Raw genomic sequence first — 55,740 nt, forward strand, 5'->3', positions numbered from 1 at the left:
CAGGGCTGTCGCTGGCGGACCAGGCGGGCGCGCTGAAGGCCCTGCCGCCGGCCGACCAGGCCCGCGCCGGGCGCCTTGCCGCCGACGTGCTGCGCCACCAAGCGCGCGCCGATGCCGTGATCCGCGCCTATGTCAGCCGCAAGCCCAGCCCGCCCGTCGCGGACGTGCTGCGCCTGGCCGTGGTCGAGATGCTGGACGGCGGCGGCGCACCGCACGGCGTCGTGGACGCGGCCGTCAGCCTGACCCGCAGCCTGGGCAAGAAGGGCCAGGCTGCCTCGGGCATGGTCAATGCCGTGCTGCGCAAGGTGGCGGGCCACAAGGGCTGGGCCGACCTGCCGCCGCAGCCGATGCCGCACTGGCTGCGCGAACCTGTCGCTGCCGCTTATGGCGAGGACGCCGCGCGGGCCATCGAGGCCGCGCATGGGGCGGGCGCCCCGCTGGACCTGACACCCAAGCCGGGCGTGTCGGTCGAGGGCGCGGACGTGCTGCCGACCGGATCGTTGCGCATCCATGGCCCCGCGCAAGTGTCCGCCCTGCCCGGCTTCGCGACGGGCGACTGGTGGGTGCAGGACGCCGCCGCCGCCCTGCCCGTCCGCCTGCTGGACCCCCGACCGGACGAGCGAATCGCCGATCTTTGCGCGGCGCCCGGCGGCAAGACGCTGCAACTGGCGTCGGCGGGTGCGCAGGTGACGGCCGTGGACATCAGCCCCGCCCGCCTGCGGCGCGTGGCCGAGAACCTGCGCCGCTGCAAGCTGTCCGCCGAACTGGTCGCGGCGGATGCCCTGGACTGGCGCCCCACCGCGCCCCTGGACGCGATCCTGCTGGACGCGCCCTGCTCGGCCACGGGCACCATCCGCCGCCATCCCGACCTGCCCTTCCTGCGGGACGGGTCGGGCATCCCGGCCCTGATCGACGTGCAGGCGCGGCTGATCGACCATGCCCTGTCCCTGCTGCCGCCGGGCGGGCGGATGGTCTATGCCGTCTGCTCGCTGCTGCCCGACGAGGGCGAGGCCCAAGTCGCCGCCGCCCTGGCCCGCCATCCGGGCCTGGTGGTGGAAACGCCGGATCTGCCGGGGACCGAGCCTTCGTGGATCACGCCGGAAGGCGGGCTGCGCACGCGGCCCGACTGCTGGCCCGGCCGGGGCGGCATGGACGGGTTCTTCATGGCGCGGCTGCACAAGGCGGGCCGGGGCGGCTGAGGGGCGCTGCCCCTCTTGGCCTGCGGCCAATTCACCCTGGGGTATTTGCGCAACGGAGAAATGGCGGATTGCCACGCGGGGTTCTGGACCTTGCGCGGCAGGGCGGGTAGTTGGGCCGCAAACCAGATGCGAGGCCCCCATGTCCCATCCCGTGCCGATCCGACGCGCGCTCATCTCTGTTTCCGACAAGACCGGGCTGATCGACTTCGCCCGCAAGCTGGACGCGCGGGGGATCGAGATCCTGTCCACCGGCGGCAGCGCGAAGTCGCTGCGCGAGGCCGGGCTGACGGTGGTGGACGTGGCCGATGTGACGGGCTTTCCCGAAATGATGGACGGCCGCGTCAAGACGCTGCACCCCGTTGTCCATGGCGGCCTGCTGGCGCTGCGCGACAACGCCGAACACATTGCCGCGATGGAGGCCCACGGCATCGGGCCGATCGACCTGCTGGTGGTGAACCTGTATCCCTTCGAGGAAACGGTCGCCCAGGGCGCAGGCTATGACGACTGCATCGAGAACATCGACATCGGCGGCCCGGCGATGATCCGGGCAGCGGCCAAGAACCACGGCTTCGTCACCGTGATCGTGGACGTGCAGGACTATGACGCGCTGCTGGCCGAACTGGACGCCAACGACGACCGCACCACGCTGGCCTTCCGCCAGCGCCAGGCGCAGATCGCCTATGCGCGCACCGCCGCCTATGACGCCGCCGTCTCGACCTGGCTGGCGGGCGCCATCGGCGAGGAAACGCCCCGCCGCCGCGCCTTCGCGGGCACGCTGGCGCAACCCCTGCGCTATGGCGAGAACCCGCACCAGCAGGCGGCCTTCTATGTCACGGGCGACAACCGCCCCGGCGTCGCCACCGCGAAGCAGTGGCAGGGCAAAGAACTGTCCTACAACAACATCAACGACACCGACGCGGCCTTCGAACTGGTGGCCGAATTCGACCCGGCGCAAGGCCCGGCCTGCGCGATCATCAAGCACGCCAACCCCTGCGGCGTGGCGCGGGGCGAAACGGCGCTGGAGGCCTACAGGCGCGCCTTCGACTGCGACCGCACCTCGGCCTTCGGCGGCATCATCGCGCTGAACGGAACGCTGGACGGCGCCACCGCCGAGGAGATCGCCAAGATCTTCACCGAAGTGGTCATCGCGCCTGATGCCGACGAGGACGCCAAGCGCATCTTCGCCGCCAAGAAGAACCTGCGCTTGCTGACCACCGGCGGGTTGCCTGATCCGCAGGCGGCGGGGCTGGCCTTCCGCCAGGTCGCGGGCGGGTTCCTGGTCCAAGGCCGCGACAACGGCCATGTCATGCTGTCCGACCTGAGGGTGGTCAGCGACCGCCGGCCCTCGGATGCGGAACTGAACGACATGCTGTTCGCCTGGACCGTTGCCAAGCACGTCAAGTCGAACGCCATCGTCTATGCGAAGGACATGGCCACCGTGGGCATCGGCGCGGGCCAGATGAGCCGCGTAGACAGCACCCGCATCGGCCGCCGCAAGTCCGAGGACATGGCCGAGGCGCTGGGGCTGGCCCAGCCCCTGACCATCGGCGCGGTCGTGGCCTCGGACGCCTTCTTCCCCTTTGCCGACGGGATCGAGGCCCTGGCCGAGGCGGGCGCCCGCGCGGTGATCCAGCCCGGCGGGTCCATGCGCGACGACGAGGTGATCGCGGCGGCCAACCGCCTGGGCCTGGCGATGGTCTTCACCGGCCAGCGGCACTTCCGGCACTGATGCAGCACGAACTGCCCCTGGACCAGCCGCCCCCAGCACCGGCTCAACCGGCGGCGCCCAAGGCGCGGCGGCCGCGCGCGCCGAAAAAGCCCGTGCCGCCCCTGCGCACGAACATGCGTCCGGTGGCCTGGACGGCAGGGCTGGTCTTCCTGCTGGACCAGGCGCTGAAATACTGGGTGGTCCATGTGCTGCAACTGGACCGCGTTCGCGAAATCGACGTGCTGCCGCCCTGGCTGAACCTGCGCATGGCCTGGAACCAGGGCGTGAACTTCGGCCTGATGGCATCCGACACCGATGTCACGAAATGGCTTCTGATCGGGGTGGCGATCGTCATCGTGGCCTGGGTCTGGATCTGGATCTGGCGGTCCAATGCCGGGCGGTTTGCCCGCATCGCCGCGGGGCTGCTGATCGGCGGCGCGCTTGGCAACGTGATCGACCGGCTGCTCTACGGCGCGGTCGCGGATTTCCTGAACATGTCGCTGCCCGGATGGCAGAACCCCTACAGCTTCAACGTGGCCGACATCGCCATCTTCGCGGGTGCCATCGGGCTGGTCCTGGTGCCGCAGAAGAAGGAACCGGAAAAACCCGCCCGCAAGCCGCGCAGCAAGCCCGCCGACAACCACCACGACAAGACCCGTGACGGGGCCGGCAAATCCGGCTAGAACGGGCGCAACAAAGGCAAGGGGCAGTTCTATGCAGGCTTTCGTCAGGGGCATCGCGGCAGCGGCCGTCATGGGGCTTTCGGCCTGCGGCAGCAACCAGCTGATGAATATCGAGACCGGCCAGAACAGCCCGGACGAATTCGCCATTCTGCCGACCCGGCCCCTGTCCATGCCGCCCGACCTGGCGCTGCTGCCAGCGCCCACGCCGGGCGGGGCCAACATCACCGATCCGAACCCGAATGCCGATGCCGTGGCGGCCCTTGGCGGCAACCCCGCCCGGCTGAGCGACCAGGGCATCGCCGCAGCCGATGGCGCTCTGGTCGCCCATGCAGCCCGCCGCGGCACCGACCCCGCCATCCGCCAGACGCTGGCCGAGGCCGACGCGGAATGGCGCTCGCGCAACAAGCGTCGCCCGCTGGAGGCGCTGTTCGGCACCACCGTCTATCAGCGCGCCTATCGCCCCATGGCCCTTGATTCGCGGACCGAGCAGCAACGCTGGCAGCGCGCGGGCGCGATCACCCAGACCTCGCCCGCCCCGCCCGAGGAATGACCGGGGGCTTCGATCCCGCTGCACCCCATTTCGGCGAAAACCCTTGGCCCGCCTATGCGTGGCTGAGGACCGTGCCGGGCCTGCCCTTGTGGCAGGACTTCCGGCTTGCCTCGCGCTTTGCCGATGTGCAGGCCATCGCCTCGGACCGGCGGATGGTGCGGGGCACGGCGATCTTTTCCGACGGGCAGCGCCGGGACCTGCAGCGGGCCGAGAACTTCCACGACATGCCGTTCCACGAACGCTTCGTGCAGTGCTCGATGCTGGAGATCGACGGGCCGGACCACGACCGGCTGCGGCGCGCGGTGTTTCCGTTCTTCACGAAGTCCCGGCTGGACAGCCTGCGGCCCTTTGTCGCGGCCTGGGTCGATGCCGCGCTGGACCGGCTGGTCCCGCAGGGCCGTTTCGACTTCATCGCCGATCTGGCGGCGCATCTGCCGGGGCAGGTCATCGGCCACCTGATCGGCACCGATCCGGCGCTTGCCCCGCAGATGACCCAATGGTCCGAGGACACCGTCAGCTATTTCGACATCAGCCGCCGCGCCCCCGACCGCAAGGAACGGGCCGAACGGGCGGTGCGCCTGTTCCATGACGCGCTGCAGGACCTGTATGCCGAACGCAAGGCTCGTTCCCGCAATGACCTGATGTCGGCGATGATCGGGGCCGAAGGCGCAGGCCTGTTGTCCCGTGACGAGTTGATCGCGACGGTCATGCAGATCCTCCATGCGGGCCATGGATCGGCCATCGACGCGATGGGCAGCGGGCTTCACGCGCTGCTGGCGCATCCGGACCAGATGGCGCGGCTTCGCGCCGAACCCGGCCTGATGTCCCTGGCGGTGCAGGAAATGTTCCGCTTCGCCCCGCCGCTGATCTTCTTTCACCGCTTTGCCGGCGAAGACCTGTTCCTCTGTGGACAGGACTGGGCGCGGGGCACGAGGTTCGGGCTGCTTTATGCCAGCGCGAACCGTGACCCGGCCGCCTTTCCCGAACCGGACCGCTTCGACATCGCGCGCAAGCCGAACCTGCACCTGGCCTTCGGCGCGGGGCCGCATGTCTGCCTGGGCAACAACCTGGCGCGGCTGAACATGGAGGTCCTGTTCACCGCCCTTCTGGCCCGCACCCGCCGCATCGAACCGGCTGGTCCCGTGGCGTGGAAGACCGGCCTCCAGGCCCATGGTCCCCTGTCGCTGCCCATCACCGTGGCGACACATTAGCGTGTGACCCGTTGCGAAGGCCGCCGGCTTTGGTCAGATTTCACACCAAGCCCAAGGAGGTCCCGCCCCCATGCACCGCCCCGCCCTGCCTGCCCTGCTGGCCCTGACCCTCGGCGCCGCGCCCGCACTTGCCCAGACCGCGGCCGAGATGCCCGAGGGAATCACCCATTTCACCCTGCCGAACGGGCTGGAAACCGTGGTGATCGAGGATCACCGCGCCCCCGTGGTCGTGCAGATGGTCTGGTACAAGATCGGCTCCGCCGACGAACAGCCCGGCAAGTCGGGGATCGCCCACTATCTGGAACACCTGATGTTCAAGGGCACCGAGAAGCTGGAGCCGGGCGAACTGTCCAAGACCGTCACCGCCAACGGCGGCATGGACAACGCCTTCACCAGCTACGACTACACCGCCTATTTCCAGCGCATCGCCAGCGACCGCCTTCCCCTGGTCATGGAGATGGAGGCCGACCGCATGGCCAACCTGCGCATCGGCGAGGACGACTGGCAGGCCGAACGCCAGGTCGTGCTGGAGGAACGCGCGCAGCGGGTGGACAGCGACCCCGCCTCGCTGTTCGCCGAGGAGCGCAATGCCACGCTGTTCTACAACCACCCCTACGGCCGCCCGGTGATCGGCTGGCGCGCCGAAATGGAGGGGCTGACCCGTGACGACGCGCTGGCCTGGTATGACGATCATTACTCCCCGAACGAGGCGATCCTGATCCTCGCGGGCGACGTCACGCCCGAGAAGGCCCGCGAACTGGCCGAGCGGTATTACGGCCCGATCCCCGCCAAGGGCGAGGCCGAGCCGCGCCTCCGCCCGCAGGAACCGACCCAGCGGTCGCCGCGCCGGATGGAGATGACCGACCCCCGCGTGCCGCAACCGGTGATGACGCGCAGCTATGTCGCGCCCGAACGCGATCCGGGCGACCAGAAGGACGCCGCCGCGCTGACCGTGCTGGCGGAACTGCTGGGCGGGTCCATGCAGACCTCGGTCCTGGGGCGCGAACTGGCGATGAAGGGCAAGGCGCTGTGGGTGAACGCGGGCTATGACGGCTTTTCCGTCGACCCGACCAGCTTCGGCATCTCGCTGGTGCCCGCCGACGGCATGGCGCCCGAGGAGGCCGAGGCCGAACTGGATCGCGTTCTGGCGCGATTCCTGGAAACGGGGCCCGACCCCGCCGATCTGGACCGCGTGAAGACCCAGATCGAGGCCGCCCGGGTCTATACGCTCGATTCCGCGCATGGCCGGGCTTACGATTACGGGCAGGGGCTGGCGACCGGGCTGTCGGTGCAGGACGTGAACGACTGGCCCGACATCCTGGCCGCCGTCACGGCCGAGGACGTGATGGCCGTCGCCCGCGACGTGCTGGGCAGCAAGGCCACCGTGACCGGCTGGCTGCTGCCACCCCCCGCGGCGGAAACCGCCGACACGCCCCCCGCAGCCACCCCAACCCCCGAGGTGCAAGGATGATCCGCGCCGCCATCGCCGTCCTCTTCGCCGTCCTGGCCGTCCCGGCCCATGCCATCGACATCCAGGCCGTGACCTCGCCCGGCGGCGTCAAGGCCTGGCTGGTCCAGGACGACAGCATCCCCTTTGTCGCGGTGGAATTCGCCTTCAGGGGCGGCGCCAGCCTGGACGCGCCCGGCAAGCGCGGCGCCATCAACCTGATGACCGGCACGCTGGAAGAAGGCGCGGGCAGCCGCGATTCGGTGGCCTTTGCCCAGGCGGTCGAGGATCTGGGCGCGCAGTTTTCCTTTGACGTGGGCGACGATTCGCTGTCGGTCGGGATGCGTGCCCTGTCCGAGAACCGCGACGAGGCCGCCGCCCTTCTGGCCGAGGCGCTGACGCAGCCCCGCTTCGACGACGCGGCGGTGGAACGCGTCCGCGCCCAGGTGCAGTCGATCATCCGGTCCGAGGAAACCGACCCGCAGGCCATCGCCGCCAAGGAGATGTCGCGCCAGGCTTGGGGGGATCACCCCTATGCGACCTCGATCAACGGCACGCTGGACTCCGTGGCGGCGCTGACGCGGCAGGATCTGGTGGCCGCGAAGAACCGCGTGCTGGCCCGCGACCGGGTGGTGGTGGGGGCTGCGGGCGACATCTCGCCCGAGGAACTGGGGCTTCTGCTGGACAAGGTTCTGGGCGGGCTGCCGGAACAGGGCACCGCGCCGCTGCCCGAACCCGCGGACCTGCAACTGACCGGCGGCGTCACGGTGGTCGACTGGGACAGCCCGCAGACGGTCGTCAGCTTTGCCGGGCCGGGGCTGCCCATCGACGATCCCGATTACTTCGCCGCCTATGTCGCCAACCACATCCTGGGCGGCGGCGGTTTCAGTTCCCGCCTGATGGAGGAGATCCGCGAAAAGCGCGGTCTGACCTATGGCGTGGGCACCACGCTGGCGACGGGCGTCTATGGCCAGACCTGGCAAGGCGGCATGGCGGGATCGAACGCCACCACGGGGCAGGCGGTGGACCTGATCAAGGCGGAATGGGACCGCATGGCGGAAGGCGTGACCGACCGGGAACTGACCGACGCCAAGACCTACCTGACGGGCGAATACCCCCTGCGCTTCGACGGCAACGGCAAGATCGCGGGCATCCTGGCCGGGATGCAGCTGATCGGCTTTCCCATCGACTACATCAACACCCGCAACGCCAAGGTCGAGGCGGTCACGGCCGATGACGTGAAGCGCGTGGCAGGGCGCCTGCTGGACGCGGACGGGCTGCGCTTCGTGCTGGTGGGTCGTCCCGAGGGGATCGAGGCCACGGACACTCCGGAAGCGGCCGAGGTCGTGAACTGAGACAGCCGGGGGACTTCACGTCCCCCGGACCCCCTGTGGGATATTTGAACCAAGGCAAAGCCCGGCCCTTGGGATTGGCAGGAATCGCTGGCGACACGGCTTCGCTCTTGCTAGATTTGGGTGCATGAACACCCACGCCCCCAATATGCGGCCTGTCATCCGGCAACTGGACGAGGCCACCGCCAACCGCATCGCGGCGGGCGAGGTGGTGGAACGGCCTGCCTCGGCCGTCAAGGAACTGGTGGAAAACGCGCTGGATGCCGGGGCCACGCGGATCGACATCGCCATCGAGGACGGCGGCAAGCGGCTGATCCGGGTCTGCGACGACGGCTGCGGCATGGCGCCGGACGACCTGCCGCTGGCCTTGGCGCGTCATGCCACCAGCAAGATCGACGGCACGGACCTGCTGGCGATCCGGTCCTTCGGGTTTCGGGGCGAGGCGCTGCCGTCGCTGGGCGCGGTGGGACGGCTGACCATCACCTCGCGGATGCGGGGCGGCGACGGGGCGGTGATCGCGGTCGCGGGCGGCAAGGTGGCGCCGGTGCGTCCGGCGGCGGCGAATTGCGGCACGGTGGTCGAGTTGCGCGACCTGTTCTTTGCCACGCCTGCCCGGCTGAAGTTCCTGCGCGGCGACCGGGCCGAGACGATGGCCGTGGCCGAATGCGTCCGCCGCCTGGCCATGGCCGAGCCTTACGTGGGCTTCACCCTGACCGCCGACGGCAAGGAGATCTTCCGCGCCGACGCCGAACAGGGCGAGCTGTTCGACGCCCTGCAGATCCGCCTGTCCCGCGTCATGGGCCGCGACTTCATCGACAACGCCATCTCCCTCGACGCGGAACGCGACGGGCTGGCGCTGACCGGCTTTGCCGCCCTGCCCACCTATTCGCGCGGCGCGGCGGTGGCGCAACATCTTTACGTGAACGGCCGTCCGGTGCGGGACAGGCTGCTAACCGGGGCGCTGCGGGCGGGATACATGGACGTCCTGGCCGCGGGCCGACACCCGGCGGCGGTGCTGTACCTGTCCTGCGACCCGCAGCTTGTGGACGTGAACGTCCACCCCGCCAAGGCCGAGGTCCGCTTCCGCGACCCGCAGGGCGCGCGCGGGCTGCTGGTCAGCGCCCTGCGGCACGGGATGGCGGGCGCCGGACATCGTGCCTCGTCGACGGTGGGCGATGCGACGCTGGCGGCGTTCCGGGCGGAACCCGTGGCGCCGCGTGCCTATCAGATGGATTACCGACCCTCGGCGACGGCGATCCGCGCCAGCCTGGACCTGCAAGCCCCCGCTCCGGGCTTTTCCGAGGCGCCTTCGGCCCGCGTCGAGGAAGCGGCCGTGCCGGTGGACGCCCCCCTGGGCGCGGCGCGGGCGCAGGTCCACGAGAACTACATCATCGCCCAGACCGCCGACGGGCTGGTCATCGTCGATGGGCACGCCGCCCATGAACGGCTGGTCTATGAGCGGCTGAAGGCCCAGGCGGCAGCCACCGGCATCGCCCGTCAGGCGCTGCTGATCCCCGAGATCGTGGACCTGTCCCCTTCCGACGCCGGCCGCATCCTGGCGATCGCGGGCGATCTGGCCGAACTTGGCCTTGTGATCGAACCTTTCGGAGGCGGCGCCATTGCCGTCCGGGAAACCCCGGCGATGCTGGCGCGGCTGGACGCGCGCGCGCTGGTCCGCGACATCCTGGACGATCTGGCGGACCAGGGCGCGTCCGACCGGCTGCGCGGGCGGATCGACGCGGTGCTGTCCTCGATGGCCTGCCACGGCTCGGTCCGGTCGGGCCGACGCATGACGGCCGAGGAGATGAACGCCCTGCTGCGCGAGATGGAGCGCACGCCGAAATCCGGCCAGTGCAACCACGGCCGCCCGACCTGGGTCAAGCTGCGCCTGTCCGATATCGAGCGGCTGTTCGGCAGGCAGGATTGACGGCGGATTTCAACGGCGCGACAGTCGGCCCAGTCAAGGAGCCGTGCCATGCTGCAGATCAGCCCTGAAAAGATCGCCCATATCATCATCCGCGCGCGCGAATACGACAGCGGCGTCAACCCCTGGGCGCATTCGGGCGGCAGGCCGCAGCGCGGTGTCCAGAGCGAACTGCGCGACTTCATCGCCAACCTGAACGAGGACGAGCAGGCCAGCCTGGTCGCCGTCATGTGGATCGGCCGGGAAAGCTTCGAGCCCGAGGAACTGGAGGAAGCCATCGAGACCGCGCGGGTCGAACGCACCACCCCCACCGAGGACTACCTGATGGGAGAGCCGCGCCTGGCCGACCTGCTGGAAGCGGGGCTTGATGCCTTGGGCATCTCGCCCGAGGATGCCGAGGACGATCTGACGCGGCCGGTCTAGGACGCGTCCCCGGCCGGGGTGACGCGGATCAGCTTGCCGTTTCCGTCGTCGGTCAGCAGCATGATCGCGCCGTCCCGGGCGACCTCCACCTCGCGGACGCGGCCGATGCCTTGCAGGTGCCGCGCCTCGCCCGTCACCCGGCCGCCATCCAGTTCCAGGCGCACGAGGGCGCCCGCCTTCAGCCCGCCGATCAGCAGGTCGCCCTGCCAGTCGGGGAACATCGCGCCGTCATAGAAGGTCATCTGGCCCGGCGCGATGACCGGGTCCCAGTAATAGACCGGCTGTTCGGTTCCCTCCAGCCGGGTGAGGCCCTCGCCGATGGGCTTGCCGCTGTAGTCGATCCCGTAGGTCACGCGGGGCCAACCATAGTTGCGGCCCGCCTGCGGGCGGTTCAGCTCGTCCCCGCCTTTGGGGCCATGCTCGATGGTCCAAAGGCGGCCCTGGCCGTCCAGGGCCGCGCCCTGGATGTTGCGATGGCCCCAAGACCAGATTTCCGGCAGCGCCTCGGCCACGCCGGGGTCGCCCAGGGGCGCGCCGCTTTCAGGGTCGATGCGGACCACCTTGCCCAAGGTCGTGGTCACGTTCTGGGCATAAACCCGCGAGTCGGGGTTCGAGCGTTCGCCGGTCGTGACAACAAGCCCGCCCTGGCCATCGAACACCAGCACCGAGCCGTAATGCTTGGTCGAATCCCAGGCCGGCTGCTGCTGCCAGATCACCTGCGTTCCTTCCAGCGTGCCTCCATCCGCCGACAGCGTGCCCGTGGCGACCGCCGTGGCGGTCTTGCCGCCCTCGCGCGGCTGCGCGAAGCTGAACCAGACGCGGCGGGTCTGGGCGAAATCATCGCGCACCGCCACGTCCAGAAGCCCGCCCTGTCCGCGGGTGTCGATCTCGGGCAGGCCGCCGATCGGGTCGGACAGGGCACCGTCGGCGCCGACCATCCGCAGCTTGCCGGACCGTTCCGTTAGAAGCCAGCCGCCGTCGGGCAGTTCGGCAAGTCCCCAGGGATGATCCAGCCCGTCGGCCAGGACCGTCTGGTTCAGGGCCACGTCATCCGCGAGCGCTGGCGCGCGCGTCTGGTTTTCAAAGGCGGGCTGCTGGTCCGGGGCATTCGGGGGCGCGTCGTTGAAACCCTGCGCGGTGGCGTTTCCGGCCAGAAGGCCTGCGGCGGTGGTCAGGGCAAGAAGATGGCGGGGGATCATGCGAGCCTCGTCGGGTGATGCTGCCGGTTGCTGGCCGAACACCCCGGATCGGCCCGCGTTCCCCCGCAGGGCTTCACGTCTGTGTCAGCCGGTCCCGGTGGTCCCGAAACAGCGCCCCCGCCCGGCCCCAGGGACCGTCGTCCATCCGATCCAGACGCGCCAGCACCGGCAGCAGTTGCGCGGCGTAATCTTCCGAACTTTCGCGCGGCAGCATTGAGGGCAGGTTGTCGATGGCCATCACGTCCAGCGGCGGATGATCCGCCACGCGCAGCACCGGCTGGTCCCAGGTCGTCGTGCGGTCATAGACCTTGACGGGGGAAAAGTCGCTGGACGGGTCGCAGGCCACGTCGCCGATCACCGTCAGCGCGCGACCCGGCGCCGTGGCGCTTGCGGGAACGAAGACCGGCGCGCCCGGCTGGGCCAGGATCGCGTTGATGAACAGGTCATGGGCCAGAACCTCGGGGAAGGGGCCGCCGCCGGCGGTCTCGGCCATGTCCCAACGGGTGACGGGCACGCCCATCCCGACCAGCAGGTCGGCGGCACCGCTGCCCACGCGGCCCTTGGCGCCGATCACCAGCGCGCGCGGGCGGGGGCGGCCCGTGGCGTCCAACTGGGCGCGCAACTCCTCCAGCAGCAGGGCCTTGTCGGGATAGGCATGGATCGGCCCGCACAACTCGCCCCGTTGCTGCGCGACCCATGCCTTGAGCGACACGGCCGCCCCGGCATAGCCGGCCCAGTAGCCGAAGGCGGCAAGGCGGCGGCCGTTGTCGTCCGTCAGGTATTCCAGATCGTACAGCTGCCCCGCGCCTTCCGCGAAACGGCGCAGCAGCGCCTGGCCCGCGGGCTGCCCCTTGAAGGCGTGGCCGAACATGACGTGGCGGTGACGCAGGGGGGTGCCGTCGTCCGGCAGTTCCTTCAGGCCGAAGACGATGGCGTCGTCGGGCGCGGTGGTCCAGCTTCCCTCGGGGACGACGGTGGCGCCCGCGCGGGCATAGGCGTCGGTCGGCAGGACGCGGCGGGGGCTGTCCTCGACCGTGACGGCGAACCCCTGGGCCACCAGTGCCCCTACGCCGTCGGGGGTGATGCCGACCCGATCCTCGTTCGGGCGGCTTTCGGCCCGCACCCATAGATGTGTCATCGCCACTCCTGGTTTCGTCATTGCGCCGCCATCTAGTCCCCGCGACCGGGCAGCGGCAAGGGAACCCGTTGGTGCCGCAGGTGTTCCGCATCCGACCCATTCCCGTGCCCGGAGCCAACCGATGATCCTCAGCCGCCGCGCCAGCCTGATGCTGGGCCTTGCCACCGCCAGCGCCGCCGTCATGCCCCGCCTTGCCTTCGCCCAGACGGCGGTTCCGACCTCCTTTGCCTATCCGGTCGAAGGCGGCCAGGTGGTGTTCCACCCGGTCGATCATGCCTCCATGGTGGTCGAGACGCCGGGCGGGGTGATCTATGTCGACCCCGTGGGGGGCGCTGACCTGTATGCGGGGATGCCGCAGCCCGCGCTGATCCTGCTGACGCATGAACATGGCGATCATTTCGACCTGCCGACGCTGCAGGCCCTGCCCCCTGTCGCCATCATCGCCAACCCGGCGGTCCACGGCATGCTGCCCGCCGACATGCAGGCGCGGGCGACCGCGATGGCGAACGGGGATCAGGCCCAGGCGATGGGCATGGGGATCGAGGCCGTGCCCGCCTACAACACCAGCCCCGACAAGCAGCAGTTCCATCCCCAAGGCCGCGACAACGGCTATGTGCTGACCATCGGGGCCAAGCGCTTCTACATCGCCGGCGACACCGAGGACACGCCCGAGATGCGCGCGCTGGAGGATATCGAGGTCGCCTTCCTGCCCATGAACCTGCCCTACACCATGACGGTCCAGCAGGCCGCCGATGCGGTCGCGGACTTCAAGCCGGTCACGGTCTTTCCTTATCACCACCGGGGCAGCGACGTTCAGGACTTCGCCCGCCTGGTCGAGGCCACGGACGCGGGCAGCCTTGTCGTGATCGCCAACTGGTACCCGCGCGGCGAGGCGGGCTGACGGCGCCTTTACCGCCGGCCCCCGGCAGGCTAGCGTCCGGCCATGCTGCGTTACCTGTCGTCACGGATACTGTCCCTGGGGCTGAGCCTGCTGGTCGCCTCGGCGCTGGTCTTTTCCGTGGTGGAGTTGGTGCCGGGCGATCCGGCCAGCTTCATGCTGGGCACCGGCGCGCAGCCCGAGACGGTGGAGGCGCTGCGCCGGCAGATGGGCCTGGACCAGCCCCTGCCCCTTCGCTACGCGGCCTGGCTGGGGGCGATCCTTCAGGGCGATCTTGGCACCAGCTTCACCTATAAGACCCCCATCGCCGGAATGATCCTTGAACGTCTGCAGGTCTCGCTGCCGCTGGCGCTGATGGCGCTGGCGCTGGCGGTTGCCATTGCCCTTCCGGTCGGAACCTTTGCCGCGGCCCGGCGCGGAAAGGCGGGCGACGGGCTGGTCATGGGGGCCGCGCATGTGGGCATCGCGCTGCCGAACTTCTGGCTGGCGATGCTGCTGGTTCTGGTCTTCGCGGTCAGGCTGCGCTGGCTGCCTGCGGGCGGCTTTCCCGGCTGGTCCGCGCCCGCCGCCGCCCTGCGGTCCCTGATCCTGCCCGCCATCGCGCTGGCCCTGCCCCAGGCGGCGATCCTGGCCCGCGTGCTGCGCTCGGCCCTGGTCGAGACGATGGGCCAGGACTATGTCCGCACCGCCCGCGCCAAGGGGCTGAGCGCGGGCCAGGCGCTGCGCCGCCATGCCCTGCGCAATGCGCTGATCCCGGTCCTGACCATCCTGGGGATGCAGTTCAGCTTCCTTCTGGCGGGCGCGATCATCATCGAGAACGTCTTCTACCTGCCGGGTCTGGGCCGGATGATCTTCCAGGCGATCACGCAGCGCGACCTGATCGTGGTGCAATCGGCGGTCCTGGTGCTGGTTGCCGCCGTGATCGCCGTGACCTTCCTGGTCGATCTGGCATACGGCGCCGTGGACCCCCGGCTGCGCCGCCCATGAGGACCGGCCTGATCCTCGGGGCCGTCCTGGCCGGGCTGGCGCTGTGCGCTGCCGCCGTGTCGGCGTTCTGGACACCCCATGACATCACCCGGATGGCGATTGCCGACAAGCTTCTGCCGCCGTCGGGCGCGCATTGGCTGGGGACCGATCACTTCGGGCGCGACATGCTGTCGATGGCGATGCTGGGGGCGCAGACTTCGATGGCAGTGGCCCTGGTGGCGGTGGCGATCGGCATGGCCCTGGGCGTACCGCTGGGCCTGCTGGCCGCTGCCCGGCGCGGCACCTGGATGGACGAGGTCGTGATGCGCGGCAACGACCTGGTCTTCGCCTTCCCCTCGCTGGTCATCGCCATCCTGATCACGGCGGTCCGGGGACCGTCGGCGGTGAACGCGATGGTTGCCATCGGCATCTTCAACATCCCGGTCTTTGCCCGCGTCACGCGGGGCACCGCGCTGCCGATCTGGGTGCTGGATTATGTCCGCGCCGCCCGCGTGGCGGGCAAGGGCACGGCGCTCATCAGCCTGCAGCATGTCCTGCCCAACATCGCGGGCCTGCTGATCGTGCAGGCCACCATCCAGTTCAGCTTGGGCATCCTGGCCGAGGCCGGGTTGTCCTATGTGGGCCTTGGCGCGCAGCCCCCCACCCCAAGCTGGGGCCGCATGTTGGCCGAGGCGCAGACCATGATGGCGCTTGCCCCGCATGTGGCGATCATCCCCGGTCTTTGCATCGTGCTGACCGTCCTGGGGCTGAACCTGCTGGGCGACGGCCTGCGCGACGCGCTGGACCCGCGCCTGCGGGTGGTGCGATGATCCGGCTGGAAGACCTGTCCGTCGCTATCGATGGACGGCCTGTCCTGCAGGGCGTGTCGCTGGACCTGCCGCCGGGCCGCGTCACCGGGCTGGTGGGCGAATCCGGCAGCGGCAAGTCCATGACCGCCTTGGCGATCACCGGGCTGCTGCCGGACCGGGCGCGAGCATCCGGGCGGGTGCTGCTGGACAGCCGCAACCTGCTGGAGACGCCCGAGGCCGCCATGTGCCGCATCCGGGGCAGCCGCATCGGCATGATCTTCCAGGAACCGATGACGGCCCTGAACCCGTTGATGACCATCGGCGACCAGGTGGCCGAGGTGCTGCGCCTCCACCGGGGGCTTGACCGCCGCACCGCGCTGGCCCAGGCGCGCGAGCGGCTGGACCGCGTCGGCCTGCCCCAGCCCCGTTTTCCCCTGACCCTTTACCCCCACGAGCTTTCGGGCGGGCAGCGCCAGCGTGTCGCCATCGCCATGGCCATCGCCCTGCGTCCCGGCCTGCTGATCGCGGACGAACCCACCACGGCCCTGGACGTCACCACGCAGGCGCGCATCCTGGACCTGCTGTCCGGCCTGGCGCGCGACGAGGGCATGGCCCTGCTGCTGATCACCCATGACCTTGCGGTGGTCGCCGGCATGACCGACCACGTGGCCGTGATGCAATCCGGCCGCGTCGTGGAGCATGGCCCGACCGAGGCTGTCTTCCGCCAGCGCCGCCACCCTTACACGCGGCAACTGTTCGCCGCATCGCGCCATGTTCCCGCCCGCATCCCGCCCGGCCCCGCCACGCCGCTGGTGCAGGTGACGGATGCGGTGCGCGAATACCGCCTGCCGGGCGGCGGCCTGCGCGCGCTGGATGGGGTCAACCTGACCATCGCGCGCGGCGAAAGCGTCGGGCTGGTGGGCGAATCCGGCTGCGGGAAATCGACGCTGGCCCGCGCGATCCTGGGCCTGGACACTCTGCAGGGCGGGCATATCCGGCTGGACGGGCAGGACATTGCCGCCGTCCGGCCGATGCCGCGCAAGGCGCGCGCGCGGATGCAGGTGGTGTTCCAGGATCCCTTCGGCAGCTTCGATCCCCGCTGGCGCGTGGACCGCCTGCTGGCCGAACCCTTCCACCTGACGGGCCGCCCGCCTGACTGGCGCGACCGGGTTGCCACGACCCTGACCGAGGTCGGCCTTGACCCGGACGACGCCCGCAAGTTCATCCACCAGTTTTCCGGGGGCCAGCGCCAGCGCCTTGCCATTGCCCGCGCGCTGATCATCCGCCCGGCCCTGATCGTCCTGGACGAGGCCGTCAGCGCCCTGGATGTCCGTGTCCGCGCGCAGGTCCTGGACCTGCTGGCGCGGTTGCAGGCCGTCCACGGGCTGTCCTACCTGTTCATCAGCCACGACCTGTCGGTGGTGCGCGGCGTCACGGACCGTATCCTGGTCATGCAGGCGGGCCGCATCGTCGAGGAAGGCACGCCGGACCAGATCATCGACGCGCCCCGGCATGATTCCACCAAGGCCCTGGTCGCGGCCATGCCGAAGATCCCGGCAGGCTGGCTCTAGCTCAGGTAGCCGCCATCCGAATCGTCGCCCGATTCCTCGACCAGCCGGGCGAAGTCCGGCAGGATGATGGCGCGCTTTCCTTCCAGTTCGATCACGCCTTCGCGCTTCAACGTGCTGATCTGACGGCTGACGGTTTCCAGCGTGAGCCCCAGATAATCGGCCATCGCCTCGCGGGTCAAAGGCAGCTCGACGCGCATCCGTCCGCCTGGCGCGCGCTTTTGCAGGGCCGCTTCGCGCCGCGCGATGATGGTGATGAACGAGGCGATCTTTTCCCGCGCGGTCTTGCGGCCCAGAAGCAGCATCCATTCCCGCGCCGCGTCCAGTTCATCCAGCGTCATCTCCAGCAGGCGATGCGCGACATGAGGCGTGGTGCGCATCATCTGCTCGAACGGCTTGCGGCGGAAGCAGCACATGACCACCTTGGTGGCGGCGGTGGCGTTGTAGGGGGCGATCTCGCGGCTGGGGCGGCCCAGGAAGTCGCTGGGCAGCAGAAGGCCCACCATCTGCGTGCGCCCGTCCTCCAGCGTCTGCGTCAGCGAGGCCACGCCGCTGACGACCGAGCCGACGAATTCCATCCGGTCGCCTTCCCAGACAATCGGCTGACCGGGCTCGAAAGCCCGGTAGAATTTCATGTCTTCCAGCAGGGCAAGCTCGTCCGTTTCGCAATGCGCGCACACGGCACGATAGCGGATCGGACAGTCGCCACAGCGTTCCCCGCCATCCTGGCTGGGGGCTTTCTGGTTGATCTGGGTCAAGGCAATCTCGCGCGTTTCCATCTAAATCCTAGCGTCATGAGCAATGTTTCGCAACTGAAGCGGTTGGGGTTGTTCGATTCGCGCGTCCCGCGCTACACGAGCTATCCCCCCGCGACGCAATTCAAACCTGGCGTGAACGCCAATATGGTCTCGGGCTGGCTTGATTCCATACCCGAGGGCGCGGCGATCTCGCTGTACCTGCATGTGCCGTTTTGCCGCAGGCTGTGCTGGTTCTGCGCCTGCCGCACGCAGGGCACCAAGACGCTGGACCCGGTCATCGCCTATGTGGACACGGTTCTGGCCGAACTGGAACTGCTGCGCCGCCACCTGCCGCGCGGGCTGCGCCTGTCACGGCTGCATTGGGGCGGCGGCACGCCCACGCTGCTGCCGCCCGACCAGATGCGCCGGGTCGCCGATGCGATCTTCGACGTGGTGCCGATGGCCGAGGGGGCCGAGTTCTCGGTCGAGATCGACCCGTCGGAAATCGACGCCCCGCGCATGGCGGCGCTTGCGGCATCGGGGATGAACCGCGCATCCATCGGCGTGCAGGATTTCGACCCCAAGATCCAGGAAGCCATCGGCCGCCTGCAGGGCTTCGATCTGACGGCCCAGGCTGTCGACCTGATTCGCAGCCACGGCATCGCCAGCCTGAACGCGGACATCCTGTACGGCCTGCCCCACCAGGACCGCACCCGCATCTCGGAAACCGTGCAGAAGCTGCTGGCCCTGTCGCCCGACCGCGTGGCGCTTTACGGCTATGCCCATGTGCCCTGGATGTCCAAGCGCCAGGTGATGATCCCCGAGGAGGCCCTGCCCGGCAACGAGGACCGGCTGTCGCTGTTCAGCACGGCGCGCGACCTGTTCGTGGCCGACGGCTATGCCGAGATCGGCATCGACCATTTCGCCCGGCCCGGCGACGGCCTGGCGGTGGCGCAGAAGGCCGGCCAGCTGCGGCGCAACTTCCAGGGCTATACCGACGACCGGGCCGAAGTTCTGCTGGGACTGGGCGCATCGTCGATTTCCCGCTTCCCGCAGGGATATGCCCAGAACGCGCCCGCGACTGGCGCCTATACCGCCGCCGTGCGCGAGGGACGCCTGCCCCATAGCCGGGGCCACGCCTTCACCCCCGAGGATCACTGGCGCGGCCGGATGATCGAGGCGCTGATGTGCGATTTCAGGATCGACGCGGAGGAGATGGTGCGCGGCTACGGCCTGACGCCCACCCAGTTGCAGCAGGTCTTCGACCCGGTGATCGGGCAGTTCGGCAACATGGTCGAGGTCGGCCCCTGCGGCCTGCGCATCACCCCCGAAGGCCGCCCGCTGGCGCGCATGGTCGCCAACATGCTGGACAGCTACATGGCCGCGCCGACCAGCCATTCCTCGGCGGTGTGACATGGAGGGTGCGTGCAAGCACGCACCCTACGGGTGGTGATGCTCCCGGTGATCCGCACACCCCTCGGGCGGCTCGATCTCGATGGTGGCATGGGGGATGTCGAAGCGGTGGGCCAGCATCTCCTTGGCAGCGCGGGTGGTGGCGAAGGGATCGCCCACAGCCATGACCAGATGAACGGATGCCGCCGTGCGTTTCTCGTCGATCTGCCACAGGTGCAGGTGATGGGCATCGCTGACGCCCGGCAAGCAGCGCAGGGCCGACAGGACCGCGCCGGGGTCGCTGCCCGGGGGCGCGGCCAGCATCAGCATCCGGAAGACCGGGCCGATCTCCAGGCCGATATGCCACAGGATCACGGCGGAAATCGCCAGCGTCAGGACCGGATCGGCGAGGTTCCAGCCGAAAGCCCAGATCAGCAACCCGCCGACGATGACGGCGACCGAGACACCGGCATCGGCCAGGTTGTGCAGAAAGGCCGCGCGGATGTTGGCGCTGTCCTTCGATGCCCGCCAGACCAGCGCGGCGGTCGCCAGATCGACGACCAGGGCGAAGGCGGCCAATCCCATGACCAGACCGCCCGCGACCTGCGGGGGATCGGACAGGCGCCCCAAGGCCTCGGCCGCGAGCCAGATCGAGATGGCGATCAGCGCCAGGTAGTTCACGAAGGCCGCGACGATTTCCGCGCGGCCCCAGCCATAGGACCACTCGGGCGTGGCCGCCCGTCGCGCCAGCCTGCGCGCGCCGAAGGCCAGCACCAAGGCCAAGGCGTCGGACAGGTTGTGGATGCCGTCCGCGATCAGCGCAGTCGAATCGGCGGCGTATCCGCCGATGATCTGCGCCGCCGTCAGGGCCAGGTTGACGGCGACGGCCCAGCCGATCGCGCCGTCGCCGTGGTGGTGATGCCCGTGCGAATGGCCGTGGTCGTGGCCGTGGCCCATCAATGCGCCTCGGCCCAGTTCAGCCCGTGGCCGGCGTCCACCACCAGCGGCACCGACAGCTTCACGGCGGGCTCGGCCGCGTTTTCCATCACGTCGCGGGCGGCGGCGATCAGGGCCTCCACGGCGTCGTCCTGCACCTCGAAGACCAGTTCGTCATGAACCTGCAGCAGCATCCGCGCGGGCAGATGGGCGATGGCGGCGGGCATCCGGATCATCGCGCGGCGGATGATGTCGGCGGCAGCGCCCTGGATCGGGGCGTTGATGGCCGCGCGGCGCGCGCCGCCCGCCGCCGGGCCGGACTGGTTGATGCCGGGCGTGTTGATGCGCCGCCCGAACAGGGTGCGCACGCAGCCGTCGGATTTCGCGTCCGCGATGGTGCGGTCCATGTAGGCGCGGATTTCGGGGAAGCGCTGGAAATAGGTGTCGATGAACTCCTGCGCCTCGGCGCGCGGGATGCGCAGGTTGCGTGACAGCCCGAAACTGGAAATGCCGTAGATCACGCCGAAGTTGATCGCCTTGGCACGGCGGCGGATCATCGGGTCCATGCCCTCGACGGGCACGCCGAACATCTGGCTGGCGGTCATGGCATGGATGTCGATGCCTTCGCGGAAGGCCTGCTTCAGCGCCGGGATGTCGGCCACATGGGCAAGGATCCGCAATTCGATCTGGCTGTAGTCGAGGCTGACGAGGCGATGCCCCTCGGCGGCGATGAAGGCCTCGCGGATGCGGCGGCCTTCCTCGGTGCGGACGGGGATGTTCTGCAGGTTCGGGTCGGTCGAGGCCAGTCGCCCGGTCTGCGCGCCCGCGATGGAGTAGCTGGTATGGACGCGGCCCGTGTCGGGGTTCACGAAGGTCGGCAGGGCGTCGGTATAGGTCGATTTCAGCTTGGAAATCTGCCGCCAGTCGAGGATGCGGGACGGCAGGTCATGGCCTTCCGCCGCCAGATCCTCCAGCACGTCGGCGCTGGTGGAAAAGGCCCCGGTCTTGCCGGTCTTGCCGCCGGTCATGCCCATCTTGTCGAACAGGATTTCGCCAAGCTGCTTGGGGCTGCCGATGGTGAATTTCTGGCCGGCCAGGGCGTAGATCTCGTCCTCCAAGGCCGCCATCTTCTGCGCGAAGGCGCCCGACATGCGCTTCAGCACGTCGCCGTCGATGCGGATGCCCGCCATCTCCATGTCGGCCAGAACCGGGACCATCGGGCGTTCCGTCAGCTGATAGCTGGTGGTCACGCGTTCGACGGGCAGCAGGGGCGCGAAGTGGTTGTAAAGGCGCAACGTGACATCGGCGTCCTCGGCCGCATAAGGGGCGGCCTTGTCGATGGGCACCTGGCCGAAGTTGATCTGCGCCTTGCCCGTGCCGATCAGGTCCTTGATGGGGATGCACTTGTGGGCCAGGTAGCGCTCGGCCAGTTCGTCCATGCCGTGGTTGTGCGTGCCCGCGTTCAGGGCATAGGACATCAGCATGGTGTCGGCCAGGGGCGCCATGCGGATGCCGTGGCGGGCCAGCATCTTCCAGTCGTATTTCAGGTTCTGGCCGATCTTCAGGATCGCCGGGTCCTCCAGCAGCGGCTTCAGCGCGGCCAGGACATCGGCCAGCGGCAATTGCCCCGCGACCGGGGCCGATTGGCCGAACAGGTCGTCGCCGCCCGCCACATGGCCCACGGGGATGTAGCAGGCCTTCCCCGGTGCTGTGGCCAGGCAGATGCCCACCAGATCCGCCTGCATCTCGTCCAGGCCGGTGGTTTCGGTGTCGATGGCGACCTGGCCGGTGTCGCGGATCGCCTGGACCCAGCGGTCGAGACCCTCGCGGTCGGTGATCGTCTCGTACAGGCTGCGGTCGATGGGCGGCAGGTCCGGGGCGGCGGGCGCGTCGCGGACGGGGGCGGCGACGACGGCGGGCGCCTCGGCCCCCAGGCGTTCGGCCACGCGGGCGGTCAGCGTGCGGAACTCCATCTCGGACAGGAAGGTCAGCAGGGTGGGCGCGTCGGGGGCCTTCACCTCCAGGCTTTCCAGGGTGAAGTCCAGCGGCGTGTTGCAATCCAGTTCCACTAGCCGCTTCGAGATGCGGATCTGCTCGGCGTGATCGAGGAGGGTCTGGCGGCGCTTGGGCTGCTTGATTTCCTCGGCGCGCGCCAGCAGGGTTTCGAGGTCGCCGAACTCGGTTATGAGTTGGGCTGCGGTCTTGATGCCGATGCCCGGCGCGCCCGGCACGTTGTCCACGGAGTCGCCCGCAAGCGCCTGAACGTCGACCACGCGGTCAGGGTAGACGCCGAACTTGGCGAAGACCTCGTCCCGGTCGATGGGCTTGCCCTTGATCGGGTCCAGCATCTGCACGCCGTCGCCCACAAGCTGCATCAGGTCCTTGTCGCTGCTGATGATCGTGACCACGCCCCCGGCGTCGCGCGCCTTGCAGGAGAGTGCTGCGATGATGTCGTCGGCCTCGTAGCCCTCGGTCTCGATGCAGGCGATATTGAAGGCGCGGGTGGCGTCGCGGGTCAGCGGGAACTGCGGGCGCAGATCCTCGGGCGGTTCGGGGCGGTTGGCCTTGTAGGCGTTGTAGATCTCGTTTCGGAAGGTCTTCGAGGAATAGTCGAAGATCACCGCCGCATGGGTCGGCGCGTCGTGGCCGCGCTCGTCGCTGACGTATTTCCACAGCATGTTGCAGAACCCGGCGACGGCGCCCACCGGCAGTCCGTCGGACTTGCGCGTCAAGGGGGGCAGGGCGTGATAGGCCCGGAAGATGAAGGCCGATCCGTCGATCAGGTGCAGGTGGTGGCCCTTACCGAATGTTGCGCCGAAGCTGTCCATGGAACGGTCCTTGTCCTAAGTCTTGGGGACCGTTTTGGCAGAAAGCGGCGTAGGGCGCAAAGGGGCGCGGTCGGAACCGGGGCGCTGCCCCGGACCCCGAGATATTTGGACCAAGATGAAAGACGACAGGCGTTCGCGCGCCTAGTGGTCGCCCGAGGCATGGTCGCGGTCGATCACGAAGCGCTTGTCGCAATAGCCGCAATCGACGAAGCCCGTCTCGGGCGAGATCGCCAGCCAGACACGCGGATGGCCAAGCCCGCCCGCGTCGTCGCCGTCGCAGGCGACCTTCCACGTCGTGACGACCTGGGTTGCCGGCGCGGGCAGCTTCAGTTCGGACAGGTCGGTCTGCTCGGTCGAGAGCGAGTTTTCCGGAATCACGTATCGCGTCATGGCTGGCCTTCTTGTGGCGGCGGGCGGCATCTGGTCTAACGCCCCATACCGCAGCGCCGCCCGCCTTCGCAAGCCGTCCGGGAAGAACAGCCATGCCAAACGCCATCGAGATCGCAGGTCTGCGCAAGACCTATGCCGCCCAGGGAAACGCGCCCGCCAAGGACGCGCTGAAGGGCATCGACCTGACCATCCGGGCCGGCAGCATCTTCGGGCTGCTGGGTCCGAACGGGGCGGGCAAGTCCACGATGATCAACATCCTGGCGGGGCTGGTCAACAAGACGGCGGGCCGCGTCACGATCTGGGGCTTCGACCAGGACGTGAATCCCCGCCAGTCGCGCGCGGCCATCGGGGTGATGCCGCAGGAACTGAACATGGACCCGTTCTTCACCCCTCGCGCCAGCCTTGAGGTCCAGGCGGGCCTTTACGGCGTGCCCAAGGCGGAACGCTGGACGGACGAGCTGCTGGATCTGGTCGGGCTGCGCGACCAGGCCAATGCCTATGCGCGCAACCTGTCGGGCGGGATGCGGCGGCGGCTTCTGCTGGCCAAGGCCCTGGTCCACCGCCCGCAGATCCTGGTCCTGGACGAACCCACGGCGGGCGTGGACATCACCCTGCGCGAGATGCTGTGGCAGAACGTCCGCGCGCTGAACCGGCAGGGCATGACCATCATCCTGACCACGCATTACCTGGAGGAAGCCGAACAGATGTGCGACGAGATCGCCATCATCAACCACGGCGAACTGGTGGTGCGGCAGGACACGCGCAGCCTTCTGTCGCGCGCCGACGGCAAGACGCTGGTGCTGGACACGGGCGGACGCGTCGCCCTGCCCCCGCTGCCCGAAGGCGCCCATGCCGAATGGCGGGGCGACGGGCGGCTGGCGATCAGCTATCCTCCGTCGCGGGTCCGCGCCGACCAGCTGCTGGATGCGCTGCGCGGGGCGGGCATCCCTATCCTTGATGTCGCGACCGAGCAGCCGGATCTTGAGGACGTCTTCGTCGAGATGACGCGCGGCTAGTCGCGCAAGAAGACCATCGGCCCCATCACCCGGCCGCCCATGATGTGCAGGTGGTAATGCGGCACTTCCTGCACGCCATGCGGCCCGGCATTGGTGATGGCGCGGAAGCCCGCGTTGCCGCCGTCCAGGCCCAGCCCCTCGGCCCGGACGACCTGGGCGCAAAGGCGGTGGAAGCCCGCGATCTCGGCATCCGAGGCATTGGCGGCGAAATCGTCGAAGCTGACATACTTGCCCTTGGGGATCACCAGCACATGGACCGGTGCCTTGGGCGCGATGTCGCGGAAGGCCAGGGCGTGGTCATTCTCGGCCACGGTGTTGCAGGGGATCTCGCCGCGCAGGATGCGGGCGAAGATGTTGGTGTCGTCGTAGGCAAAGGCCATGGGGTGGTCCTGTGGTCAATCGGTGAACAGATGCGGCGTCCGGGCCAGATCATGCGCGAGGTCGTTCGAAACATCCAGAAAGCGCGCGATGGCATCGGCATTGGCTTCCTCCGGCGCACCGGCCGCGATGGTGGAGAAGCGCGCGAAGTCCATGTCGTGAAGACGTTCGGCCTCGTGCGACAGGTCGCTTTCGACGACCGGCAGCAAGTGGCGGATCACCGCGTCTGGCGTCCCCTCGCCCGCAAGGCCGGTGCGGCGCATGTGGCCGCGCAGGTAGCCCTCGTCGAAGGCGCTGTCCACGAACAGGATTCGCGTCTCGGCCTTGTCGCTTGCGAAGTCGGCGATCAGCGCCAGCGCCGAGGGATCCAGGCACAGGACCAGTTGCCGCGATCCGAAATCGTCCAGAAGCAGCCGCAGCAGCGCCCGGCGGTGCCGTTCCCGCTTGGCCACGGTCGAGGCGATGCCGCCCAGGTCCGGCAGGCCCGCATCGCGTTCGTTGAAGATGTAGTCCACGGCGGGAATGCCGGTCCGCGCCCGTATGGCCGCCGTCAGGCGCTTGGCGACATGCCATTTCTTGGCGACCACCAGGCAGATCACGTGGTTTCGCGATGCGCCCTGGTCTTCCCAGAACCGCGGGGCGAAGCGGCGGCCCACCCGGCCCCGGCCGGTCAGGAAGCGGAACAAGCGCGGCGCCTCGTTCGTGACGGCGAAGCTGACGCCCTCGGCCTGCCACAGCGCGCCCAGCTTGGCCCGCAAATCCTGCGCCTCGGCGCGGATCTTGCGGGCGAACAGGTAGTCCTGCCGGACCAGCAGGTCGTAGTGGTCGTTGTAGAAGGTCACCGGCATGCCATAGTCGGTGAACATCAGGCAGGTGGGCGACCGGCGGCGGATTTCGGTCTTGGGAACCAGATGCGCGACCAGCGTCTGGAAGAAGGTCTCGTCCGGAATCCAGGTGGTGCGGAAGAAGCGCACCAGATCCGGCCGCCCGCCGATCAGCGCCAGAACCGCCTCGACGGTGTGGCGCCGCAGGCACCACCATTGCGAGCCGATCATCACCTGGATACCCTTGGGCAGCCCGCGGGCCAGCCGCAGCCATCGCTGGGCCTTCAGGCTGCCATAGAACAGGCGCTTGTTCCGCCGTTCGTTGAACCAGTGCCGGTAGATCAGCCGTTCGCCCTTGATGCCCGTCTTGATCCAGTCGCTGTCGAAGAAATCGAAGGATTCGATATAGTCGCAGTCGTCCCGGTCCAGGAAGTCGCGGGCGTATTCCGCCGACTTGACCGGCATGCAGTCGCCCGACAGCATGTAGAAATGCGTGGCCTGGGGAAAGCGGCGTTCGGCCTCGCGCAGCGCCGACAGGGTCGCGGCGACCAGGGACCATTCGCCCCATCCGCAACGATAGCGCCGGGGCGCGAAGGCCACGCCCGGCTCGGATGCCAGCGCGTCGCGGATCATCCGGTAGTCCTGGGCCGGGGCGCTGCGGTCATAGTGGATGACGACATAGTCGCCTGTCGCGGTCAGACGCCTTGCCTGATCCACCACGCCCTGCGGGTCCTTGTGCGTCAGAAGGATAAAGGCGATGCGGGCCATGGATAGGTCAGGGCTCTGGCTACTTGCTGCGTCATGGAATGGGCAATGAAACTTGCGCGCGTCACGGTTTCTGTGTGTAAACGCCTTTGACGTGTGCCGGCAAGCCGGGCTGCAATCTTGAGGGATGGGTGACGATGGGCTTTCCGGGCGTCTGGATGACTGAAAGCGAAAGCATGATCTATCGGGTGGTGCCGAAATGCGCCTGCTCGACCATCGGGCAGATCATGTTCTATTCGGATCATGGCCGCTTCTTCGACGGCGACATCCACGATTCCACCGCCGGCCTGCACAAATGGTCACAGGACGGCAGCAAGCCCCTGATCGAGGCCGCCGTCCCCCGGCGCGATGCCGTCACCTTCACCTGCGTGCGCAATCCTTATGCGCGCATCCTGTCGTCCTTCTTCGACAAGATCGCGGGCATCCAGCGCAACGGCCGGCGCTATCGCGGCAACCTGGTGCCGCAACTGGCGCAGCGATACGGCATCGACGTGGGCAGCCCCGACAACGGCTTCGAATTCGACCAGATCGCCAGCTTCCGCCGCTTTCTGCTGTTCGCGCGCGACACCATCCGCTGGCGCCGCCCGATGGAGCCCGACATCCACTGGTCGTCCATGTCGGGCCATATCGCCACCTTCATCGCCAATGGCGGCCGCTATGACCGGATCTTCTTCACCGAGACCTTCAACGACGGCATGGCGCAGGTGCTTGGCGACGCCGCCACGCCGGTCCCGGTCGATCTGGCTGCCGTGCCGCGCTTCAACGAATCCGAAGGGCATGGGCCAAAGCGCGCCCACAAGGTCAGCGCCTATTTCGACGACCTGTCGCGGCACCTGACCTGGGAAATCTACAAGGACGACTTCCAGTTGTTCCGGTATGATTTCGACGACCCCGACAACAAGATGCCCTTGGCCGAGGTCGATCTGGACGAGGTTCACGCGAAGCTGGGCAGGTAAGGGGGCCGATGCCCCCGGCCATCACTCCAGATGGCTTTCCATGAACCACAGGTCCTTGTCCACGGTGCGCGAGGCCGCGGTGAGGATGTCGGCGGTGTCGGCATCGCCCGCCTCGTCCGTGGCGTCGATGGCCGCGCGCAGCTTCTCGCCGTGCGCGCGATACCGCTCGCTCAGCGCCCGGATGTGATCCTCGGCCTTGGTCAGGTCGGTGGGGTATTCCTGCAGGTCGCTGCCCGCCGCCACCTTCTGCACGGTGCCCACGGCAACCCCGTCCAGTTGCTGGACCCGTTCGGCCATCGTGTCGATATGTTCGCGCAGGTTGTTGTGGACGGTGTCGAACAGCTCGTGCACGGCGATGAAGTTGCGCCCCTTCACGTTCCAGTGCGCCTGCTTGACCGCCAGCGCCAGGGCGATCGAATCGGCCAGACGTCCGTTCAGTTCCGAGATCGATGTCTTGCGGGCATTGTCGGTAAGGCCCTTCAGATCGACAGCCATGATCGGCTCCTTCCATTCCATGTTCCGCGTTCCAACGGCTGCCCGGGGCCAGTGGTTCCGCCTGCAGGACGGCCCTGCGCCATGGAAAACGGCGTCCCTGCCGCTGCATGGGACGCCGTTCGGATGGTGCCGTTGATCGGCAGGAAGCGGATCAGACCGCGCCCTTGATGAAGGTCACCGCATCGCCGACGGTCTGGATGGTTTCGGCGGCATCGTCCGGGATCTCGATCCCGAATTCTTCCTCGAACGCCATGACCAGCTCGACGGTGTCGAGGCTGTCGGCCCCCAGGTCGTCGATGAACGAGGCGGATTCGACCACCTTGTCTTCCTCGACGCCCAGATGCTCGACCACGATCTTCTTCACGCGATCAGCGATATCGCTCATGTCACATCCTCATTCTCGCGGGCATCCGCCCATTTTGTCTGCGGACTGGCGGTCCGCTTTTGCACAGGGCGGTTTCCCTGCTGCTAAAGCCGGGGATATAGCACCCGTGAACCCTCTTGCAACCGCTTTCGCGCGCGCGGGCGCGCGTCAGACCATCGCCATGCCGCCATTCACATGCAGCGTGGCGCCGGTGACATAGCCCGCCTCCGGGCTGGCCAGATACAGCACCGCCGCCGCGATCTCGGACGGCGCGCCCATGCGGCCCGCGGGGATCTGGCCCAGGATCTTGCCCTTCTGGTCGTCGTTCAGCTTGTCGGTCATCGCGGTCTCGATAAAGCCGGGCGCCACGCAGTTCACGGTGATGCCCCGGCTTGCGACCTCATGGGCCAGCGACTTCGACATGCCCATCAGGCCCGCCTTGGCGGCGGCATAGTTGCCCTGCCCCGGATTGCCCGTGGCCCCCACGACCGAGGTGATGTTGACGATCCGCCCCCAGCGGGCCTTCATCATGGGCCGCAGGGCTGCGCGCGACAGGCGGAACACGCTGGACAGGTTCACCTCCAGCACCTGCGCCCATTCCTCGTCCGACATGCGCATGAACAGGTTGTCGCGCGTGATGCCCGCGTTGTTGACCAGGATATCGACCGAGCCCATGGCCCCGGCCGCGTCCTTGATCAGCCCGGCCGCAGCCTCGGGCTCGGACAGGTTGGCGGGCACCACATGCGCCCGCTCGCCCAGTCTGGCCGCCAGTTCCCGCAAGGGCGCCTCGCGCGTGCCGGACAGGGCGACGGTTGCGCCTGCCGCGTGCAGCGCCTCGGCGATGGCGCGGCCGATGCCGCCGGATGCGCCCGTCACCAAAGCCGTCTTGCCTGTCAGATCGAACATGGCCGTCTCTTTCATCTTGGTCCAAATATCCCGGGGTCCGGGGCAGCGCCCCGGTCCGCCTCAGCCCTTCAGCGCCGCGATATCCGCAGGGGCGCCGACATTCCGCACGGTTACATCCTTGGCGATCCGCTTGATCATCCCCCCCAGCGCCTTGCCCGCGCCGATCTCCCAGAACTCGACCACGCCCGCCCCCGCCATGTTGGCGATGGATTCGCGCCAGCGCACCGTGCCCGTCACCTGCTCGACCAGCAGCCGCCGGATCGCGCCGGGCTCCGTCACCGCCTCGGCGCGGACATTGGCGACCAGCGGCACCGCGGGGGGCTGGATGTCCACGCCCGCCAGGGCCTCGGCCATTGCCGCCGCCGCGGGCTGCATCAGCACCGAATGGAACGGCGCCGAGACCGGCAGCATCAGCGCCCGCTTGGCGCCCGCCTCCTTTATCGCCGCCGCCGCACGCTCCACGGCGGCCTTGTGGCCCGAGATCACCACCTGCCCCGGATCGTTGTCGTTGGCCGCCTGCACGACCTCGTCGCCCGCCACCTCGCGCGCGATCCGGTCAACGGTGGCGAAGTCCAGCCCCAGGATCGCCGCCATGGCCCCCTGGCCCACCGGCACGGCTTCCTGCATGGCCTGGCCCCGCAAGCGCAGCAGACGCGCCGTATCCTCCAGCGTCAGCGAGCCCGCCGCGCACAGCGCCGAGTATTCGCCCAGCGAATGCCCCGCCACGAAGTTCGCGTCCGCAATGGTGATCCCTTCGGATTCCAGCGCCCGGAACGCCGCCATCGAGGTCGCCATCAACGCCGGCTGCGCGTTCCGCGTCAGCGTCAGCGTGTCGATGTCGCCGGTCCAGATCAGATCCGACAACTTCTCCCCAAGCGCCTCGTCCACCTGCGCGAACACGTCGCGCGCGGCCGGATAGACCTCGGCCAGTTCGCGCCCCATGCCGATGGTCTGCGCCCCCTGGCCCGGAAAAACGAACGCGCGCATGTGGGGTCTCCTGCGTAGTGAGTGTCTGACGGGGATAGCGCGCGGGCGGCGGCGGCGCAACGGGGCTGGGGCAGCGTCAGTCCGTGTCGCGCTGCGGGGCCTCGGCGCGAAGCCCAAAAAGAAAGGGGACCGACCGGCCCCCTTCCCCACGTCTATGGCAGGTCAGCCGATCAGCCGACCAGTTCCAGGCCCGAGAAGAAGAACGCGATTTCTTCCTTCGCGGTCTCGGGGGCGTCGGACCCGTGGACCGAGTTCTCGCCGACCGACAGGGCGAACTCCTTGCGGATGGTGCCTTCGTCGGCCTGGGCGGGGTTGGTCGCGCCCATCACTTCGCGGTTCTTGGCAATGGCGCCCTCGCCTTCCAGGACCTGCACGACGACGGGCTCCGAGGCCATGAACTCGACCAGTTCGCCATAGAAGGGACGGTCCTTGTGGACCTCGTAGAACTTGCCAGCCTGCTCGGCCGACAGCTTGATGCGCTTCTGCGCGACGATGCGCAGGCCCGCATCCTCGAACTTGGCGTTGATCTTGCCGGTCAGGTTGCGGCGGGTGGCGTCGGGCTTGATGATGGAAAGCGTGCGTTCGATGGCCATGGGGCATCCCTTTGCTGTGTCCGGCGGGCCAGCCCCGCCCGGTCGTGAAATCCGCGTCCGGTTATCAGGGATGGTATCTCGCGGCAAGCCGGGGGCATGATGCGCGCGAATCCCCACCGCCACGCCCGATGGCCCCAAGACAAAGGCGCGCGCATGACCGACCGTCCCCTGCCGTCCGACACCCAAGCCCGGCTGCGGCCCGGTCCCATCGCCACGATCTTCGCGGGGGCGCTGCTGCTGGCGGCAGCCTGGCAATGGTCCAATGTCCTGCTGCTGGGCTTCGGTGCGATCCTGATCGCCATCGCCCTGCGCGGGGGCGCCTCGCTGCTGAACCGCCGCTTCGGGCTGTCCTTCAAGCCGGGCGTGCTGCTGTGCGCCCTTGCAGCCATCCTGGTCATCGCCGGGATCGTGGCCTGGGCCGGGCCCTCGATCTCGGGGCAGTTCCGCCAGCTGATCGGCAGCCTGCCGCGCGCCTGGGAACAGGTCGAGGGCTGGCTGAGCAGCAGTTCCTTCGGCCAGTTCCTCGAACGCCGGATGGAGAACGCCTCGCAGGGCGGCGGCTCGGGTCCGACCGGCAGCATCCCCTCGGTCTTCGGCTACCTGACGGGAACGCTGACGACGGTCTTCGGCAGCGTCGCGAACCTGGTGCTGCTGGTGACGGTCGCGATTTTCCTGGCGCTTGATGCGCCCATGTACCGAGGCGGCGCGCTGCGGCTGGTGCCGCAATCCTACCGCGCGCGGGCAGGCCGGATCGCAGACGAGCTGGCGCGCGCCCTGGGCCGCTGGATGGGGGGGCAGGCGCTGGACATGGTGCTGGTGGCGCTTGTCACCGGCCTGGGCCTGTGGCTGCTGGGCGTGCCGCTGGCCCTGGTCCTTGGCCTGATCGCCGGCCTGACCAACATCATCCCCGTGGTCGGCCCCTTCATGTCGGGCATTCCGGCGGTGCTGTTCGCGCTGACGCAGGGCTTCGACCTGGCGATCTATGTCGCGCTGCTGTTCGTGGTCGTCCAGCAGCTTGAAGGCAACCTGCTGATGCCCCTGATCCAGCGGTTCGCCGCCGACCTGCCGCCCGCGCTGACGGTCCTGGCGATCCTGGCCTTCGGCAGCCTGTTCGGTTTCGCGGGGATCGTGCTGGCGACGCCGCTTCTGCTGGTCTCGATCATCCTGGTCAAGCGCGTCTATGTCGAGGATATCCTGGGCGACCGGCAGGACGACTAGATTTTTTCGCACGATCTTCATGACAAGGCGCTATGATCGCATTCGTTGATCCGGGGACGCCGAATGCAACCATTGCGAAAGGGCCGGTACCTGGCCCGCCTGGCCGAGACATCCGATGACCTGCGCGCGACGCAGCGCCTGCGCTGGCTGTGCTTTGTCGCGCGCAACGGCGCGGCCGACGACGGCGCGCAACTGGACGCCGACGCCCTGGACGCCGAGTGCCGCCACATGCTGGTCGAGGACGGGACGACCGGCCAGCTTGCCTGCTGCTTCCGGTTCCTGCCGCTGGACGGGGGCCGGGACATCGCCCGCAGCTATTCCGCCCAGTTCTACGACCTTTCCGCCCTGGAATCCTTCGACGCCCCCATGCTGGAAGTGGGGCGCTTCTGCGTCCATCCGTCCATGCGCGACCCCGACATCATCCGCACCGCCTGGGCCGCGCTGACCCGCCTGGTCGAGGAAAGCGGCGTCCAGATGCTGTTCGGCTGTTCCAGCTTCATCGGGACCGAGCCCGAGGCCCACGCCGACGCCTTTGCCGTCCTGCGTGCCCGTCACTTGGCCCCGGGCCGCTGGTGGCCCCGGATCAAGGCACCCAACGTCTTTCGTTTCGCCCGCGCGCTCCTGCCGGGGCAGCCCGATCCCCGGCGCGCGATGGCCGCCATGCCGCCCTTGCTGCGCAGCTACCTGGCGCTTGGCGGCTGGGTCAGCGATCACGCGGTCGTCGATCCCGCCTTGCGGACCATGCACGTCTTCACCGGGGTCGAGATCGGGGCCATTCCGGCCGCGCGACGCAGGCTGCTGCTGACAGCGGCATCCTGATCCTGCACCTGCCGTTCCGTTAGGCAGATTGCCCATTCCAAAGTCATACGCTCGATAGCTGCATGTCGCGCGGGCACCATATGACCCGCCGCCGATTGACCTTTCCGCCACGGGACCGCCCTTTCGGGGCATGTTCGACAGCCTCGCGACCCAACCATCCCTCCAGCGCAGCAAAGGTGCGGCGCATGTGGTCATGGGCCCGCGCGGCGTGATCGATCTGGCGCAGTCCGGCTCGGCCAAGGCGATGCTGCCCCGCATGACCTCCGGCCTGCCCGAGATCGTGTTCCTGAACACCTCCGGCGGGCTGGCCTCGGGCGACCGGCTGTCCCTTGCCCTCACCCTGCGCCCCGGAACGCGCGCCCTGGCGACGACGCAGACGGCCGAGCGGGCCTATCGCGCCGAAGGCGATGCGGCCCGGGCCGCCGTTCGCCTGCAGGTGGGCGAGAACAGCTGGCTTGACTGGCTGCCGCAGGAAACCATCCTGTTCGACGGCGCCCGGCTGGAGCGGGAGACCGCCGTGGACCTTGCCCCCGGCGCGGGCTGCCTGCTGCTGGAGATGATCGTGCTGGGCCGCCTGGCCATGGGCGAACGCCCCCGCCGCCTGCGCCTGCGCGACCGTCGCATCGTCCGGCAGGCGGGACGGATCGTTCATCATGACGCCATGGCGCTTGACGACGCGGCCCTGCCCCGGCTGGACGGCCCGGCGCTGCTGGACGGTGCCCGCTGCATGGCGACGCTGGCGATGATCGCCCCCCATGCGCCCGACCTGCTGTCCCGCACGCGCGCGGTTCTGGACGAACCCGGCGTGACCGGCGCCGCCAGCGCCCCGCCGGGGCGGCTGGTGGTGCGCCTGCTTGCAGGGAACAACTGGCCCTTGCGGCGGCAGGTCAACCGCTTGCTGGCCGCCCTGCGCCCCGATCCCCTTCCCCGTATCTGGCAGGTCTGACGATGAACCTTACCCCGCGAGAGCGCGAAAAGCTGCTGGTCTCGGTCGCCGCGATGGTGGCGCGCGGCCGCCTTCAGCGCGGCGTCAAGCTGAACCACCCCGAGGCCATTGCCCTGATCACCGACTTCGTGGTGGAAGGCGCGCGAGACGGCCGCAGCGTGGCCGACCTGATGGGGGCGGGCGCCCATGTGATCACGGCCAACCAGTGCATGGCCGGCGTGCCCGCCATGATCGAATCCGTCCAGGTCGAGGCCACCTTTCCCGACGGGACCAAGCTTGTGACCGTTCACCACCCCATCCGAGAGGCCGACGCATGATCCCCGGTGAAATCCTGCCCGCCCCCGGCGAGATCACCCTGAACGAAGGGCGCGATCCGGTCACCGTCATGGTCGCCAACACCGGCGACCGCCCGATCCAGGTCGGCAGCCACTACCACTTCGCCGAAACCAACCCGGCGCTGGACTTCGACCGCGCTGCCGCGCGCGGGATGCGCCTGTCGATCCCCGCCGGCACCGCCGTCCGCTTCGAGCCCGGCCAGTCGCGCGAGGTGCGCCTGATCCCCTTCGCGGGCGACCGGGTCGTGCAGGGTTTCCGCAAAGACGTCATGGGGGCGCTATGACCCGCCTGTCCCGCGCCGACTACGCGGCGCTTTACGGCCCCACCACCGGCGACCGCATCCGCCTGGCCGACACCGAACTGCTGATCGAGGTCGAGCGCGACCTGACCACCCCCGGAGAGGAGGTCAAGTTCGGCGGCGGCAAGGTCGTCCGCGACGGCATGGGCCAGTCGCAGGTCACGCGCGCGGGCGGCGCGATGGACACCGTCATCACCGGTGTCGTGGTCTTTGACCATCAGGGGATCACCAAGGCCGACGTGGGCCTGCGGGACGGCCGCATCGCGGGCATCGGCAAGGCGGGCAATCCCGACACGCAGCCGGGCGTCACGCTGATCATCGGTCCCGGCACCGAGATCATCGCGGGCGAGGGGCGCATCCTGACGCCCGGCGGCTTCGACTGCCACATCCACTACATCTGCCCGCAGCAGGTGGACCACGCGCTGCATTCCGGCGTCACGACCCTGCTGGGCGGCGGCACCGGGCCCGCGCACGGCACGCTGGCCACCACCTGCACCCCCGGCCCCTGGCACATCGCCCGGATGATGGAGGCCTGCGCGGACCTGCCCGTCAACATCGGCATCGCCGGCAAGGGCAACGCCTCCGTTCCCGCGCCGCTGGAGGAACAGATCCGCGCCGGCGCCTGCGCGCTGAAGCTGCACGAGGACTGGGGCACCACCCCCGCCGCCATCGACTGCTGCCTGTCCGTCGCCGACCGCATGGACGTGCAGGTGATGATCCACACCGACACGCTGAACGAATCCGGCTTCGTCGAGGACACCATGGCCGCCATCGCGGGCCGGACCATCCACGCCTATCACACCGAGGGCGCGGGCGGCGGGCACGCGCCCGACATCATCCGCATGGTCGGCATGGCGAACGTCCTGCCGTCGTCCACCAACCCGACGCGCCCCTATACCGGCAACACGATCGAGGAACACCTCGACATGCTGATGGTGTGCCACCACCTCGACCGCCGCGTCCCCGAGGACGTGGCCTTCGCCGAATCGCGCATCCGCCGCGAAACCATCGCGGCCGAGGATATCCTGCACGACCTGGGCGCGTTCTCCGTCATCTCCTCGGACAGCCAGGCCATGGGCCGGATCGGCGAGGTGATCATCCGCACCTGGCAGACCGCCGACAAGATGCGCCGCCAGCGCGGCCGGCTGAACGGCGAGACGGGCCAGAACGACAACCTGCGCGCCCGCCGCTACATCGCCAAATACACCATCAACCCGGCCATCGCGCATGGCGTGTCCGCGCATATCGGCTCCATCACGCCGGGCAAACGCGCCGACCTGGTGCTGTGGTCGCCCGCCTTCTTCGGCGTCAAGCCCGAGATGGTCCTGGTCGGCGGCCAGATCAGCGTGGCGCAGATGGGCGATCCGAACGGGTCCATTCCCGTGCAGCCGATGTTCAGCCGCCCGATGTGGGGACACACGGGCCGCGCCTCGGCGCTGTTCGTCAGCGGGGCGGGGCTGGAGAACGGCGCGGGCGACGGGTTGTCCAAGACCCTGATCGCGGTGGAAAACACCCGCGGCATCGGCAAGGCCGACATGGTCCTGAACGACGCCATGCCCCGGATCGAGGTCGATCCCGAAACCTATGAGGTCCGCGCCGACGGGGAACTCCTGACCTGCGAACCCGCCACGGAACTGCCGATGGCCCAACGCTATTTCCTGTTCTAAGGGACGCCCATGATCACCGCCGCCCGCATCATCCGCAACGCCCCCGCGCCCTTTGACGGTCAGATCGCGCTGGACTACGAAGGCCGCCTGCTGCGGCGGCGCAAGCTGGCGACGGGCACGGGCGAGTTCCTGGTGGACCTGCCCGAAGTCACGAGCCTGGAAGACGGCGATGCGTTCGAACTGTCCGACGGCCGCCGCATCGTCGTGCGCGCGAAACCCGAACCGGTGCTGATCGTCCGGGGCGACCTGGCGCGCCTCGCCTGGCACATCGGCAACCGCCACACCCCCTGCCGGATCGAGGCCGACCGCCTCCTCATCCGCCAGGATCACGTGCTGGAGGCCATGCTGCGCCACCTGGGCGCCGCCATCAGCCGCGACGACCTGCCCTTCCGCCCGGAAGGCGGCGCCTATGGCCATGGCCGCACCTTCGGCCACTCGCACGGCCCTTCCGACGATCACGCGCATGACCATTCCCACAGCCACGACCGCCACCACGCCTGAGGCCGCGCGCCTGCTGCTGGCGCAACTCCTGTCGCCCGCCTTCCCGGTGGGCGGCTTCGCGTGGTCGCAGGGGCTGGAATGGGCGATGGACGCGGGCATCGTCGCCCGCGCGACCCTGCCGCGATGGCTGGCCGACTGGCTGGACCACGGCGCTGGCTGGACCGATGCTGTCCTGGTCGCGCTGTCGCTGCGCTCCGCCGATCACGCTGCCCTGGACGATTTGACCCGCGCGGCCTGCCTGACCTTGCAGAGGCTTGCGGAAACCGTCGAACAAGGCACCGCCTTCGCTGCCAACATCGCCGCGCTGACCGGCCAGCCGCAGCCCGCCGCCACGCTGCCGGTCGCCTTCGGCCGCGCCTGCGCCGGGATGCCACTGCCGCATCCCGAACTCATAGCGGCCTTCCTGCAGGCGCAGGCCGCCGCGCTGATCTCGGCCGCCGTGCGCTTCCTGCCCCTCGGCCCTGTCGAAGGCCAGCGAATGCTGACCGCCCTGCAACCCGCGATCCTTTCCGCAGCCGCCCGTGCGGCCCTGGCGACCGAGGCCGACCTTGCCGGCGCCGCCTGGGGCGCCGACATTGCCGCCATGCGGCACGAAACCATGACAGTCAGGATATTCCGATCATGAGCAGCCACGGCCCCCTCCGCGTCGGCATCGGCGGTCCCGTCGGCGCGGGCAAGACCACGCTGACCGAACAGCTGGCCCGCGCCCTTGCCCCCCGCCTGTCCATGGCGGTCATCACCAACGACATCTACACCCGAGAGGACGCCGAGGCGCTGATGCGCGCCCAGGTCCTGCCGCAGGACCGCATCCGGGGCGTGGAAACCGGCGGCTGCCCCCATACCGCGATCCGCGAGGATGCCAGCATCAATCTGGCCGCCATCGCGGACCTGAACGCGGCCTTTCCCGACCTTGACCTGGTGCTGATCGAATCGGGCGGCGACAACCTGGCCGCGACCTTTTCGCCCGAACTTGCGGACCTGACCATCTATGTCATCGACACCGCCGCAGGCCAGGACATCCCCCGCAAGCGCGGGCCGGGGCTGGCGCGGTCGGACCTGCTGGTCGTGAACAAGACCGATCTGGCGCCCCATGTGGGGGTGGACGCGGCCCTGCTGGAAACCGATGCGCGAAAGGCGCGGGGTGCCCGCCCGGTGGTCATGGCGCAACTGCGCCACGGCAAGGGCGTGGACCAGATCGTCGAATTCCTGATCGACCAGGGCGGCTTGCAGCCCCGCGCGGCCTGAACCTGCCTGCCGCGCGGGCAGTCCGCTGCCTGACTGCCTGCACCTCGAACACTTGCCGCACCACCCATCCCAAACCTGCCCCCAACCTGTTCAGCCGGTCAAAAACCCGTCTTGCTGCACCTACGAGGGCCATGCGCCTTCAAGAAAACAACAGGGACACAGGGCCGAACGGCCGGGAAGGTGATGATGACGAAACTGTCCGCGATGCTGGCGCTGACCACCGCCATGGCATTGGCCACGGGCGCGATGGCGCAGGAAGGCGAACCCATCAAAATCGGCGTGCTGCATTCGCTGTCGGGCACCATGGCGATCTCGGAAACCACGCTGAAGGACACGGTCCTGATGATGGTGGAACAGCAGAACGCCAAGGGCGGGCTGCTGGGCCGCCCGCTGGAGGCCGTGGTCGTGGACCCCGCCTCGGACTGGCCGCTGTTCGCCGAAAAGGCGCGCGAGCTGCTGACCGTATCCGAGGTGGACGCGATCTTCGGCTGCTGGACCAGCGTCAGCCGCAAGTCCGTGCTGCCGGTGATCGAGGAGCTGAACGGCCTGCTGTTCTATCCCGTGCAGTACGAAGGCGAGGAGTCCTCGAAGAACGTGATCTACACCGGCGCCGCGCCGAACCAGCAGGCGATCCCGGCGGTGGACTACATGGCCGAGGAACTGGGCGTCGAGAAATGGGCGCTGCTGGGCACCGACTATGTCTATCCGCGCACCACGAACAACATCCTGGACGCCTATCTCAAGGGCAAGGGCGTGGCGGAAGGCGACATCTTCGTCAACTACACCCCCTTCGGCCATTCCGACTGGTCCAAGATCGTGGCCGACGTGGTGGCGCTTGGCGCGGACGGCAAGAAGGTCGGCGTCGTGTCCACCATCAACGGCGACGCGAATGTGGGCTTCTACAAGGAACTGGCGGCGGCGGGCGTGTCGGCCGACGACATCCCGGTCATGGCCTTTTCCGTGGGCGAGGAGGAACTGGCGGGCCTGGACACCGCCAACCTGGTCGGCCACCTGGCCGCCTGGAACTATTTCCAGACCGCCGAATCCGATGCCAACACCGCCTTCATCGAGGAATGGAAAAAGTTCATCGGCGATGAGGATCGCGTGACCAACGACCCGATGGAGGCCACCGTGATCGGCTTCAACGCCTGGGTCGCGGCCGTGGAAAAGGCCGGCACCACCGATGTCGATCCCGTCCTGGACGCCATCGTGGGCGTCGAAGTGCCAAACCTGACCGGCGGCACCGCCACGGTCCTGCCGAACCACCACCTCACCAAGCCCGTCCTGATCGGAGAAATCCGCGAGGACGGCCAGTTCGACATCGTCAGCCAGACCGAGCCCGTGCCGGGCGACGCCTGGACCGACTTCCTGCCCGAATCGGCCAAGCTGGACGCCGACTGGCCTGGCAAGGACTGCGGCATGTTCAACACCGAGACGAACAGCTGCGTGCAGGTCCAGTCGAACTACTAAGCCTTCCGGGGGCGGCATGAACCGCCCCCTTTTTCCCAGGAACACGCCCATGATCCGCCCGCTCATCGCCCTTCTTGTGGCCCTGTGCCTTGCCGCGCCCGTGGCGGCGAACCCCGCGCTTGAAGCGGTGATCGCCGATAATCTGGAGGGGATCGAGAAGCCGTCCCGCCGCACGGTGGAACCGCTGGTGTCCCGCATCGCCGCCACCGGCCCCGAGGGTCTGGAGCTGCTGTCGGCCTGGGCCAACCGCGCGCTTGGGGTGACGGAGGACGGGCGGCTGCTGATCGTGGAGGGCGGCACGGCCACCGATGCCGTGACCGGCCAGCCTGTGCCCGGCGCCGATCCGAAGATGCTGCGCCCCAATTCCGGCGTGCGCGGCGTCATCGAATCCGCCTTGGTCGCGGGCGAGATCGCCAGCCCCGACCCGGCCCGCCGCGCCGCTGCCTTGGCGAGTATCGCCCGCGACGGCACCGCCGAGCATCTGGAGGCCCTGCGCACCGCCGCGCCCGAACAGGAACCCGCCTTAGCGGCGCAGCGAATGCGTGTCACCAACCTTCTGGCGATCCGCTTCGACCCTGATCCCGCCGCCCGCGTCGCGGCCATCGAGGGGATGGCAGGGGACGTGGGCCTCGATTTCCGCGCCGCGTTGAACCCGCTGCTGGCGACGACACGCATTGCGGCCCCTGCCGAACCCCAGGCCAACATCGCCCGCGAACTGACGGTCGGTGACGACGACTTTCCGCGCGAGGCCGCCATCGCCCTGCTGACGACGCAAGGCACGCTGCAACCCCGCCTGACTCCCGCCGACCAGCGCAATGCCCTGGCCGCGAACATCGTGGACGGCGCCGTCGGCGGCATCCCCGTGGCGGATCTCTCGGACCAGGCCGCCCGCGACCGCGCCTATGAGGCATTGGAAGCCGCAGGCACCGTCTCCCCCGCCGCGACCGAGGCCGAGGCCGACGCCGCCATCAAAGCCCACCGCTTCTTCGAAACCTATGCCGAGCCGAACAGCGACGTGACCGACGCCGCCCGCGCCGCGCAGACCCGCGCGCAGGTGCGGCTGGCGGCGATGACCGGCATCGACTTGGGGCTGGACGCGCTGTCGCTCGCCTCGATCTATTTCCTGGCGGCGATCGGGCTTGCCATCACCTTCGGCGTGATGCGCGTCATCAACATGGCGCATGGCGAGTTCATCATGATGGGCGCCTATACCGGCTACGCGGTCCAGACCATGATCGCCAACCGCACCCTGTCACTGGCCGTGGCCTTGCCGCTGGCCTTCGCCGTGACCTTCGGCGCGGGGGTGTTGCTGTATCGGCTTGTCATCCGGCACTTGGCGAACCGTCCGCTGGAAACGCTGCTGGCGACCTTCGGCGTGTCTATCGCTCTGCAGCAGCTTGCCAAGAACATTTTCGGCACGCAGGCCCGCCCCCTGACCGCACCCGCCTGGCTGGAAGGCGCGATCACGGTCAACGACGTGATCTCGATCAGTTCGATCCGGGTGGCGATCTTCGTGCTGGCCCTGCTGTTCCTGGGATTGTTCCTGTTCATCATGAAGCGCACCCGGCTGGGGCTGGAGGTCCGCGCCGTGACGCAGAACCCCGGCATGGCGGCGAGCATGGGCATCAACCCCGACCGCATCGCCATGATGACCTTTGGCTTGGGGTCCGGCATCGCGGGCATCGCGGGCGTGGCGATCGGGCTTTTCGCGCAGGTCACGTCGGAACTGGGCCAGCAATACATCGTGCAAAGCTTCATGACGGTGGTCGTGGGCGGCGTCGGCACCATCTGGGGCACGCTGGCGGGCGCGGGCCTGATCGGCGGGCTGTCCAAGGTGATCGAGTTCATGAACCCCGCCAACACGCTCGCCGCGCAGACCTTCATGATCCTGTTCATCATCATCTTCATCCAGTTCCGCCCGCGCGGCATCATCCCGCAGCGCGGCCGCGCGGCAGAGGCGTAAGCATGACCCGGCAACCCTTCATCCTGCGCAATCCCTCGATCCTGGTCGTGCTGGCGCTGCTGGCGGTCTTTACCGTCACCGTCACGGCTCTGAGCCAAGCCTATGGCAGCGGCACCGTCCCGACCTCGACCGTAAAGGTTCTGGGCAAGACGCTGTGCCTGGCGCTTGCGGCGGTCGCCATGGATCTGGTCTGGGGATACCTGGGGATCCTGTCGCTGGGGCAGATGGCCTTCTTCGCCCTTGGCGGCTATCTGATCGGGCAATGGCTGATGTATGCGCGCACCGAAGGCATCGTCGCGGCATCGCTCGCCCAGAACCCGATCCCGCCGACCCCTGCCGAGTTGCAGGAAGGCGTCGCCAACCAGATCTTCGGCGTCGTGGGATCGTCGGACCTGCCGCTGGCCTGGTCCTTCGCCCATTCCCTGCCGCTGCAACTGCTTCTGGTGCTGGCGGTGCCCGGCCTCTTGGCCCTGGCCTTCGGCTGGCTGGCCTTCCGCAGCCGCGTGAACGGCGTCTACCTGTCGATCCTGACGCAGGCGATGACGCTGGCGCTGGCCTTGTGGCTGTTCCAGAACGACAGCGGCTTTCGCGGCAACAACGGGCTGTCGGGCTTGCAGAACATCCCCGGCCTGGAAGCCGTCGATCAGGCCACCCTGTCGGTCTGGTTCTTCTGGGCCTCGGCCTTGGCCCTGGCGCTGGCCTATGTGCTGGCGGCCTGGGTCGTCAGCGGCAAGTTCGGCAGCGTGGTCCGCGCCATCCGCGACGACGAGACGCGCGTGCGCTTCCTCGGCTACCCGGTCGAGGGGTTCAAGCTGGTGGTCTTCACCCTGGCCGCGATGATCACCGCCATTGCCGGCGCGCTGTATTATCCGCAGGCGGGGATCATCAACCCGGCGGAACTGATGCCCATCGCCTCGATCTACCTGGCCGTCTGGGTCGCCATCGGCGGGCGCGGCAGGCTCTATGGCGCGATCATCGGCGCGGTCGTCGTCTCGCTGCTGTCAAGCTGGTTCACCGGGGGACGCGCGCCGTCGATCCACCTGCCGGGCTATACCGTGAACTGGGTGGACTGGTGGCAGGTGGCGCTTGGGATCAGCTTTGTGCTGGTCACGCTGTTCGCGCCCAAGGGGATCGCGGGCATCTTCGACCGCCTAAGCGGCATCCTGCCCCCGCAGCGGCATGGCCGCGACCTTGGCCCCGACCAGGGCGCCTTGCAGGAACAGGAGGCCAAGGCATGAGCGCGCTTCTGGAGGTGGACAGCATCTCGGTCAGCTTCGACGGGTTCAAGGCGATCAACAACCTGTCCTTCAACATCGGCGAGGCCGAATTGCGCGCCGTGATCGGCCCGAACGGCGCGGGCAAGACGACCTTCATGGACATCGTCACCGGCAAGACCCGCCCCGACAGCGGCGACGTGAAATGGGGCACGCCGCCGAAATCGCTGCTGCGGATGAACGAGGCGCAGATCGCGCGCGAGGGCGTGGGCCGCAAGTTCCAGCGCCCCACCGTGTTCGAGGACCAGACGGTGGCCGAGAACCTGACCATGGCGCTGAAGGCGGGCCGAAATCCCTTTGCCGTGCTGGGTTGGCGTCCCTCGCGCGCCTCTGCTGATCGCGTCGCGGACCTCGCCTCCGAGGTCGGCCTCGCGGCCCAGGTCGCGCGCAAGGCGGGCGAGCTGTCGCACGGCCAGAAGCAATGGCTTGAGATCGGGATGCTGCTGGCGCAGGAACCCCGCCTGCTGCTGGTCGACGAACCGGCGGCGGGGATGACGCTGGCGGAACGCGAACAGACGACCGCGCTGCTGGTGCGGCTGGCGCGGACGCGGGCAGTGGTGGTGGTCGAACACGACATGGATTTCGTGCGCCGCCTGAATTGCAAGGTCACCGTGCTGCACCAAGGGTCCGTCTTGGCCGAGGGCTCGCTGGACCACGTGACCCGCAATCCCGACGTGATCGAAGTCTATCTGGGGCGCTGAGATGCTGGAAGCCACCAACCTGACCCTGCACTACGGCGGCAGCCAGATCCTGCACGGGATCGACATCAATGCCCGCCCCGGATCGGTCACCTGCGTGATGGGCAACAACGGCGTGGGCAAGACATCCCTGATGAACCTGCTGGCCGGGCGGCATCCGCGTTCCGGCGGGACCATCCGCTTCGACGGCAAGGACCTGGGCCGGATCACGGCGCAGGGGATGGCCCGAATGGGCGTGGGCTATGTCCCGCAGGGCCGGGCGATCTTTCCCATGCTGACCGTGCGCGAGAACATGGAGACGGGCTTTGCCTGCCTGCCCCGCGCCGAGCGCCGCATCCCCGACGCGATCTTCGACAGCTTCCCCGTCCTGGCCGAGATGGCGCACCGGCGGGGCGGCGACCTGTCAGGCGGCCAGCAGCAGCAGTTGGCCATCGCCCGCGCGCTGATCACGAAACCGCGCGTCCTGCTGCTGGACGAGCCGACCGAGGGCATCCAGCCCAACATCATCGCACAGATCGGACGCGTCATCGCCGCCCTGCGCGACCGGGGCGACATGGCCATCGTGCTGGTGGAACAATTCTTCGACTTCGCCTGGGATCTGGGCGACGATTTCCTGGTTCTGGAACGGGGCCGCGCGGTCATGCAAGGTCCCAAGGCCAGCCTGCGGCGCGCGGATCTGCACGCCCGGCTGGCCGGTCACGCGGCGGCGTGATCAGGCAGCCACGCGCCGCATCCGCAGCAGGTCGACCGCCAGGAAGAAGGCCAGGCTGACCCCCAGAACCGGCAGCGACCAGCCGAGGCCCGCCGCAAGGGCGGCCCACAGGACGCGCTGGCCCGGCGAAAGCCGCCGCCAGCTTTGCCACAGCGGCTCGCCCGCGACCGGACGGCGCGCCCACCACATGCGATAGCCATAGACGATCATCATCATCAGCCCCCCGGCGACCAGGGCCATCAGGACCTGGTTGGGCCAGCCGAACAGCACGCCCATATGCGCGTCGACGCCCCAGCGGATCAGCTTGGGGATCAGCGTGAAATCGGCGAAATCGGCGCGGCTGGTGATCTCCATCGTGTCGGGATGGATCGCCAGGGTATCGACCTGCGTGGGCAGGCTGCGGTCGTATTCGCGGACCACCCAGGCCTTGCCGGGCTTCGGCAGACGGATCTCGATCTTGGGCGAATCGAGGCCACCTGCCCGTGCGGCCGCGGCCACCGCATCAAGCTGGTCCAGCCGGTTCTCGCGCATCGCGGGATCGGAATGGCCGCAGTGTTCGGTATGTTCGGCGTGTTCGGCATGATCCGACACGGGCACCGCAGGCCCGGCAAGCTCGGCACTAGCCGAGGGCGTGACCCAGCCAAGCTGGCCGCGCAGGGCGTCGATGCGCGCCCCGCCCGCCTGCGACCACGTGAGGCCGGTGATCGACACGAACAACAGCGCCAGCGCCAGAACCAGGCCGATGGTCGAATGCAGCCAGCGGCGGCGTTGCGACGCGGGCATGTCGGCCACGGCCCGGCGGCGCCGCGGGCCGGTCGCCCACAGGGCGACGCCGCCAAGAACCGCGACCCACAGCCAGCTTGCGGCCAATTCGCTGTAATAGCGCCCAAGGCTGCCCATCAACATGCTGCGATGCAGGTAATCCAGCGCGATGCGGAAGGGCAGGATGCCGCTTGTGCCATAGGTGGTCAGATCGCCCCGGATTTCCAGCGTGACGGGATCGACGAACAGCGTCCGGTTTTCCGATTCGCCCAGCGATGGGTCCGAGAACATGATCCGCGTCGTGCCCCCCGGCGCAGTGGGCGGACGGACGGCGGACACCGCAAGACCGGCATCGAGCGCCTTTTGCGCGGCAAGGGCCTGGTCGGTCAGGCTGTGCGCGGGGCCGGTGCTGCCGGTGTAGAGGGCATCCTTGTAAAGCCAGTCCTCGATCTGCGGGGTGAGGACATAAAGCAGCCCGGTCAGGGCCGCGACGAAGATGAAGGGGCCGACGAACAGCCCGATGTAGAAATGCATCCGCAGCAGGAACGGACGCAGCGAGGAATGGGCGGCAACTGCGGCCCGTGTGGAATCGGTGATATGTGACATTGGCTCGACCTGAGGGACAAGGGCATGTGCCACCCGGCGGGCGGCACGGCTTTGATTCAGATCAGGCGGGGCGGTCCGCGCTTCGGAATGGCGGGATCGCGCGCATGGCCCGCCGCGCGGCGGATCTGCGGCAGCACGAGGCAGGCCAGGATGCGCTGATCGGCGTCCCGCAGGGATGGCGTGAAGGGCGGCAGGCCGGGCGGCGCGGCAAGGGTGCACAGCGGGCAGTGCCCGTCCTTGTGGCTTGTCCCGTGATCACCGCACAGATCGTCCGGCGAACTGCCGGCCAGAAGCCAGGATTCCAGCCGCAGGTCCATCTCGGACGGGACGGGACGCGCGCCGAGGCCCGCCGCGAGAACGGCGATCAGCAGGGCGGCAAGGGCCAGCCGGGCAAGGCCAGGGAACGGAAGGCTGCGCATGGGAAAGCGTTGCCAGAACCCGGGGGCGGCCCGCAAGCCTTAAGTTGCCGCAGCACCTACCGCTTGCGTTCCCAGCGGCCGCCTTCCTCGGACCAGTATTCCGCCGCGATCCCCGCGCCGGTCAGCACCCGCCATTGGTCGCGCGCCCGCGCCGTGGCCGCTCCGTCGCCGCCGTCGAAGATGATGCAGGTGCGGGTCAGGGACTCGCATTCGGGCGCGGCCACCTCGGCCCCGTCAAGGGCCATCAGGCAGGCGGGTCTATTGGCCGCCGCCTGTCCGGCCAGTGTCAGCAGGACCGGCTGGCGGGCGTCATGCGGCCCGCCTGCCAGACCGTGCGGCAGGAAGCCGTCGCCCCCCCACAGGTGCAGGTCCAGCCGCTCCATCCGCGCCGGATCGGTGCCGCGCAGTTCCACATGCCAGCCCGCCGCCAGCGACTTGCCGATCAGTTGCGGCAAGAGGCTTTCGGCGGGCGAGCGGGTCAGGTGATAGAACAGCGCGTTGCCCATCGGGCCCTACTTCGCCTCGTAGCGATCGCGGATCAGGCGGTCCAGCGTCATCACCCCCCAGCCGGTCGCGCCCTTGGGGGCAAGGTCGGTCGCGCCGGGCGGCAGGGCCACGCCCGCGATGTCGATATGCGCCCAAGGGGTGCCCTTGCGGATGAAGCGCTGCAGGAACTGCGCCGCCGTGATGGACCCCGCCGCGCGACCGCCGGTGTTCTTCATGTCGGCCAGGCGCGACTTGATCAGGCTGTCATAGGGCTGGCCCAAGGGCAGCCGCCAGGCCCCCTCGCCTTCCGCACGGGCGGCGGCCAGCAGGTTGTCGGCAAGCGCGTCGTCGTTGGCGAAGACGCCCGCGTTGTCATGGCCCAAGGCGATGATCACCGCCCCGGTCAGCGTCGCCAGGTCGATCACGGCCGAGGGGTTGAAGCGGTCCTGCGCGTACCACAGCACGTCGGCCAGGACCAGGCGGCCCTCGGCGTCGGTGTTGATGACCTCGATCGTGTCGCCCTTCATGGATTTCACGATGTCGCCGGGACGCTGGGCCTTGCCGTCGGGCATGTTTTCCACCAGCCCGACCAGACCCACGACATTGGCGCGCGCCCGGCGCAGCGCCAGCGTGCGCATCACGCCCGCCACCACGCCCGCGCCGCCCATGTCCATGGTCATCTCCTCCATGCCCGCCGCGGGCTTGATGGATATGCCGCCGGTGTCGAAGACCACGCCCTTGCCGACCAGGGCTAGGGGCGCCTCGTCCCCGCCGCCGTTCCAGCGCATCACCACGACCTTGGAGGGGCTTTCCGAGCCCTGCCCCACACCCAGCAGCGCGCGCATCCCCAGTTCGGCAAGCTGGTCCTCCTCCAGCACCTCGACGGTCAGGCCGATCTCCTCCATCGCCTTCAGGCGGTCGGCAAAGTCGGTGGTGGTCAGGACGTTGGCCGGTTCGTTGACCAGGTCGCGGGTGAAGAACACGCCCTCGGCCACGGCGGCGGCGTCCTGGGCGGTCTTGGCCAGCGCCTCGGGGTCCTTGACCATGAAGGTCACGCGGGCCTTTTCCGATACCGGCTCGTCCGCGGCCTCGGGCCTGCTGTCGGCCTGGGCGTCGGCCAGGATGGCGGTGTCCGCCTCGTGCGTGACGCTTTGCGGGATCGGGTCGGCGCCCGCTTCCTCGCCGCCCTCGGCGGGCTTGGTCTGGTAGACCGAGAAGTCGTAGCCCCGCAGCGCGATGCCCAGCGCGACCTCGTTCGCCCGCTTGTGCCCGCCCGCCAGGACCAGCGTGTGGGTCTTGCCCAGCTTGGCGCCGATGGCGGCACCGGCCTTGCGCGCGTCCGCCACGCCGGCGTCCGACGGCAGCGCCACCAGCGTCAGCGCATCGGCGGCCATGCCCGCCGGAAAGGCCAGCTCCAGCGCCGCGCCGGGCTTCAACCCCTTGCCCGCCTTCGAATCCATCGCCCGCTGCGCCGCGTCCCTGGCCGCGCGCGGCAGCCCCGAGGGCAGCTTGCCCCCCGGCTGGACGATCAGCGCCACCCGCCCCTCGTGGCTGGCCAGCCGGTCGGCGGCGATTTCGGCAAAGGTGATCTCGACAGGGTGGGTCATGGCGTCCTCATCATTCTGCGCAAGAAAGCCTAGACCCGCCGCGCACCCTTTTCCAGAGCCGCCCTTGCCGCTAAGCAAGACGTGACCGCCGCCCCAAGGACCGCCCCCAAGGACCGCCTCCAGCCACATGCCCCGGATCGACCGCTATATCCTCAGCCAGTTGCTGACCCTGTTCGGGTTCTTCGCCCTGGTGCTGGTGTCGGTCTACTGGATCAACCGGGCCGTCAGCCTGTTCGACGATCTTCTCAGCGACGGGCAGACCGCGCTGGTGGTGCTGGAGTTCACCGCACTGACGCTGCCCCTGGTGATCTCGGTCGTGCTGCCGGTCGCGGCCTTCGCGGCGACCGCCTATGGGGCGAACCGCATGTCGGGCGAATCCGAACTGGTGGCGATGCAGGCGGCGGGGCTGTCGCCTTGGCGGCTGGCGCGTCCGGTGCTGGTGTTCGGCGTCTTCGTGGGGCTGATGGTCGCCGTTCTGGTCCACGGGCTTGTGCCGATGGCGCGCGCCCGGCTGGCCGACCGGCAGGCGGAACTGGCCCAGGACGTAACCGAGCAGTTCTTGCGCCCCGGCACCTTCCAGTATCCGACCGACGGCATCACCCTGTTCATCCGCGACATCGCCACCGACGGACGCCTTCTGGACCTGTTCATCGAGGATGCGCGCGACCCCGCCAACCAGGTCATCTACACCTCCGAGGAGGCGCTGGTGGTCCGCGCGGAAACCGGGCCCGTCCTGATCCTGCTGCGCGGCATGTCCCAGACCCTCCGCCGCGCAGGAGAGCGGCAGTCCCTTGCCGTCACCCGCTTTGACGAATTCAGCTATGACGTGGGGGCGATGTTCACCGGCGGCGGGCAGAAGGGCCGCGACCTGCGCGACTATGGCACCCTGCGGCTTCTGGACCCCGACCCCGACCTGCTGGCCGCCACCGGCGGCACGGCGGCCGCCGACGCCCGGCGCGAGGCGCACGAGCGGATCGCCCAGCCCCTACTGTCGCCCATCGCCGCCATGATCGGCTTTGCGACGCTCCTGATCGGCGGCTATTCGCGCTTCGGCGTCTGGCGGCAGGTGTTGTGGGCGATCCTGGGGCTGATCGTCGTGCAGTTCCTGACCAATGCCGCCGCCAACCAGGCAGGGCGCGACCCGTCGCTGTGGCCCGTCCTTTACGTGCCCGCCCTGGTCGGCGCGGCGATGTGCGTCGCGCTTTTGTGGCTGGCGGCCAGGCCGCGGCGGCTGAAGCACGGGGCAGGACAGGGGAGGGCTGCGGCATGATCCTGGCCCGCTATGTGTCTCGCCGGTTCCTGCGGTCCTTCGTGACCATCGCGGGCGTGTTCCTGCTGATCCTGCTGCTGATCGACATGATCGAGATGATCCGCCGCTTTTCCGACCGCGAGATCGGGCTGGCGGGCGCCCTGGGGCTGGCGGCGCTGAACGTCGCGTCAAGCTTCTATTCCATCCTGCCGCTGTTGACCGTGCTGGCGGGGATCGCGCTGTTTCTCAACCTGGCCCGCACCTCGGAAATGGTGGCGATCCGCGCGTCGGGCCGGTCGGCGCTGAAGGTCGTGACCGCGCCGGCCGTCACGGCGGTCCTGGTCGGCGCGCTAACGGTGGCGTTCCTGAATCCTTTGGTCGCCGTCACCGGCGCCCGCTTCGACGAGGCCGTGGCAAGCATCGAGCGCGCCAGCCGCCAGACCGTGTCCGTCGGCGACAGCGCCGTCTGGCTGCGTCAGGCCGTGGTGGAAGGGACCGAGGAGGCGGGCCAGATCGTCATCCGCGCCCGCCGGGCCAGCCCGGACGCGACCACGCTTTACGGCGCGACCTTCATGGTCTTCGACCAGGCCCGCGGCCCCGTCCGCCGGGTCGAGGCGCGCGAGGCCCGGCTGGTTCCCGGCAAGTGGGACCTGACCGATGTGCGCGACTATCCCCTGACCGAGCCGAACCCCGAGGCCGCCGCGACCGCCGCCGCGCGGATGGAGCTTGCCTCGGACCTGACCGCGCAGCGCATCCGCGAGGGGTTCGGCCGTCCCGAGGCCGTGCCCGTCTGGCAGTTGCCGGGCTTCATCGCGGGCCTGGAACGCGCCGGCTTCTCGGCCGCGCGCCACAAGGTCTGGCTGCAGATGGAACTGGCGCGGCCCTTCCTGATGGCGGCGATGGTGCTGATCGCGGCGGCCTTCACCATGCAGCACGTCCGGGGCCGGAACACCGGCGGCGCCGTGCTTCTGGCCTTCGGGGCCGGGATCGGGCTGTTCTTTCTGCGCAACCTGGCGCAGGTTCTGGGCGACAACGGACAGGTGCCGCCCCTGCTTGCCGGGTGGACGCCGCCGCTGGTGGGCGGGCTGCTGGCCGTGGCGCTGATCCTGGCGCGGGAGGATGGATGACGGGCTTCATGCGGAAGGGCTTGGCGCTGGGGTTGGCGCTGTTGCCGTCGATGGCGCTTGCCCAGACCATCCTGTCCGAGGATCCGGGCCTTGGCGCGGGCAGCCTGGGCAGTTCGGGCACCTTCACCTGGAGCGACGAGGCCGCCCTGGCCCCGACGGCGAACCGGCTTGAAGACCGCATCCTGGGCGACCGCACGCCCGAGGCCGGCGCACTGGAGGCAACGGCCCCCGACACCGACATCACCCTGCCGAACCGCCCGTCCGAGGCGCCCCAGGACGACGCGGCGACCGTTCTGGCCGACAGCATGGTGCTGCAGGACGACCAGACGCTGATCGCCGCGGGCGGCGTCGTCGTCTGGTACCAGGGCGCCCGGCTGGTGGCCTCGCGCCTGGTGGTGAACGGCGCCTCGGGCGACCTGACCATCGAGGGCCCGATCCACCTGTCGCGTCCCGGCGCCGCCGACCCCGAGGCCGAGGCCGTCCTGATCGCCGAGTCGGGCCAACTTGACCGCGAGTTGCAGGACGGCATCGTGCGGGGCGCCCGCCTTGTCCTTGCGCGCGAACTGCAACTGGCTGCGACCGAGCTGACGCGCACCGGCAACGGCCGGATGACCAACCTGCGCCATGTGGTCGCGTCCTCGTGCCAGATCTGCGCCAGCGATCCCACCCCCTTGTGGGAAATCCGCGCGCGCACCATCACCCATGACGCGGAAACCCGGCTGATCACCTTCGACCGACCGCAGTTTCGCGCCATGGGCATTCCGCTGGCGGCCGTGCCCTTCAGCCTGACCGCGCCCGACCCCACCGTCGAACGCCGCACCGGCTTCCTGCAGCCCGAGTTCCGGACGACCTCCAGCCTGGGCTTTGGCATCAAGCTGCCTTATTTCATCACCATGGGCGATCATGCGGATGTGACCGTCACGCCCTATGTCTCGGCCAGCCGGACACGAACCCTGGGCCTGCGCTATCGGCAGGCATGGTCGAACGCCGTGACCGAATGGAACGGCGCCATCACCCGCGACGACATCGAGCCGGGCGAAACGCGCGGCTACCTGTTCGGCAACGCGCTTGTCGATCTGCCGCGCGGCTATCGCCTGGGCGTGCAGGTCCAGGCCGCCTCGGACCGGGGCTATCTGCTGGACTACGACATCACCGATGCCGACCGGCTGTGGAGCGGGTTCACCCTGGAACGCATCACCCGCGACAAGCTGTTCTTCGGGCGCGTCGGCAACTACCACTCGTTGCGCGACGACGAGAACAACAGCACCTCGCCCGCCCAGGTCGCCGACGTGATCTGGCAGCGCAGCTTCACGCCCCGCTATGTCGGCGGACAGGCATTGCTGGAATGGTCGGTCCACGCCCATCGCCGCCCCTCGGACGAGGACCGGATCGGCCGCGACATGGCCCGCGCTTCGGTCGGGGTGGACTGGCGGCGCAGCGAAATCCTTCCCGGCGGCGTGGTGGGCGCGGCCCTGGCCGGGTTCGACGCCGACATCTACCGCATTGCCCAGGACAGCCGCTACGACGACGTCGTGGCCCGCGCCGACCCGATGATCGGGGCCGAGCTTCGCTGGCCGCTGGTCGGCGGCAGCGACGGCGCGACCCACATGGTCGAGCCGGTGGCGCAGATCCTGTATTCCCCCGAGGGAGGCGATGACGACATCCCGAACGAGGACAGCCGCCTGATCGAGTTCGATGAGGGCAACCTGTTTTCCGAAAGCCGCTTCCCTGGCTGGGACGCGCGCGAAGGGGGGTTGCGCGCCAACCTGGGCGTGACCTGGACGCGGATCGATCCTACCGGCTGGTCGCTGGCGCTGACCGGGGGGCGCGTCCTGCGCGCCGATCCCGATCCCGACTTTCCCGCAGGTTCGGCGCTGTCGGGCACCAGTTCGGACTGGCTGGTTTCGGCGCAATACGACAGCGGCACGGGGCTTGCCATCGCCAACCGGGCGCTGTTCGACGACGGCCTGGACATGTCGCGCAACGAATTGCGGCTGGGTTGGCTGCGCGACGACCTGCAGCTTTCGGCGGGCCACCTGTGGCTGGACGGCGACGACCAGAACACCGCCGAGCTTCCCGACATCAGCGAACTTGTCGCCAATGTCGGCTGGCAGATTCGCGACGGCTGGTGGGGCAGCGCCGAAACGCGTTATGACTTCGTGGCCGATCAGGCGCAGCGCGCCTCGCTGGACCTGACCTATCGCAACGAATGCCTGACAGTGGAAATGGGCGTGTCGCGCCGCTTCACCAGTTCGGACAGCGTGAACCCGGAAACCAGCGTCGGGCTGTCGGTCCGCCTTGGCGGCTTCGGGATGCAGGAAGACTTGCCGGGCACGGTGGCGCGCCGGTCCTGCATGCGCTAATCTGCGGCCCAACAAACGCACACAAAGGGGCAGCAGATGCGGCATTTCCTTTCCGGCCTCGCCTTGGCGGCAGCCCTGGCAGCAGGGCCCGCGCCGATCCTGGCGCAGAACCTGTTCGAGCCGGTGATCTACATCAACAATGCCGCCATCACCCGCTACGAGGTGCAGCAGCGCCAGCGCTTCATGCAGATCGTGGGCGCGCCCGCCACCACCGAGGCCGAGGCGCAGCAGGCGCTGATCGACGACCGCCTGCGCGCCCATGCCGCCCGGCAGCTTGGCATCGTTCCCACCGACGAGGGGCTGCAGAACGGGCTTGAGGAATTCGCGGGCCGCGCGGGCCTGTCCGCGGCCGAATTCACCGCCGCCCTGGAAGGCGCGGGCGTCGAACCCCAGGCCTTTCGCGATTTCGTCAGCGCGGGCCTTGTCTGGCGTTCCGTCATCCGCGAACGCGTGGTCCCCCGGATCGAGGTTTCGGACGCCGAGGTGGACCAGGAACTGCGCCGCCAGGTCGAAACCCCGATCCTGTCGCGCGTGCTGATCGCCGAACTGATCATCCCCGCCCCGCCGGGGCAGGAACAGCAGGCCCTGAACCTTGCCCGCCAGATCGCGGGCTCGAACCCCAGCTCGGACCAGTTCGAGGCCGCGGCACGCCAGTATTCCGCCGCCGAATCGGCGCAGGCGGGCGGGCGGTTGGCCTGGGTGAACATCGACAACCTGCCGCCGGGCCTGCGCCAAGTGATCGGCGGGCTGCAACCCGGCCAGACCACGCAGCCCCTGACCGTGGAAGGCGCGGTCGTGCTGTTCCACCTGCGCGACAGCCAGGGGACGCTGCGCCCCGGCGCGACGGAACAGGTGATCGACTACGCGACGCTGCGCCTTGCGACAGTGGCCGAGGCCGCGACGCTGGCCGCCCGGACGCGCAGCTGCGACGATCTGTACGTGCAGGCCGGACCGCAGGCGGCCGCCCAGGTCCAGCGCCAGACCGTTTCCCAGGGTGCCATTCCGGCCCTTGTCGCGCAGCGCCTGGCCACCATGGACCGGGACGAGGCCGGCGTGGTCGACTATGGCAACGGCGCGGACCTGGTGATGCTCTGCTCCCGCCAGCCTGCGCTTGTGGCCGACATGGCCGACGACGTGGCCACCACCGCCCTGCCCGACGACGGGGTCGAGGCCGCGGTGCCCGACACGGATGCCCTGCCCACCCGCGACGCCGTGCGCGACGAGATCTTCAACCGCAAGGCCAATGCCGCAGCCGAGGCCTATCTAGCCGAACTGCGCGCCGAAGCCATCATCCGCCGCCCGTGACCGGGGCCATGAAACCGGGGCGCATCATCCTGACCTGCGGCGAGCCTGCGGGTGTCGGCCCGGAACTGGCCCCCCAGGCGCTGGGCTCGGGCGTGGACTTCGCCTGGATGGGCGATCCGCGCCACCTGCCCGCGGGAACCGCCTTTACCGAGATCCTGTCGCCGGACGATCCGGTGCCTGCGGGACGCCTTCCCGTGCTGCGGCACGACTTCGCGGCCCCCGCCCTGCCGGGCCATCCCGACCCCGCCAATGCGGCGGGCGTCATCGCCGTGATCGCCCGCGCGGTGGATCTGGTGATGGGCGGTCAGGCGGCGGGCATCTGCACCCTGCCCATCAGCAAGCAGGCCCTGAAGGAAGGCGCGGGCTTCGCCTTTCCCGGCCACACCGAATATCTGGCGCATCTGGCAGGGGACGTTCCGGTGGCGATGATGCTGGCCTCGACCACCGTCACCCCGGCCTGTCGCGTGGTCCCCGCGACCATCCACATCCCGCTGGAGGACGTGCCCGCCGCCCTGACCGACGATGTGCTGGAACAGGCGATCCGCATCACCCATGCTGCGATGATCCGCGATTTCGGCATCGTCGCGCCACGGCTGGCCGTCGCGGGCCTGAACCCCCATGCGGGCGAGGGCGGGACCATGGGCCGCCAGGAAACCGCCCGCATCGCCCCCCTGCTGGACCGCCTGCGGGCCAAAGGCTTCGACCTGTTCGGCCCCCTGCCCGCCGACACGATGTTCCATGCCCCCGCCCGCACCCGATACGACGCGGCGATCTGCGCCTATCACGACCAGGCGCTGATCCCGATCAAGACGCTGGATTTCGACGGCGGCGTGAACGTGACGCTTGGCCTGCCGTTCATCCGCACCTCGCCCGATCACGGCACGGCCTTCGACATCGCGGGCAAGGGGCTTGCCAGCCCGTCCTCGACGGTCGCGGCCCTGCGCATGGCCCGCGACATGGCGGCGGCGCGCGGCGCATGATGCTTCTTCGTTGCCCAAATACCCATCCGGCCGCGCCCCAATGAGCACCATCGACAACCTGCCCCCCCTGCGCGAGGTGATCGCCCGCCACGACCTGCAGGCGAAAAAGCAACTGGGCCAGAACTTCCTTCTGGACCTGAACCTGACCGCCAAGATCGCGCGGCAGGCCGGCGACATGACGCAATGCGACGTCCTTGAAATCGGCCCCGGCCCCGGCGGCCTCACGCGCGGGCTGCTGGCCGAGGGCGCGCGCCATGTCCTTGCCATCGAGAAAGATGCCCGCGCCCTGCCCGCGCTGGGGGAAATCGCCGACCGCTATCCGGGCCGCCTGACGGTGATCCACGGCGATGCCCTGCAGGTCGATCCGCTGGCGCATCTGACCCCGCCCATCCGCGTGGCCGCGAACCTGCCCTACAACGTGGGCACCGAACTGCTGATCCGCTGGCTGACGCCGCCGGAATGGCCGCCTTTCTGGCAATCGCTGACGCTGATGTTCCAGAAAGAGGTCGCCGAGCGCATCGTCGCCGCCCCCGGCAGCAAGGCCTACGGCCGTCTTGCGCTGCTGGCCCAATGGCGCGCGAATGCCCGCATCGTGATGACCCTTCCGCCCGAGGCCTTCGTGCCCGCGCCCAAGGTCCATTCGGCGGTGGTCCACCTGACCGCCCTGCCCCGGCCACGCTTTCCGGCCGATCCGGCGGTCCTGTCGCAGGTCACGGCGGCGGCCTTCAACCAGCGCCGCAAGATGCTGCGGGCCTCGTTGCGGGGGCTGCATCCGGACATCGAGGCCTTGCTGGAACAGGCGAAAATTCCGCCGACCGCGCGAGCCGAGGAGATCGATCTGGAACGGTTCTGCGCCCTGGCCCGCGTCTTGCAGGCCGCGCGCCAGGCCCAATGAAAAGGGGCCGCGGCTGATCGCCGCGGCCCCTTGTCCTATTCCTCGCCGACCGCGGGCGTTTCCTCGGGCCTGGCCTCGGCATCCGCGGCCTTGCGGCGGCTGCGCGGGGCGCGGGGCGTCGCGGGCTTTTCACCCCGGGGCACGCGCGGGGC

General features: G+C 69.1%; 54 protein-coding genes (1 of these 54 only partly in view). 36 read left to right on the top strand and 18 right to left on the bottom strand.

Annotated elements, in window-relative coordinates; genetic code table 11:
* From J0F76_RS06415 to J0F76_RS06455, 9 genes are all read left to right on the top strand, one after another.
* Positions 1-1,199 (top strand): RsmB/NOP family class I SAM-dependent RNA methyltransferase (locus J0F76_RS06415; protein WP_207467007.1); only part of this gene is annotated, 1,199 nt, incomplete at its 5' end.
* A gap of 139 nt (positions 1,200-1,338) precedes the next feature.
* Positions 1,339-2,928, top strand: coding sequence for a bifunctional phosphoribosylaminoimidazolecarboxamide formyltransferase/IMP cyclohydrolase (gene purH / locus J0F76_RS06420; protein WP_207467009.1), 1,590 nt, complete (start codon positions 1,339-1,341; stop codon positions 2,926-2,928).
* A gap of 113 nt (positions 2,929-3,041) precedes the next feature.
* Complete coding sequence (gene lspA / locus J0F76_RS06425; protein WP_207467122.1) at positions 3,042-3,590, top strand: signal peptidase II; 549 nt, start codon at positions 3,042-3,044, stop codon at positions 3,588-3,590.
* Positions 3,591-3,621: 31 nt separating this feature from the next.
* A complete protein-coding gene (locus J0F76_RS06430) occupies positions 3,622-4,140 on the top strand; it encodes a DUF3035 domain-containing protein (RefSeq protein WP_207467011.1) in 519 nt (172 codons plus the stop codon).
* Positions 4,137-5,351 (top strand): cytochrome P450, encoded by a 1,215-nt coding sequence (locus tag J0F76_RS06435; protein WP_207467012.1) that lies wholly within the window; start codon positions 4,137-4,139, stop codon positions 5,349-5,351. The genes J0F76_RS06430 and J0F76_RS06435 overlap by 4 nt, the downstream gene beginning before the upstream one ends.
* Positions 5,352-5,421: 70 nt before the next feature.
* Positions 5,422-6,822, top strand: coding sequence for a M16 family metallopeptidase (locus tag J0F76_RS06440; protein ID WP_207467014.1), 1,401 nt, complete (start codon positions 5,422-5,424; stop codon positions 6,820-6,822).
* Entirely contained in the window at positions 6,819-8,153 is a 1,335-nt protein-coding gene (locus J0F76_RS06445) for a M16 family metallopeptidase (RefSeq protein ID WP_207467016.1), read from the top strand. Before J0F76_RS06440 ends, J0F76_RS06445 begins: the two co-directional genes overlap by 4 nt.
* Before the next feature lie 124 nt (positions 8,154-8,277).
* Positions 8,278-10,077: a DNA mismatch repair endonuclease MutL gene (mutL, locus tag J0F76_RS06450; protein WP_207467018.1), complete on the top strand. Its 1,800-nt coding sequence runs from the start codon at positions 8,278-8,280 to the stop codon at positions 10,075-10,077.
* 48 nt (positions 10,078-10,125) lie between these two features.
* The gene (locus tag J0F76_RS06455) at positions 10,126-10,497 is read left to right on the top strand and encodes a DUF3775 domain-containing protein (protein WP_207467019.1); all 372 of its coding nucleotides are present in this window, start codon (positions 10,126-10,128) and stop codon (positions 10,495-10,497) included.
* On the opposite strand, the gene J0F76_RS06460 is transcribed toward J0F76_RS06455, so the two are convergent.
* Together J0F76_RS06460 and J0F76_RS06465 are read right to left on the bottom strand one after the other, a co-directional pair.
* Positions 10,494-11,696 carry a PQQ-dependent sugar dehydrogenase gene (locus tag J0F76_RS06460; RefSeq protein WP_207467021.1) on the bottom strand — a complete coding sequence of 401 codons (1,203 nt, stop codon included), beginning with the start codon at positions 11,694-11,696 and terminating at the stop codon, positions 10,494-10,496. The two genes, J0F76_RS06455 and J0F76_RS06460, sit on opposite strands and share 4 nt — an antisense overlap.
* Before the next feature lie 73 nt (positions 11,697-11,769).
* Positions 11,770-12,834 carry a saccharopine dehydrogenase gene (locus J0F76_RS06465; RefSeq protein ID WP_207467023.1) on the bottom strand — a complete coding sequence of 355 codons (1,065 nt, stop codon included), beginning with the start codon at positions 12,832-12,834 and terminating at the stop codon, positions 11,770-11,772.
* A gap of 121 nt (positions 12,835-12,955) precedes the next feature.
* On the opposite strand from J0F76_RS06465, the gene J0F76_RS06470 reads away from it, so the two are divergent.
* From J0F76_RS06470 to J0F76_RS06485, 4 genes are read left to right on the top strand one after another with little or no spacing between them, the layout of a single operon-like run.
* Entirely contained in the window at positions 12,956-13,735 is a 780-nt protein-coding gene (locus tag J0F76_RS06470) for an MBL fold metallo-hydrolase (RefSeq protein ID WP_242690035.1), read from the top strand.
* Positions 13,736-13,777: 42 nt separating this feature from the next.
* A complete protein-coding gene (locus J0F76_RS06475) occupies positions 13,778-14,719 on the top strand; it encodes an ABC transporter permease (protein WP_207467025.1) in 942 nt (313 codons plus the stop codon).
* Positions 14,716-15,528 carry an ABC transporter permease gene (locus tag J0F76_RS06480; RefSeq protein ID WP_207467026.1) on the top strand — a complete coding sequence of 271 codons (813 nt, stop codon included), beginning with the start codon at positions 14,716-14,718 and terminating at the stop codon, positions 15,526-15,528. The genes J0F76_RS06475 and J0F76_RS06480 overlap by 4 nt, the downstream gene beginning before the upstream one ends.
* On the top strand, positions 15,525-17,078 hold the full coding sequence (locus tag J0F76_RS06485) for an ABC transporter ATP-binding protein (protein WP_207467027.1): 1,554 nt from the start codon (positions 15,525-15,527) through the stop codon (positions 17,076-17,078). The genes J0F76_RS06480 and J0F76_RS06485 overlap by 4 nt, the downstream gene beginning before the upstream one ends.
* Here the strand turns inward: J0F76_RS06485 and fnrL are convergent.
* A complete protein-coding gene (fnrL, locus tag J0F76_RS06490) occupies positions 17,075-17,854 on the bottom strand; it encodes a transcriptional regulator FnrL (RefSeq protein WP_207467028.1) in 780 nt (259 codons plus the stop codon). The genes J0F76_RS06485 and fnrL overlap by 4 nt on opposite strands.
* A 15-nt stretch (positions 17,855-17,869) precedes the next feature.
* On the opposite strand from fnrL, the gene hemN reads away from it, so the two are divergent.
* The gene (gene hemN / locus J0F76_RS06495; RefSeq protein ID WP_207467029.1) at positions 17,870-19,225 is read left to right on the top strand and encodes an oxygen-independent coproporphyrinogen III oxidase; all 1,356 of its coding nucleotides are present in this window, start codon (positions 17,870-17,872) and stop codon (positions 19,223-19,225) included.
* A 27-nt stretch (positions 19,226-19,252) separates the two neighbouring features.
* Here hemN and J0F76_RS06500 read toward each other — a convergent pair whose 3' ends face one another.
* The 3 genes from J0F76_RS06500 to J0F76_RS06510 all read right to left on the bottom strand — a co-directional run bounded on the left by J0F76_RS06500 (position 19,253) and on the right by J0F76_RS06510 (position 23,298).
* On the bottom strand, positions 19,253-20,161 hold the full coding sequence (locus J0F76_RS06500; protein ID WP_207467030.1) for a cation diffusion facilitator family transporter: 909 nt from the start codon (positions 20,159-20,161) through the stop codon (positions 19,253-19,255).
* Positions 20,161-22,968 (bottom strand): DNA polymerase I, encoded by a 2,808-nt coding sequence (gene polA / locus J0F76_RS06505; protein WP_207467031.1) that lies wholly within the window; start codon positions 22,966-22,968, stop codon positions 20,161-20,163. The genes J0F76_RS06500 and polA overlap by 1 nt, the downstream gene beginning before the upstream one ends.
* A 141-nt stretch (positions 22,969-23,109) precedes the next feature.
* Positions 23,110-23,298, bottom strand: a complete 189-nt coding sequence (locus J0F76_RS06510; RefSeq protein ID WP_207467126.1) for a zinc-finger domain-containing protein — start codon at positions 23,296-23,298, stop codon at positions 23,110-23,112.
* A 152-nt stretch (positions 23,299-23,450) separates the two neighbouring features.
* On the opposite strand from J0F76_RS06510, the gene J0F76_RS06515 reads away from it, so the two are divergent.
* Positions 23,451-24,374 (top strand): ABC transporter ATP-binding protein, encoded by a 924-nt coding sequence (locus J0F76_RS06515; protein ID WP_207467032.1) that lies wholly within the window; start codon positions 23,451-23,453, stop codon positions 24,372-24,374.
* On the opposite strand, the gene J0F76_RS06520 is transcribed toward J0F76_RS06515, so the two are convergent.
* Together J0F76_RS06520 and J0F76_RS06525 are read right to left on the bottom strand one after the other, a co-directional pair.
* On the bottom strand, positions 24,371-24,754 hold the full coding sequence (locus tag J0F76_RS06520) for a histidine triad nucleotide-binding protein (protein ID WP_207467033.1): 384 nt from the start codon (positions 24,752-24,754) through the stop codon (positions 24,371-24,373). The two genes, J0F76_RS06515 and J0F76_RS06520, sit on opposite strands and share 4 nt — an antisense overlap.
* Before the next feature lie 15 nt (positions 24,755-24,769).
* Positions 24,770-26,344, bottom strand: a complete 1,575-nt coding sequence (locus tag J0F76_RS06525) for a DUF5928 domain-containing protein (RefSeq protein ID WP_207467034.1) — start codon at positions 26,342-26,344, stop codon at positions 24,770-24,772.
* A 134-nt stretch (positions 26,345-26,478) separates the two neighbouring features.
* Between J0F76_RS06525 and J0F76_RS06530 the strand changes: the two genes are divergently transcribed.
* On the top strand, positions 26,479-27,297 hold the full coding sequence (locus tag J0F76_RS06530; protein WP_207467035.1) for a sulfotransferase family protein: 819 nt from the start codon (positions 26,479-26,481) through the stop codon (positions 27,295-27,297).
* 21 nt (positions 27,298-27,318) lie between these two features.
* Here the strand turns inward: J0F76_RS06530 and dps are convergent, their stop codons facing one another.
* From dps to ndk, 5 genes are all read right to left on the bottom strand, one after another.
* Positions 27,319-27,792: a DNA starvation/stationary phase protection protein Dps gene (gene dps / locus J0F76_RS06535; protein WP_207467036.1), complete on the bottom strand. Its 474-nt coding sequence runs from the start codon at positions 27,790-27,792 to the stop codon at positions 27,319-27,321.
* 151 nt (positions 27,793-27,943) lie between these two features.
* Positions 27,944-28,177: an acyl carrier protein gene (locus J0F76_RS06540; RefSeq protein ID WP_089387089.1), complete on the bottom strand. Its 234-nt coding sequence runs from the start codon at positions 28,175-28,177 to the stop codon at positions 27,944-27,946.
* A 147-nt stretch (positions 28,178-28,324) separates the two neighbouring features.
* Positions 28,325-29,062, bottom strand: a complete 738-nt coding sequence (gene fabG, locus J0F76_RS06545) for a 3-oxoacyl-ACP reductase FabG (RefSeq protein WP_207467037.1) — start codon at positions 29,060-29,062, stop codon at positions 28,325-28,327.
* 60 nt (positions 29,063-29,122) lie between these two features.
* A complete protein-coding gene (gene fabD / locus J0F76_RS06550) occupies positions 29,123-30,049 on the bottom strand; it encodes an ACP S-malonyltransferase (RefSeq protein WP_207467038.1) in 927 nt (308 codons plus the stop codon).
* 170 nt (positions 30,050-30,219) lie between these two features.
* A complete protein-coding gene (gene ndk / locus J0F76_RS06555) occupies positions 30,220-30,642 on the bottom strand; it encodes a nucleoside-diphosphate kinase (RefSeq protein ID WP_207467039.1) in 423 nt (140 codons plus the stop codon).
* A 153-nt stretch (positions 30,643-30,795) separates the two neighbouring features.
* On the opposite strand from ndk, the gene J0F76_RS06560 reads away from it, so the two are divergent.
* From J0F76_RS06560 to urtE, 14 genes are all read left to right on the top strand, one after another.
* A complete protein-coding gene (locus J0F76_RS06560; RefSeq protein WP_207467040.1) occupies positions 30,796-31,860 on the top strand; it encodes an AI-2E family transporter in 1,065 nt (354 codons plus the stop codon).
* A 63-nt stretch (positions 31,861-31,923) separates the two neighbouring features.
* On the top strand, positions 31,924-32,679 hold the full coding sequence (locus J0F76_RS06565; protein WP_207467041.1) for a GNAT family N-acetyltransferase: 756 nt from the start codon (positions 31,924-31,926) through the stop codon (positions 32,677-32,679).
* 130 nt (positions 32,680-32,809) lie between these two features.
* Positions 32,810-33,625, top strand: coding sequence for an urease accessory protein UreD (locus tag J0F76_RS06570; protein ID WP_207467044.1), 816 nt, complete (start codon positions 32,810-32,812; stop codon positions 33,623-33,625).
* A gap of 2 nt (positions 33,626-33,627) precedes the next feature.
* A complete protein-coding gene (locus tag J0F76_RS06575; RefSeq protein WP_207467046.1) occupies positions 33,628-33,942 on the top strand; it encodes an urease subunit gamma in 315 nt (104 codons plus the stop codon).
* Positions 33,939-34,244: an urease subunit beta gene (locus J0F76_RS06580; protein WP_207467053.1), complete on the top strand. Its 306-nt coding sequence runs from the start codon at positions 33,939-33,941 to the stop codon at positions 34,242-34,244. Before J0F76_RS06575 ends, J0F76_RS06580 begins: the two co-directional genes overlap by 4 nt.
* A complete protein-coding gene (ureC, locus tag J0F76_RS06585; RefSeq protein ID WP_207467055.1) occupies positions 34,241-35,926 on the top strand; it encodes an urease subunit alpha in 1,686 nt (561 codons plus the stop codon). Before J0F76_RS06580 ends, ureC begins: the two co-directional genes overlap by 4 nt.
* Before the next feature lie 9 nt (positions 35,927-35,935).
* Complete coding sequence (locus J0F76_RS06590) at positions 35,936-36,427, top strand: urease accessory protein UreE (protein WP_207467057.1); 492 nt, start codon at positions 35,936-35,938, stop codon at positions 36,425-36,427.
* Positions 36,390-37,052: an urease accessory protein UreF gene (locus tag J0F76_RS06595; RefSeq protein WP_207467059.1), complete on the top strand. Its 663-nt coding sequence runs from the start codon at positions 36,390-36,392 to the stop codon at positions 37,050-37,052. The genes J0F76_RS06590 and J0F76_RS06595 overlap by 38 nt, the downstream gene beginning before the upstream one ends.
* Positions 37,049-37,672, top strand: coding sequence for an urease accessory protein UreG (ureG, locus tag J0F76_RS06600; RefSeq protein WP_207467061.1), 624 nt, complete (start codon positions 37,049-37,051; stop codon positions 37,670-37,672). Before J0F76_RS06595 ends, ureG begins: the two co-directional genes overlap by 4 nt.
* A gap of 186 nt (positions 37,673-37,858) precedes the next feature.
* Positions 37,859-39,142, top strand: coding sequence for an urea ABC transporter substrate-binding protein (gene urtA / locus J0F76_RS06605; RefSeq protein ID WP_377707023.1), 1,284 nt, complete (start codon positions 37,859-37,861; stop codon positions 39,140-39,142).
* 49 nt (positions 39,143-39,191) lie between these two features.
* Positions 39,192-41,105, top strand: a complete 1,914-nt coding sequence (urtB, locus tag J0F76_RS06610) for an urea ABC transporter permease subunit UrtB (protein WP_242690036.1) — start codon at positions 39,192-39,194, stop codon at positions 41,103-41,105.
* A gap of 2 nt (positions 41,106-41,107) precedes the next feature.
* Entirely contained in the window at positions 41,108-42,343 is a 1,236-nt protein-coding gene (urtC, locus tag J0F76_RS06615) for an urea ABC transporter permease subunit UrtC (RefSeq protein WP_207467065.1), read from the top strand.
* Positions 42,340-43,080, top strand: coding sequence for an urea ABC transporter ATP-binding protein UrtD (urtD, locus tag J0F76_RS06620; RefSeq protein ID WP_207467067.1), 741 nt, complete (start codon positions 42,340-42,342; stop codon positions 43,078-43,080). Before urtC ends, urtD begins: the two co-directional genes overlap by 4 nt.
* A gap of 1 nt (position 43,081) precedes the next feature.
* Positions 43,082-43,789, top strand: a complete 708-nt coding sequence (gene urtE, locus J0F76_RS06625; RefSeq protein WP_207467069.1) for an urea ABC transporter ATP-binding subunit UrtE — start codon at positions 43,082-43,084, stop codon at positions 43,787-43,789.
* Here the strand turns inward: urtE and J0F76_RS06630 are convergent, their stop codons facing one another.
* The 4 genes from J0F76_RS06630 to J0F76_RS06645 are packed head-to-tail and all read right to left on the bottom strand — an operon-like array spanning position 43,790 to position 47,669.
* Entirely contained in the window at positions 43,790-45,157 is a 1,368-nt protein-coding gene (locus J0F76_RS06630; protein ID WP_207467071.1) for a PepSY-associated TM helix domain-containing protein, read from the bottom strand. It lies immediately after the preceding gene.
* Between the two features lie 56 nt (positions 45,158-45,213).
* Positions 45,214-45,576, bottom strand: a complete 363-nt coding sequence (locus tag J0F76_RS06635) for a hypothetical protein (RefSeq protein WP_207467073.1) — start codon at positions 45,574-45,576, stop codon at positions 45,214-45,216.
* Positions 45,577-45,632: 56 nt separating this feature from the next.
* On the bottom strand, positions 45,633-46,082 hold the full coding sequence (locus J0F76_RS06640; protein ID WP_207467075.1) for a DNA polymerase III subunit chi: 450 nt from the start codon (positions 46,080-46,082) through the stop codon (positions 45,633-45,635).
* 6 nt (positions 46,083-46,088) lie between these two features.
* Positions 46,089-47,669 (bottom strand): leucyl aminopeptidase, encoded by a 1,581-nt coding sequence (locus J0F76_RS06645; RefSeq protein ID WP_207467077.1) that lies wholly within the window; start codon positions 47,667-47,669, stop codon positions 46,089-46,091.
* A gap of 127 nt (positions 47,670-47,796) precedes the next feature.
* On the opposite strand from J0F76_RS06645, the gene lptF reads away from it, so the two are divergent.
* The 6 genes from lptF to rsmA are packed head-to-tail and all read left to right on the top strand — an operon-like array spanning position 47,797 to position 55,588.
* Positions 47,797-48,939 carry an LPS export ABC transporter permease LptF gene (lptF, locus tag J0F76_RS06650; protein WP_207467079.1) on the top strand — a complete coding sequence of 381 codons (1,143 nt, stop codon included), beginning with the start codon at positions 47,797-47,799 and terminating at the stop codon, positions 48,937-48,939.
* A complete protein-coding gene (gene lptG / locus J0F76_RS06655) occupies positions 48,936-50,045 on the top strand; it encodes an LPS export ABC transporter permease LptG (protein ID WP_207467081.1) in 1,110 nt (369 codons plus the stop codon). Before lptF ends, lptG begins: the two co-directional genes overlap by 4 nt.
* Positions 50,042-52,408, top strand: a complete 2,367-nt coding sequence (locus tag J0F76_RS06660; RefSeq protein ID WP_242690037.1) for an LPS-assembly protein LptD — start codon at positions 50,042-50,044, stop codon at positions 52,406-52,408. The genes lptG and J0F76_RS06660 overlap by 4 nt, the downstream gene beginning before the upstream one ends.
* 36 nt (positions 52,409-52,444) lie before the next feature.
* Positions 52,445-53,713: a peptidylprolyl isomerase gene (locus J0F76_RS06665; RefSeq protein WP_207467083.1), complete on the top strand. Its 1,269-nt coding sequence runs from the start codon at positions 52,445-52,447 to the stop codon at positions 53,711-53,713.
* Positions 53,714-53,721: 8 nt separating this feature from the next.
* On the top strand, positions 53,722-54,693 hold the full coding sequence (gene pdxA, locus J0F76_RS06670; protein WP_207467085.1) for a 4-hydroxythreonine-4-phosphate dehydrogenase PdxA: 972 nt from the start codon (positions 53,722-53,724) through the stop codon (positions 54,691-54,693).
* A gap of 40 nt (positions 54,694-54,733) precedes the next feature.
* Entirely contained in the window at positions 54,734-55,588 is an 855-nt protein-coding gene (rsmA, locus tag J0F76_RS06675; protein ID WP_207467087.1) for a 16S rRNA (adenine(1518)-N(6)/adenine(1519)-N(6))-dimethyltransferase RsmA, read from the top strand.
* 35 nt (positions 55,589-55,623) lie between these two features.
* On the opposite strand, the gene J0F76_RS06680 is transcribed toward rsmA, so the two are convergent.
* Positions 55,624-55,740, bottom strand: the 3' end of a protein-coding gene (locus tag J0F76_RS06680; RefSeq protein ID WP_207467089.1) for a DUF4167 domain-containing protein. The gene runs 753 nt beyond the window's last position; only the last 117 of its 870 coding nucleotides appear in the window; its start codon lies beyond the right edge, outside the window; it ends in the stop codon at positions 55,624-55,626.

Origin of the sequence: Paracoccus fontiphilus, assembly GCF_017356265.1 — a bacterium.
Classification (GTDB): domain Bacteria; phylum Pseudomonadota; class Alphaproteobacteria; order Rhodobacterales; family Rhodobacteraceae; genus Paracoccus; species Paracoccus fontiphilus.

Coding starts and splice junctions, on each gene's coding strand:
- J0F76_RS06660 (WP_242690037.1), top strand. CDS start 50,042: ATGACGGGCTTCATGCGGAAGGGCTTGGCGCTGGGGTTGGCGCTGTTG.
- urtB (WP_242690036.1), top strand. CDS start 39,192: ATGATCCGCCCGCTCATCGCCCTTCTTGTGGCCCTGTGCCTTGCCGCG.
- ureG (WP_207467061.1), top strand. CDS start 37,049: ATGAGCAGCCACGGCCCCCTCCGCGTCGGCATCGGCGGTCCCGTCGGC.
- J0F76_RS06445 (WP_207467016.1), top strand. CDS start 6,819: ATGATCCGCGCCGCCATCGCCGTCCTCTTCGCCGTCCTGGCCGTCCCG.
- purH (WP_207467009.1), top strand. CDS start 1,339: ATGTCCCATCCCGTGCCGATCCGACGCGCGCTCATCTCTGTTTCCGAC.
- J0F76_RS06645 (WP_207467077.1), bottom strand. CDS start 47,669: ATGACCCACCCTGTCGAGATCACCTTTGCCGAAATCGCCGCCGACCGG.
- J0F76_RS06485 (WP_207467027.1), top strand. CDS start 15,525: ATGATCCGGCTGGAAGACCTGTCCGTCGCTATCGATGGACGGCCTGTC.
- J0F76_RS06530 (WP_207467035.1), top strand. CDS start 26,479: ATGGGCTTTCCGGGCGTCTGGATGACTGAAAGCGAAAGCATGATCTAT.
- J0F76_RS06435 (WP_207467012.1), top strand. CDS start 4,137: ATGACCGGGGGCTTCGATCCCGCTGCACCCCATTTCGGCGAAAACCCT.
- urtA (WP_377707023.1), top strand. CDS start 37,859: ATGACGAAACTGTCCGCGATGCTGGCGCTGACCACCGCCATGGCATTG.
- hemN (WP_207467029.1), top strand. CDS start 17,870: ATGAGCAATGTTTCGCAACTGAAGCGGTTGGGGTTGTTCGATTCGCGC.
- J0F76_RS06665 (WP_207467083.1), top strand. CDS start 52,445: ATGCGGCATTTCCTTTCCGGCCTCGCCTTGGCGGCAGCCCTGGCAGCA.
- J0F76_RS06575 (WP_207467046.1), top strand. CDS start 33,628: ATGAACCTTACCCCGCGAGAGCGCGAAAAGCTGCTGGTCTCGGTCGCC.
- J0F76_RS06465 (WP_207467023.1), bottom strand. CDS start 12,834: ATGACACATCTATGGGTGCGGGCCGAAAGCCGCCCGAACGAGGATCGG.
- pdxA (WP_207467085.1), top strand. CDS start 53,722: ATGAAACCGGGGCGCATCATCCTGACCTGCGGCGAGCCTGCGGGTGTC.
- J0F76_RS06570 (WP_207467044.1), top strand. CDS start 32,810: ATGTTCGACAGCCTCGCGACCCAACCATCCCTCCAGCGCAGCAAAGGT.
- J0F76_RS06580 (WP_207467053.1), top strand. CDS start 33,939: ATGATCCCCGGTGAAATCCTGCCCGCCCCCGGCGAGATCACCCTGAAC.
- J0F76_RS06560 (WP_207467040.1), top strand. CDS start 30,796: ATGACCGACCGTCCCCTGCCGTCCGACACCCAAGCCCGGCTGCGGCCC.
- J0F76_RS06500 (WP_207467030.1), bottom strand. CDS start 20,161: ATGGGCCACGGCCACGACCACGGCCATTCGCACGGGCATCACCACCAC.
- J0F76_RS06470 (WP_242690035.1), top strand. CDS start 12,956: ATGATCCTCAGCCGCCGCGCCAGCCTGATGCTGGGCCTTGCCACCGCC.
- J0F76_RS06520 (WP_207467033.1), bottom strand. CDS start 24,754: ATGGCCTTTGCCTACGACGACACCAACATCTTCGCCCGCATCCTGCGC.
- J0F76_RS06455 (WP_207467019.1), top strand. CDS start 10,126: ATGCTGCAGATCAGCCCTGAAAAGATCGCCCATATCATCATCCGCGCG.
- J0F76_RS06440 (WP_207467014.1), top strand. CDS start 5,422: ATGCACCGCCCCGCCCTGCCTGCCCTGCTGGCCCTGACCCTCGGCGCC.
- lptF (WP_207467079.1), top strand. CDS start 47,797: ATGCCCCGGATCGACCGCTATATCCTCAGCCAGTTGCTGACCCTGTTC.
- J0F76_RS06430 (WP_207467011.1), top strand. CDS start 3,622: ATGCAGGCTTTCGTCAGGGGCATCGCGGCAGCGGCCGTCATGGGGCTT.
- J0F76_RS06640 (WP_207467075.1), bottom strand. CDS start 46,082: ATGGGCAACGCGCTGTTCTATCACCTGACCCGCTCGCCCGCCGAAAGC.
- fabD (WP_207467038.1), bottom strand. CDS start 30,049: ATGCGCGCGTTCGTTTTTCCGGGCCAGGGGGCGCAGACCATCGGCATG.
- J0F76_RS06460 (WP_207467021.1), bottom strand. CDS start 11,696: ATGATCCCCCGCCATCTTCTTGCCCTGACCACCGCCGCAGGCCTTCTG.
- J0F76_RS06565 (WP_207467041.1), top strand. CDS start 31,924: ATGCAACCATTGCGAAAGGGCCGGTACCTGGCCCGCCTGGCCGAGACA.
- urtE (WP_207467069.1), top strand. CDS start 43,082: ATGCTGGAAGCCACCAACCTGACCCTGCACTACGGCGGCAGCCAGATC.
- J0F76_RS06630 (WP_207467071.1), bottom strand. CDS start 45,157: ATGTCACATATCACCGATTCCACACGGGCCGCAGTTGCCGCCCATTCC.
- urtC (WP_207467065.1), top strand. CDS start 41,108: ATGACCCGGCAACCCTTCATCCTGCGCAATCCCTCGATCCTGGTCGTG.
- J0F76_RS06595 (WP_207467059.1), top strand. CDS start 36,390: ATGACCATTCCCACAGCCACGACCGCCACCACGCCTGAGGCCGCGCGC.
- polA (WP_207467031.1), bottom strand. CDS start 22,968: ATGGACAGCTTCGGCGCAACATTCGGTAAGGGCCACCACCTGCACCTG.
- lspA (WP_207467122.1), top strand. CDS start 3,042: ATGCGTCCGGTGGCCTGGACGGCAGGGCTGGTCTTCCTGCTGGACCAG.
- ureC (WP_207467055.1), top strand. CDS start 34,241: ATGACCCGCCTGTCCCGCGCCGACTACGCGGCGCTTTACGGCCCCACC.
- mutL (WP_207467018.1), top strand. CDS start 8,278: ATGAACACCCACGCCCCCAATATGCGGCCTGTCATCCGGCAACTGGAC.
- J0F76_RS06475 (WP_207467025.1), top strand. CDS start 13,778: ATGCTGCGTTACCTGTCGTCACGGATACTGTCCCTGGGGCTGAGCCTG.
- rsmA (WP_207467087.1), top strand. CDS start 54,734: ATGAGCACCATCGACAACCTGCCCCCCCTGCGCGAGGTGATCGCCCGC.
- J0F76_RS06525 (WP_207467034.1), bottom strand. CDS start 26,344: ATGGCCCGCATCGCCTTTATCCTTCTGACGCACAAGGACCCGCAGGGC.
- J0F76_RS06480 (WP_207467026.1), top strand. CDS start 14,716: ATGAGGACCGGCCTGATCCTCGGGGCCGTCCTGGCCGGGCTGGCGCTG.
- J0F76_RS06540 (WP_089387089.1), bottom strand. CDS start 28,177: ATGAGCGATATCGCTGATCGCGTGAAGAAGATCGTGGTCGAGCATCTG.
- dps (WP_207467036.1), bottom strand. CDS start 27,792: ATGGCTGTCGATCTGAAGGGCCTTACCGACAATGCCCGCAAGACATCG.
- fabG (WP_207467037.1), bottom strand. CDS start 29,062: ATGTTCGATCTGACAGGCAAGACGGCTTTGGTGACGGGCGCATCCGGC.
- J0F76_RS06515 (WP_207467032.1), top strand. CDS start 23,451: ATGCCAAACGCCATCGAGATCGCAGGTCTGCGCAAGACCTATGCCGCC.
- J0F76_RS06590 (WP_207467057.1), top strand. CDS start 35,936: ATGATCACCGCCGCCCGCATCATCCGCAACGCCCCCGCGCCCTTTGAC.
- lptG (WP_207467081.1), top strand. CDS start 48,936: ATGATCCTGGCCCGCTATGTGTCTCGCCGGTTCCTGCGGTCCTTCGTG.
- ndk (WP_207467039.1), bottom strand. CDS start 30,642: ATGGCCATCGAACGCACGCTTTCCATCATCAAGCCCGACGCCACCCGC.
- urtD (WP_207467067.1), top strand. CDS start 42,340: ATGAGCGCGCTTCTGGAGGTGGACAGCATCTCGGTCAGCTTCGACGGG.
- J0F76_RS06635 (WP_207467073.1), bottom strand. CDS start 45,576: ATGCGCAGCCTTCCGTTCCCTGGCCTTGCCCGGCTGGCCCTTGCCGCC.
- fnrL (WP_207467028.1), bottom strand. CDS start 17,854: ATGGAAACGCGCGAGATTGCCTTGACCCAGATCAACCAGAAAGCCCCC.